The sequence below is a fragment of the Enterobacter sp. RIT418 genome (assembly GCF_003057745.1).
In the GTDB taxonomy this organism is placed as follows: Bacteria; Pseudomonadota; Gammaproteobacteria; order Enterobacterales; family Enterobacteriaceae; genus Enterobacter.
Genome location: NZ_QBJD02000002.1, coordinates 171,423 through 228,570 on the forward strand (window position 1 = coordinate 171,423; position 57,148 = coordinate 228,570).

The window sequence follows — 57,148 nt, forward strand, 5'->3', positions numbered from 1 at the left end:
CATCGCCATGACGCCCCGCTTTTGCCAGCGCTCGCGATAGCGTACAAACTCGTCAACCACTGCATCCCAGGCGTGTTCATCACTGTTGAGCGCATCAATATCGCGCGCATTCAGCCCCAGCATGGCGCTGGCCAGCGCGCTGCGCAGCGTGCTTTCCCGCTCCGGAGCCAGCACGGCCTGCAGCAGCCAAAGCATCTCCTGCGCTTCCAGCGTATCGAATACGCTGTCGCGGTTAGAGAGGTAGACGGATGGAATATTCAGCAGCGTAAGGGCATCGCGGATCAGCGCGGCTTCCTGGCGGCTGCGGACCAGCACCGTAATGTCTGATGCCTTAACCGGTCGAGACGTTTCGCCTCTCCACAGCAGCGCTTCACCGCGCACGCCCGCGCTGAGCCAGTCCCGGATTTGAGCGGCACAGTGCTGCGCCATGGCGTTTTGATAATCCGCAACGCCGTAGCCCTCGCCGTCAAGCAGCCAGAAGCGCATCGCGGGCTGTGCCGCACCGTTATATTCAAAACGTAAAGCGGCATTTTTGGGCGCGGATTTTACGGGTAAAAAAGGGATCTCGCGGAACATGAACGCCGCATCCATCCGGCTAAACAGCGCGTTGACGCTCTCAACCATCGCGGGAGACGAGCGCCAGTTGGTGTCCAGCGTGTAGTGCGCCTCAACCTCGCTTCGGGCCTTCATGTAGGTAAAAATGTCTGCGCCACGAAAGGCGTAAATGGCCTGCTTAGGATCGCCGATCAGCAGCAGCGCGGTATCCGGCTGGCGCTGCCAGATGCGGCGAAAGATACGATACTGCTGCGGGTCCGTATCCTGAAACTCATCTATCATTGCCACTGGGAAGCGGGTGCGGATAGCCGCCGCAAGAGCGTTCCCATTTTCACTGCTCAGCGCGGCATCGAGACGGCTGAGCATATCGTCAAAGCCAAGCTCGCCGCGGCGGCGTTTTTCTCGCGCCACCGTTTCACGAATTTCCGCCATCGCACGGGTAATCATCAGATCGTTGAGGGTCAACGGCTCGGCCAGCAGCGCCTCAATGGCGACGAAAAGCGGATGCTCGGGAACAATGCCATCGGGTTTGGTACGCTCTACGAGAAAGCGCTGGGAGAACTTCTCCAGGGCATCGGGCAGCTGATATCCGCGTGTATCCTCCTGCGCCCAGGCGCTAATCTTCTCGATCCATTTCCCCTGGTTGCCACGGTTAAACTTGCGCCGGTCGATCCCGGAGCTTTCGAGAACGGCATCAATATCGCTAACCGATTCATTCCACTGCTGCTTGAGGGCCGCAATTTTCGCCACGATCTTTTCATGGCGCATAGACAGCGTTTCGTCCGCAGGCGGCGGCGACTTGATCACCGGCGCTTCGCCCTGCAGGTAGCTGTTTATGGCGCGTAAAAGATCTTCCGGCCCCTTCCACAGGGCGTGTACCGCTTCGGCGATATCGCGCGGCAGCGGGTAGCAGTGGCGGCGCCAGAAATCCGCGCAGGCCTGATAGCGAAGTTCAGATTCATCTTCGATAAGCTGCTGCTCAAACAGCATGCCGGATTCAAACGCATTGAGGCTCAGCATGCGCTGGCAAAAGCCGTGGATGGTAAAAACGGAGGCTTCGTCCATCTGCCGTTCAGCTAACAGCAGCCACTGCGCGGCCTGCTGCCTGTCGCTGATTTCTTCCAGCAGGCTCGCATAGAGAGGGTTGTCCGTGCTCTGGCGCAGGCAGGCGATGCGCAGCTCGTGAATATTGGCGCGAATACGGCCGCGCAGCTCGGCGGTGGCCGCTTCTGTAAAGGTCACAACAAGCAGTTCTTCCACGCTGAGGGGGCGTGGAAAAGCCGCGCTGCCGCCCAGCCCTAACAGCAGGCGCAAATAGAGCGCGGCGATGGTGAAGGTTTTTCCCGTTCCCGCTGAGGCTTCAATCAACCGTTCGCCCTGTAGAGGTAAACGTAAGGGATTAAGCGGCTCAGCGGTATTGGTCATTCTTTCTTACTCCAGGGCATTGATTGCTGTAGCGCGCTGACGCTCTTCCAGACCTTCCAGCCTTTCGGGTTAACGTATTCTACCTTCCCGTTCTGGCTGCCGGAAACCTGCGACAGAATGGCCATTCCCTGCGGTTGAATCACCGCCTGATGGAAGAAGTCGGCAACCTTCTGCGGCGTCAGCTGTTTTATCTCGGCGACGATTTTATCACGCGAATCGAATTTCATATTGCCGCGATCGAAATCTTTGCTCAGCTGCGAGGCTTCTTCTCCAAGCGTTTGCGGCGGCTGCATTACCTGTGCAATGACCGCCTGTTGAATTTGCGCGAACTCCTCCGGCTTCATGGCACGCAGCTTTTCTTCCACCTGCGGGAAGAAGGCCTGATAGCGCTGCCAAAGATAGGCAGGCTGTTTATCGCTGCTTTGCAGCAGGAAGCCCAGCCCCCACTGACGGCCCACGTTCATTGAGAAGGCAAATACCGCGTAGCCCAGCTGCTCTTCGGTGCGCAGCTGATTGTAGAACCACGGCTGAATAATTTGCCCCAGCACCGCGCTTTGGGCGGAGCTGGCAAATTCGTCATAGCCCGTCGGCACAAAGACGGCCGCCAGCGCGGAATCGGTGCTGTTACCGGCTTTTTCGAAAATCACATTCTGCTTTTTCTCAACCAGCACATCCTGATTTCGACACCATTCGTCGCCTTTTGAACCCAGCTGGGCGCGCACGTTCTGCGCCAGCGTTTTTGCCTGGTCTTCACCCATATTCCCCACAATCAGGAATTCCGGACGGGTATTGGATTTCAGCGAATCGCGATACGCCATCACCTCTTTTAGCGTCAAGGAAGGCAGCAGCGCGCGGCGATCCTCACGCTGGAAGTAAGGGATCTGCGACAGCATCTGCGCGGGCATAATCGCCTGATCGTAGGCTTTACCTTTTTCGGCAGAGTCCATCATCTGCGAGTACCACGACTTCGCCTGCTCGAACTGCTCTTCGGTAGGGGTGTAGCTGAAATACCCTTCCAGAAGCGCCTGGAACAGCTGCGGCAAACGCTGGGTGTAGCCGTTGGCATTCACCATCAGGCCGTTGTTAGCGTTGGTCGAGAAGCTAATCCCGCCCACCGCGGCCTGGTTGCTGAGCTGGTCCAGCGCGATACCGGCCAGATAGTCATTCAGGGCGAACATCACCTGATTTTTGGCGCTGTCCATCGCTTTTGGATTACGCAGCACCACGCTGACGTCGGCTTTCGGCTCGCTGGCAAAATAGCGGCTTGGGGAGTAAACCACGCGCAGCGTGGGCTCATCGATGATGAGTTCAGGATGCGGATACGCCTTCGGGGCCTTAATCAGCGAAAAATCATCAGGAATATAGGGATTCAGCTCAGGCAGCTGCAGCGCGATCTCTCCCGCCTTTTTCTGCCAGCCCGCGAAGGTTTTCTCGCTAATTTTGTCGACCTGATAAGGCGCATCAACGAAGTAGGCCGTTTTGTTGTGCGGCTCGTTCGGGCTGATATACCAGATGCGGGCATTCTGCGGCGTCATCATTGCCAGACGCGCTTTTATCGCCTCCGCATCGTACTTATCGGCGATATTCACAGCATCCAGGGTGTGCTCGATCGGCACGCGGATCATCGTGTCGGCCAGCCACTCCACGTAGTCCATGTCCCGCGTGATCGACGGGTAGCGGAAATCAAGATCCAGCACGTGTGCCAGTTCATCGAAGTAGCGTTTATCGACCCCTTTTTCACGCAGTAAAGAGAGGTAGCTGAAGATGGCCGCCACCACTTCATCGCGGTGAGCCTGTCCTTTATCCGTCAGCGTTGCGGAAATCGCCAGCACGCCGCTGTTGCCGTTTACGACGGGATCGGAGTCAGCGCGAATGCCTTCCACCAGCCCCTGCTTTTGCAGCCAGTCAGAAAGCGTGCCCGGGCTTCGGTTACCAATAAGATAGGTCACCAGCTCATCCGTTTTGCTGCGAAACTGCGCCGTGTTGTTGTCGATACGGAACTCAACGCGTAATACTTTTCGCGGCAGCGCCGGAACGTAGTGAATGACGATCCCTTTTTGAGCGTCAGTGACCACCGGAACGTCAATGGTAGGCTGCTTGATATTTTTATTCGGCACGCGGCCAAACGTCTGCGCGGCCATGCCGGCCAGTTCCGGCAGCGGTTTGTTGCTGTAGATAACCGCTTTCATGATGTTCGCAGAGTAGTATTTATCACGAAACGCATGCAGTGCATCCACCACCGGGCTGTTCGGTTTGTCGGCCAGCGTTTCAAGATTACCGCCGGAGAAACGTGAGCCAGGGTGCGCCGGGTTGATGGTTTCAGCGCTGACCTGCGCCATACGCATGCCATCGCGGGTACGGGCCATCGTCAGTTCAGCATTCACCGCATTGCGTTCGCGATCGGCATATTTTTTATCCAGCAGCGGCGCGGCTATTGCATCCGCCAGACGATCGACCGCGCCGGCAAGGGCGTCGTTTTCGACTTCAAGATAAAATGCGGTGCGATAAGGCGCGGTGCTGGCGTTATGGCTTCCGCCATGCATTTTGAGAAATTCAGACAGGCTATCCGGCTGCGGGTATTTTTTTGAACCCATCAGCGTCATATGTTCCAGATAGTGCGCAAGTCCCTGATGTTCCTGCGGGTCCTGCAAAGAGCCGACAGGCACAACCAGCGCCGAGAGGGATTTTACCGCCTGAGGATCGGAAACGAGCAGGACGGTCATTCCGTTATCAAGACGAATAGCCTGATACTGGCGAGTGTCTTTCTCGCTCTTACGGATAGTTTCCTGAACGGGCTGCCAACCGGTATCTGCCTGAGTAACGGGTGCCCAAAGGGCGACAAATATCACTAACGCTTTAAACAAGGTGCTGCCTGGCATTACGACCTCTTTATCACGGCTACATCATTAACAAATTGCGTGCTGGACGCGCCAGCATCTCTTTCTTTGGGTACATCAGTCCGTGATAAGGAGTGCATCATAAATGAACACCCCGTACTGCGCAATTTTTATACAGCACTCAGGACTGATTAAATTTGAACAGCGGTAACAGGTAGCGCTGCGCCTCTTCCGTGATTGCCTCGAAGTACTCGGGCTCAAGCGTTCGCCATAAGCGCTGGTACCAGACGTCTTCGCCCTCGCCGCGCACCATCATGTTACCTTCATATGCCTGCACAAATTTACTACGCGCTTTTTTCAGCGAAGCGTCATCCGTTAACATGGCATCATTCTGCACGTCATAACAGGCTTTTATCCACGCCCCTCCACTTTCTGGCAGCAGAAGCAGCGGTTTGTTCATTCCCTGACGGTAGCCTTCGATATACAACGATAAATAGCGTAGCGCCTGCTCCGCCGCCATCGGCGGGAAACGCCACTCGCCCTCTTTGCGCACGAACAAACGGCTTTCGCCTTCGTAACCACAGGCACTGTAGACAAGATGTTCCAGCCAGAGTTGCAAACCTTGTGAAACGCTAAGCATGGATGGGCGCCAGCGCAGCAGCCCGTCCGGCTGTACCTGAGTCAGCCAGCCCGTGAGCTGAACGCCGTTACAGTCGAGGTCTATCTCAATGCTTTTTCCGGGCTGCCTGAGCTCAATCACCCGTTCAGCGAGCGCTTTCATCTCCTGGCACTGTGCGTCCCATACTATTTCCCCAAACGCGCCGTAGGGCAGCTGGCCCGCAGCACGATATCGGCGGAACAATGCGTCGGCCTCTTCTTGCTCAACGAGCGCATTAAGAAGCTGAAGGTTAAGCCTGTAGCGCTCCAGCCCATCGAGGATAAACGGCTCGGCGTCAGGAATTTCGCTCTCTTCAGAGCGGAAGTTGACCTGTAATCTTTGCTGGAAGAATGCCCGAACCGGATGGGCCCAAAACCTCTGCAGCTGCTCAAAGGTCAGGGTTTTAATATCCTGCGGTTCAAGCTCCTGAATGAAATCGTCGTGCGCTGTACCCTCGAGCCGCGCAGCGGGAAGCCACTCCTGGGCATAGCTTTGGTGTTCGTTGGCAACGTAGTTAGCGGGATCGAACGGCATGCGGCTGTGCAAGCAGGTAATATGCGCCTTCACCCGCTGCTCGCTTTCATCACAGTTGCGGTCCTCATCCCCCTGCAGGTAGTGGCTTTGACCAATGTAGTCCACCAGCTCCTGCACCAGCACCGACGGGAAGCGCTCGCTGTTGTCCTGGATTGAACGGCCGATATAGCTGATATACAGCGTGCTCTGGGCGGAGATCAGCGCTTCCAGGAACAGGTAGCGGTCATCATCCCGACGGCTACGGTCCCCCCGCTTCGGCTGGGCGCTCATCAGGTCGAAGCCCAGCGGCGGTAATGCGCGAGGGTAGATGCCGTCATTCATGCCGAGAAGGCAAACGACCTTGAACGGAATCGAACGCATCGGCATCAGGGTGCAAATATTCACCGGCCCGGCAAGGAAACGCTGGCTTATGCGCTCCTGATCGAGCCGCTGCGTCAGTTCATCGCGCAGCAGCGACAGAGGAATGTCCTCGGCGTAATGTGAGTTAACGCCCTCTTCGATAATCGCCTGCCACTGCGTTTCGATAAGCGCCATCGCCGCTTCGGTTTCATCGTCCGGCAGGAAGAAGTCGTTGAGCATTTCACGGCACACCGGCAGCCAGGATTCCAGCGCCCGGGGCTGCATCAGCTCGCGCCGCCAGCGGTTAAGCTGCATCAGCAGTGAGGCCAAATGGCCGACCAGCTCAGCGATCAACCCGCTGGACTCATCATAAGGCAGCACGTCGTTCCACTCGCCCTGGCTGCTCTCCATCGCGTACCCCAGCAGCATACGCGTCAGGCCAAACTGCCAGGTGTGCTGACCGGTAGGCGGGAGTTCAAACTCCTGGACATTATCGTCGTCCATACCCCAGCGCACGCCCGATTCGTTGACCCACTGGCGAAGGTAGCGCAGGCCATCTTCATTGATATCAAACCGCGCGGCCAACACCGGAACATCCAGCAGCGCCAGCACGTCTTCAGAAATAAACCGGCTGTCGGGAAGAGAGAGCAGGCTCAAAAACGCCTGCAGTGCAGGGTGAGACTGGCGGGCACGGCGATCCGATATCGCATAAGGCAGGTAGCGTTCGCCCGTTGCGCTGCCAAACACGGCCTGGATGAAGGGGCTATAGCTGTCGATATCGGCCACCATGACCACAATATCGCGCGGCGTGAGCGTAGGGTCGTCCTGCAGCATCGCCAGCAGGCGGTCATGCAGGATCTCAACCTCGCGCTGGGGGCTGTGGCAGACGTGGATCGTAATGCTGCGATCGTCAGGCGCCAGCTCACGCTTGTTGTCGCTGTGCTCGAACTCTTCGGCAGTGATCCCCATAACGGCGCGATTTTCCAGATCCAGAATATCCCGCTGAACGTTGTGCAGCAGGCTATCCGGCGTAACCTCCGCAAAGGCATCGACATCGCCTTCACCCGAGGAGGTGATGTCTGAAAGCATGTGGATGTAGTCGCGACCCAGCTTGCCCCAGGACGCAAGAAGCGGGTTCGGCAGATTTTGTATTCCCTCCTCATCTAAAAGCTGTGCGGCGGTTTCGCTGTCTTTAAACAGAGGGACCGAGCGTTCTTCAAAGAGGCGTTTTCTCTGTCGGGTAACCAGACGCGAGAGCCAGCGCGCATCCTGAATATCGCCCCAGTAGTGCCGACACGGGTTGGTAAAGAGGATATGGATATCAACGTGCTTGCCCAGCGCTTCAAGCGCTTTCAGATAGACAGGCGGCAGCGCGGAAATACCGCAAATAAACACGCGAGACGGCAGCCGGGCAGGCCGCTCAGCCGCGTTTTCCAGTATTGAGATAAACCGATCGTATAAGTTAGCACGGTGCCACTTAGGCTGACCGAGCTTCTCGGTATATTCAACCAGCGCTTTCCACAGCGGAGCCTGCCAGATCTGCGCCTCCGGCAATCCTTCTACTAATTCCCCGGCTTCCCAGCGAATAAGCCATTCCGCGCGGTACACCAGATACTGGTCATATAGGTCGGCAGTGCGCGACGCCAGCTGGAACAGCTTACGCTTGTCGGTATCGTCGTTAAGATAGTGTCGCAGCATGGCAAATTCGTCATGCGCCAGCATCTCCGGCAGCAGGGCCATCAGCTTCCAGCTCATGCTCTGCTTATTGAACGCGCTCTCCTCCGGGATATCCGGCAGCACGCGGACAAACATTTCCCAGATAAAACTCGCTGGCAGTGGGAAGGCGATGTTGGCGGCAATGCCAAACTTTTGGGAAAGCGACATTTGCAGCCACTGCGCCATACCGGTACTTTGCACCAACACCATTTCGGGCTCAAAAGGATCGTCCAGGCGCTCGCGCTCGACGATAAATTCCATCAGCGCTTCCAGCACATCCAGACGATTTGAGTGGTAAACCCTTAACATAAACGCTCCCGACTACTGGCTAACCGGACAATGCAGGCGGGTCATCTCGCCGTGCCGTCCCTGAGGAGAAAAAATCGTAACCGTGATGCTGACACATCCGGACTGCATTGTCTGCCCCCGGCTGACCCGCCAGCCCGCAGGAAGTGCATCCGGTGAAAGCTGCGCCTGGCTCCAGGCATGGTGCCACAGCTGGCGATACTGGCTGAGCAACGCAAACCGCGACGCTAAGGCTCGGTGGTAGCCCGCCAGCGCCGTCACGATAATCACCATCAGGATCATCGCCAACAGCACCTCGACCATGCTGAACCCCTGCTGTTTTTTCAGGGCAACTGACATTGAGAGCGCTCCTTAAGCGGACAGAAGTCACTCCAGCCGTGGGGAGAGAAAAGGATCTGCCCTTCGGCTATCGTGCCCGTTCGCCACAGTAAAAGATCGTTGCTGCCAGCGATGAGCAGAACGCGCGACTCGTTCAGCCGTCGCAGGCAGACCCGCGAAGTATTAACCTGCCTGCACTGCGCGTCAGGCTGTATCAACCAGCGCTGTACGCGTCCCCACTCCAGCGCTGACTGCACGCTGGCCTGATGGCGAACAGAAAGGCTTTCACCGCTAACCTGTTTACCGTAGGTCGTTAGCTGCTGGTTCAGACCGGTGAGAAGCAGCGTGCCCAGTACCAGCACAAGGAGAACCATCGCCAGCGAAGACATTCCTTGCTGGCGGCTCACAGGTTGAACCCTGTTACCGCAAAATGGGCCGCCACGGTCGCACCTGGATGGCCTTTGCGCATGGCAACCAGCTCAATATTTAGCTCAGGGGCGAAGCCTGAATGCGTCGCCTTGCTCACGGTAAATGTCTTCACGATAAGCCTGTCCGGGTCCGTGAGTTTGTCCCACCCTTTTCCTTCACATGAGGTCGCGCCGCGCAAGGATTCCAGCGCTCCGGACTCAAGGCGAAAACCCGTGCTATCGCTTTCTGATGCGGAGATATCCCAGCTTCCGTTGCTGTTTGCATCCCACTTAACGATAGCGCAACTGCCGTGCCCGCCGATATGCAGCCCTTCCCCCACACAGTTTCCCGCACAGTACCCCGCTCGCTGTAGCTGCTTGCCAATCGCAAAGAGCCGCTGCCAGATTTCTTCCTCAAGCTCCCGGCGCACGGACTGCTGCAAAAGGGCGGCCTGCAGCCCGGGTAAAAAGCGCGATGTGCTTAGCAGCAGAGCGCTGCTGATGGCCATCGCAATAAGCACTTCGATAAGTGAAAAGCCTCGTCGTTTTAACGGCATGCGTCTTCCCCTTTTGGCTGGCACATTCTGATGCGTCCGCTGTTAGAGACGACAATCAGCCACTCTCCCGCCGCGCTATGAACCCGAATCCTTCCGGCCCACGCGGTATCCCTGAGGCCGTAAAAACCTAGCGAAGGGGTTATCTCACTCACCGTCACCTCGGGCCAGAGAGGCTTGAGCATGAATGGGCTGCCGTTCTCGCATTGTGAAACCGCCGTGCTTTTCAGACAGATATCTTGCCCCTCGCCCTCAGCCACTACGTGGTGATCGCGGTTATGCCGGTTAGCGTCGTTGCGCAGAAACACCAGGTAGTCGCGCACCTGTCCGGCGGTTTGCCATAGCCGCTGGCGCTGCTGCCAGCTGTTCCAGCCGTACAGCCCGGCAGCGCTGAGAATGACCACCAGCGATATAGCCACAAGCGTTTCGATAAGCGTAAAGCCGTTCTCTTTTTTCATGCCGCGAGTGTGGCGAAGAGGAAGCCAACAGGCGAGTGGGTTATGCGGACATTGCGAGACGTTTTCCGGGGAATTTTGTGAGTTGCAACGCGTTGCAACATCGCTGGAAAAGCGCTCGCAAAACAACGAACAGGCAAAAAAAAACCGGCGCTAATAAGCACCGGTTGTGGGAGTATTTATGTCATCAGATGGCAACGGGTGCCTTGATACCCGGGTGCGGGTCGTAGCCTTCAATTTCAAAATCGTCGAAGCGGTAGTCAAAGATGGACGCCGGCTTGCGTTTGATCACCAGCTTCGGCAGCGCGCGCGGTTCGCGAGTGAGCTGAAGATGGGTCTGTTCCATGTGGTTGCTGTAGAGATGGGTATCTCCACCGGTCCAGACGAAGTCGCCCACGTCCAGATCGCACTGCTGCGCCATCATGTGAACCAGCAGCGCATAGCTGGCGATGTTAAACGGCAGGCCAAGGAACACGTCGCAGGAGCGCTGATAGAGCTGGCAGGAGAGCTTTCCGTCGGCCACATAGAACTGGAAGAACGCGTGGCACGGTGCCAGCGCCATTTTATCCAGCTCGCCGACGTTCCAGGCAGAAACGATGATGCGGCGCGAGTCCGGATCGTTTTTCAGCTGGTTCATCACGGTGGTGATCTGGTCAATGTGGCGGCCATCAGGCGTTGGCCACGCCCGCCATTGCTTACCATATACCGGCCCCAGGTTGCCGTTCTCATCTGCCCATTCGTCCCAGATCGAGACGTTATTTTCGTGCAGATACGCAACGTTGGTATCGCCTTGCAGGAACCAGAGCAGTTCATGAATGATCGAGCGCAGGTGGCAGCGCTTGGTAGTCACCAGAGGAAAGCCTTCCTGTAAGTTGAAGCGCATCTGGTGGCCAAAAATGGAGAGCGTACCGGTACCGGTGCGGTCGTTTTTCGGCGTGCCCTCATCAAGCACTTTTTTCATCAATTCAAGATACTGTTTCATGGTTCCTCAGGAAAGTTGTTGCTGTGGACGACAACGATACGCCCAAATCATCATAATGGCACCCGCGACAATCATCGGAATGGAGAGGATTTGCCCCATGCTGATGTACTGTACCCACTCGCCGGTAAACTGCGCATCCGGCTGACGGAAGAACTCGACGATAATACGGAATGCACCGTAGCCGATCAGGAACAGGCCAGAGACGGCACCCATCGGGCGCGGCCTGCGGATGAACAGGTTCAGAATGATAAACAGCACCACACCTTCGAGGGCCAGTTCATAAAGCTGGGACATGTGGCGCGGCAGTACGCCGTAGGTATCGAAAACGGATTGCCATTCCGGATGCGACGGCAGAAGCGCGATATCCTCCGCGCGCGAGCCTGGGAACAGCATCGTGTACTTAAAGCTCGGATCGACGCGTCCCCACAGTTCGCCGTTGATAAAGTTGCCGAGACGACCGGCTCCCAGACCAAACGGGATGAGTGGCGCAATAAAATCGGATACCTGGAAGAAGTTACGCCTGGTGCGTTTTGCAAAGATAACCATCACCAGAATCACGCCGATCAGGCCGCCGTGGAACGACATCCCACCGTCCCAGACGCGGAACAGATACAGCGGATCGTTCAGGAATACCGGGAAGTTATAGAACAGCACGTACCCAATGCGGCCCCCCAGGAACACGCCGAGGAAGCCCGCGTACAGCAGGTTTTCCACTTCGTTTTTCGTCCAGCCGCTGCCGGGTTTGCCGGCACGACGGCCCGCAAGCCACATGGCGAAAACAAAGCCCACCAGATACATCAGACCGTACCAGTGAAGCGAAACGGGTCCTATTGAGAAAATGACCGGATCAAACTCCGGAAAATGCAGATAGCCACTGTTCATCTGTCACCACAAGATGTTGTTATTTCCGCTGAAAGTGGACAGCGGTCGAAATGCGCGTCTGCTGTGAGCAGAGGCTCCAAGGTTGCGAATCATAGCATAAGGCGGGCGCGGAGGATGCGCCTGAGATGTAAAAGATATGTATAAGGTTTTATGCGCGCTGGTACCCTCACCGCTGCCCTCTCCCACAGGAAGAGGGAGAAAGGCTTTAGCGACCGCCGCGGATCAGGCCGCCCATGCCGCGTCGTTCCATAAAGGCGGCCACCTGATGACGAACCTCAGCGGCAAGCTGCGCCTCGAGGCTGCGTTCAGCCAGCTCGCGGGCATCGTTGATGTCGATGTGGCGCAGCAGATACTTCACGCGGGCAACGGAGCGTCCGTTCATTGAAAGATGGCGGAAGCCCAGACCTATCAGGATCGCCACGCACATTGAATCACCGGCCATTTCTCCGCACAGGCGCAGGTCGATACCGTACTGCTCCGCCTCGCGGGCGATCATAGCCAGCGCCCGAAGCATGGCCGGGTGCAGGCTATCGTAGATGCTCGCCACGCGCGTATTGTTACGGTCCACCGCCAGAATGTACTGGGTCAGGTCGTTGGTGCCGACGGAGATAAAATCGACGCGGCTTGCCAGCTGGCGCAGCATAAAGACCATTGAGGGAACTTCAAGCATTACCCCGATGCGCGGCTTCGGGATCGCGTAACCGATCATCTCTTCGACTTCACGTCCCGCGCGCTCAATCAGCCGACGCGCTTCGTCAACCTCATCAATGCTGGTCACCATCGGTAACAGGATGCTCAGGTTGCCGGTCGCAGCATTCGCGCGCAGCATGGCGCGCACCTGGATCAGGAAGATCTCCGGCTGATCGAGCGTGATGCGGATGCCGCGCCAGCCCAGGCACGGGTTTTCCTCGCTGATGGGCATATAGGGCAACTGCTTATCGGCCCCAACGTCAAGCGTGCGTAGCGTCACCGGCTTGTCGTTGAACATTTGCAGCATGCCCTGATACTGCGCGACCTGTTCCTCTTCTGAGGGGAAGCCGCTTTGCAGCATAAAGGGAATTTCGGTGCGGTATAAGCCGATACCGTCAATGCGGCCACCGAGCTTCTCTTCGTGCTCGGGGCTTAGGCCCGCGTTGAGCATGACCTTAACCCGCTCTCCGCTTTTCAGCTGCGCGGGCAGGTTAACGTCGTCCTCTGCCAGCTTGCTTAATTCATTCTCTTCGCTGATAAGCCGCTGGTACTCTTGCAGCAGAACCGGTTCCGGATCGACCAGCAGCTCACCGCGATAACCATCCACTACCAGCATACGACGATGCAGGACCGATGGCTGGATATCCGCGCCCATCACGGTCGGGATGCCCAGCGCGCGTACCATAATGGCCGCGTGGGAGTTGGCGGCGCCGTCACGCACGACGATGCCCGCCAGCCTGTTCTGCGGCAATTCTGCCAGCGTGGTTGCAGAGAGCTCATCGGCCACCAGAACGAAACGTTCCGGCCAGGCATTCGCCCCCTGAATGGTATCATCCAGATGGAACAGCAGCCGCTGCCCAAGCGCGCGTAAATCCCCCGCGCGCTCTTTCAGATAGCCGTCGGTCAGCGCCGCAAATTGCTCGGCAAATTTCTCAATGACCTTTTTAACCGCCCATTCAGCCACCGAGCCTTTATCGACCTCAGCAAAGAGTTCACGACGCAGGCGAGCGTCAGACAGCAGGTGCGAATAAAGGTCAAAGATGGCCGCCGTCTCTTTTTGTGCCCCCGCGGCGAAGCGTTTGCTGTAGCGACGGAACTCGTTCGCCGCCTCTTCCAGCGCGGCGGTGAGGCGTTCGCGTTCGAGCGCTTCATCCAGGGTCGAGGCCTCGTAGACCTGCTCCATCAGCGGCAGCGTGGCGTCCATCCAGCCTTCGGCAATCGCCACGCCCGGCGAGGCGGGCAGCGCGCGAATGCGCGTGTGGCGGTACTGGCCGAACAGGGCGGCAAGCTGAGACTGGGAGAGAATAGCGGCCATCTGCGTGGCCAGCGTCACCAGGAAAGACTCTTCGCTTTCGTCATACTGGCGAAGCTCGCGCTGCTGGACCACCAGCACCCCGAGGAGCTGGCGGCGCTGAATAATCGGTACGCCGAGAAACGCCCGGAAGCGCTCTTCTTTTACGGAAGGAATATATTTAAAGCTGGGGTGTTTTTGCGCGTCGGCAAGGTTAATGGGCTCGGCCAGTCGCCCGACCAGACCCACAATCCCTTCATCAAACGCCAGAGTAACGGTGCGACCGCGAGGTTTTTTTAATCCGCGGGTTGCCATCAGGTAATAGCAACGCCGATCGTGGTCGGCCAAATAGACCGAACAGACTTCGGTCTCCATCGCAAGACAGATGTCGGTCACCAGAATGTTTAGCGCCTCGTTCAGACGAGGCGCACTGGCGACCTTCTCGACTATTTCGCGCAAGCGGGTGAGCATGATTTGCGTAACTTAACCTCTTTTACGTCGCCAGGCAGGTGCGTTTTGCGGCTTAGGCGGGATCTCCTGAAGCTGCATCACAACACTTGCGAACTCTTTCATCACCCTACGGTAGACGTCACGCTTAAACGACACGACCTGACGAACCGGATACCAGTAGCTCACCCAACGCCAGCCATCGAACTCCGGCGTGCTGCTGGTTTGCATGTTGATATCTGAATCGTTGCCCACCAATTGCAGTAGAAACCATTTTTGTTTCTGGCCGATACAAACCGGCTTTGTGTCCCAACGCACCAAACGTTTCGGTAACTTGTAACGCAACCAGTTGCGGGTCGACGCCAGGATGCGAACATCCTTACGGCTTAATCCAACCTCTTCAAAAAGCTCCCGGTACATCGCTTGTTCTGGGGACTCTCCTGGGTTTATCCCGCCCTGCGGGAATTGCCAGGAGTGCTGACCATACCGCCGGGCCCACATCACCTGGCCCTGACGATTACAAATTACAATTCCTACGTTCGGGCGGTAGCCATCGTCATCAATCACCGGACTACCCCAAACTAAACCTGATATATGAATGATTGTTTCACACTACAGGGAGGCGGTAAACCACTCTCTTACAGGCCCGCAGCCTAATAACATTTGAATAACTCACAATTATCAGCTGAGTTATAAACAGATAAGCGGCCATAAGGCCAATTTTATTCACCTTTTCTGTGGATAGAGTTGTGAAGAAGTACGGAATTACCGATGAACAACCTGGATACCGCCAATTTACCCGTTTTTAGCCAGTTAAATTTATTTCATATATTTCATGACATTAAGAGTGAGATCGCTATTTATAAACACCTTTACGTGACGATCGTCACACCCTGGATCGCGTCGTTGATGAAAGATCGAACAGCGTCGGTTTTATCCACAGAATGTGCCAATAAGTTAGTCACAATTTGTGTGAATATTCGATTTTCATCGCACGTCAAGGCTGTAAATGGAAACAGTAGTCGAGGTTATTCCCAGTTATCCCACTTTTCTGTGGATAACATGGTGTAAGATCCTGTTCATTGCCAGTGACCAGAATTGAACAACCGGAATTTACGCCGCGTAAAGAGGGAGAATAACAATTAAAAGAATCTAAAAATCATACACATGGCGTATTTACCCAGAAAAAGTTAGACTCTATCCACAAGGTGCATTTTCTTAGTTCATTTTTTAATCAAAAGGTTAACATCATGCATTCGCTGGCCCCGCTGCTCTCTCCTCCTTCAAGTGAAGCGCAACTTCTCGCCCAGGCGCAGCGCCTGGCGGGCCTTTCGCTGGGAGAACTGGCAGCGATCGCGGGTTTACCTGTGCCAAAGGATCTCAAACGCGATAAGGGCTGGATCGGCATGCTGCTGGAACTGTGGCTTGGCGCCAGCGCGGGCAGCAAACCGGAACAGGATTTCGCCGCGCTGGGCGTTGAGCTAAAGACGATCCCTATAGACGGCCAGGGCAGACCGCTGGAAACCACCTTTGTTTGCGTGGCCCCGCTGACGGGCAATAGCGGCGTGACCTGGGAAACCAGCCACGTTCGGCATAAGCTCAAGCGCGTTCTTTGGGTGCCCGTAGAGGGCGAACGGCAGATCCCGCTTGCGGACAGGCGCATAGGCGCGCCCCTGCTCTGGAGCCCTGATGAAGAGGAAGAAAGGCAGCTATCCCAGGACTGGGAAGAGCTGATGGACATGATCGTCCTGGGCCAGGTGGAGCGCATTACCGCCCGACACGGCGAGGTGCTGCAGCTTCGCCCAAAGGCCGCCAACAGCAAGGCACTGACCGAAGCGGTCGGCGCCCGTGGCGAACCGATCCTGACGCTGCCGCGCGGCTTTTATCTCAAAAAGAATTTCACCGGCGCGCTGCTGGCACGTCATTTCTTACTGAATACCTAATGTTTTAACCAAAATTGCGCACTGGCTAACATAATCACCTGGTATTTAAGATTTTCCCGCTTTCCCCTGTCGAATTATCGGGTTATTACTACACTATGATGTGATACGAGCCAGGTGAGGACGATAACGATGAAAAAATGGGCAGTGATAATCTCGGCGGTCGGTTTAGCGTTTGCCGTTTCAGGCTGTAGCAGCGATTACGTGATGGCGACCAAAGACGGTCGTATGATTCTGACGGACGGCAAACCCGAAGTCGATGATGATACCGGTCTTGTAAGCTACCACGATCAGCAGGGCAATAAGATGCAAATTAATCGCGACGAAGTCTCACAGATTATTGAGCGATAACCGATAAAGGTCAGTATCTTACTGGCCTTTTTGATTTTTTTCCTTCCCCTTTCGCTTCCCCTCTGCCATGTTTATATTCCTTTGTCGGGAGGTTCCTGACGCGGTTTATAGGTCAATTGAAGGAAGCCGGCTATGCATTATCACCGTATCCCCCATAGCGCACTGGAAGTCAGCCAACTGGGGCTGGGCACGATGACGTTTGGTGAACAAAACAGCGAAGCCGATGCCCATGAGCAACTCGATTATGCCGTCAGTCAGGGCATTAACCTGATTGACGTGGCGGAAATGTACCCTGTTCCTCCTCGCCCGGAAACGCAGGGCCTAACCGAAACCTACGTGGGTAACTGGCTGGCAAAACGCGGCAATCGCGAAAAGCTGGTTATCGCCTCGAAAGTCAGCGGCCCTTCGCGCAATAACGACACGGGGATCCGCCCGAATCAGATCCTCGATCGCAAGAACATTCGCGCCGCGCTGGATGCCAGCCTGAAGCGTCTGCAAACCGATTATCTCGATCTTTACCAGGTTCACTGGCCGCAGCGCCCAACCAACTGCTTCGGTAAGCTCGGCTACAGCTGGAGCGATAGCGCTCCCGCCGTGAGCCTGCTTGAAACGCTGGAGGCGCTGACGGAGTGCCAGCGCGCGGGCAAGATCCGCTACATCGGCGTGTCGAACGAAACGGCGTTTGGCGTGATGCGCTATCTGCATCTCGCGGACAAGCACGATCTGCCGCGCATCGTCACGATCCAGAATCCTTACAGCCTGCTAAACCGCAGCTATGAAGTCGGCCTGGCGGAAGTGACGCAGTACGAGGAGGTGGAGCTGCTGGCATACTCCTGCCTGGGCTTTGGCACGCTAACCGGTAAGTACCTGAACGGCGCGAAGCCCGCCGGCGCGCGCAACACGCTTTTCAGCCGTTTCACCCGCTACAGCGGCGAACAGACGCAGAAGGCCGTGGCGGCCTACGTGGATATCGCCAGGCGTCACGGCCTGGACCCAGCCCAGATGGCGCTGGCCTTCGTGCGTCGCCAGCCGTTCGTGGCCAGCACCCTGCTTGGCGCAACGACGATGGAACAGCTGAAAACGAACGTTGAGAGTTTCCATCTGAACCTGAGTGAAGAGGTGTTAGCGGAGATTGAGGCGGTGCATCAGGTTTATACATACCCGGCACCGTAATAAAAGCAAAACGGCAACAGAGTTGCCGTATTTGGTGTTTGCGCCCTCTCCCGTGGGAGAGGGCTTCAGGCCGCTTCTGGCCACTGATGTCAACGCCGACGCTGCCAGATCCACAGCCCGCTAATCGCCAGCGCAAACAGCGCGCCAAACCCGATGCCGATCGCCACCACCGGCGCGCCCGCCTTCACCGCCAGCGAATAGAGCCCCAGCATCAGCAGCATGGCGATGTTTTCGCCCAGGTTTTGCACCGCAATCGCATTGCCTGCCCCCACGGTCTGCTTGCCGCGCTCCTGCAATAACGCGTTCAGCGGAACCACGAAGAAGCCGCCCAGCATACCCATCAGGATCAGCAGAGCATACGAGGGCAGCAGCGCATGCTGGACCGAGAAGATCAGCACCACAACGCCGATAAGTATCCCCGCGGGCATACAGCGCGCGACCGTCTCCAGCGTCACCAGCTTAGCCGCCGCCCCCGCGCCGACGACAATCCCAATCGCCACCATCGCATTAAGATAGGTCGGCGTGGCGTTGTCTACGATACCCAGCGCCACGGGCACCCACAGCACCAGCAGAAAGCGCAGGGTAACGCCCGCGCCCCAGAACATGCTGGTACCCATCAGCGAAAAACGGGTTTCGCCGTTGCGCCACAGCACGCGGCAGGCGTTGAAGAAGCTGCTCGTCATCGGCCCAAAACGCCAGGACTGGCCCGGGCGCGCCACCGGCAGCGCAGGAATAAACAGGTTAGCGATAACCGCCCCGCCGTACACCACGGCGCAGACGCCCAGCGCGGCCAGCACGTGCCAGTCGGCCAGCACGCCGCCCGCTACCGAGCCCACCAGGATTGCCGCAATAGTCGAGGACTCCATCAGGCCGTTGGCCTTGACCAGCTTATCGCCGGTCGTCAGTTCGCCCAGAATGCCGTACTTCGCCGGAGAATAGGCCGCCGCGCCAATGCCCACCAGCGTGTAGCCGATAAACGGGTTGATGCCGAAGCAGATGCTGGCGGCACCGAGCAGCTTAAGGCCGTTGGCGAACATCATCACCCGGCCTTTTGGGAAGCTATCGGCCACCTGCCCCACAAAAGGCGCAAAGATGATGTAAGCACCCACAAACACCATCTGCAGCACCGGCTGGCTCCAGTCGGGGTAAAACTCGGCCTTGAGCAGCGCCAGCGTGGCAAACAGCAGCGCGTTATCGCCGAAGGCAGAGAGAAACTGGGCGGCAATGACCGCCATCATGCTTTTCGACCAGATAGAGGTGTTAGTGTGTGCTGACTCACGCATTATGCTGTTCCGCCTCTTCAACCATGCCCTTAAGGGTCACGAAATCGGGCTTGCCGCTGCCCAGCACCGGAAGCTGTTTGAGGTAGCGAATATCGCGCGGTACCGCCAGCTCGGGAATGCCGTGCTCGCGCGCGTGCTTGAGCAGCCGATCGCGCCTGAGCTCGCTGTCGGTGGTAAAGAGCACCAGCGCTTCCCCTTTGCTGGCGTCGCTTTTCACAACGGTGGCGTGAAGCCTGTCGGCAGAGACCGCCATCGCCAGCTGTTCTACCGTCTCAAGCGAGACCATTTCACCCGCAATCTTGGCGAAGCGCTTTGCGCGTCCCTGGATCTGCACGTAGCCCTGCTCGTCGAAGCGGACAATATCGCCGGTATCGTACCAGCCGGTCTCGATGTCGCCGTTGACGTTTTCCGCCGTCGGCGCTTCCAGCACGCCCGGATTTTCGACCCGCAGATAGCCGTTCATCACGTTTGGCCCCTTCAGCTGCAGGCGACCACCGTCCTCAATGCCCGGCACCGCCAGCAGGCGCGCGTCCAGCCCCGGCAGCAGCCTTCCTACCGTGCCCGGCTTCGCAGCCATCGGCACGTTGATGGAGACCACGGGCGCGCACTCCGTCACGCCGTAGCCTTCCAGAATGCGCAGGCCAAACTTATCCTGCCAGATTTGGCGCGTGCTCTCCTGGAGCTTCTCGGCCCCGGCAACCACATACCGCACGCGGAAGAAGTCGTACGGGTTGGCAAAGCGGGCATAGTTGCCGAGGAAGGTTGACGTGCCGAAGAGGACGGTACAGTTGCGGTCGTACACCAGCTCCGGCACGACGCGGTAGTGCAGTGGGCTCGGATACAGAAAGACCTCCGCACCGGTCAGCAGCGGCGTAAACAGGCCCACCGTGAGGCCAAACGAGTGGAACAGCGGCAGCGCCGACATAAAGCGGTCTTTTGCCGTAAAATCGGCGATAGTTTTGATCTGCTCTACGTTCGCCAGAATGCTTTTGTGGCTATGCACCACGCCCTTCGGATGGCCTTCGGAACCGGAGGTAAAGAGGATAATCGCGTCGTCTTCCGGCTTCTGCTTCACCTGCGCCAGATGCGGCATCAGTAGGTGGGCGAAGATCCACAGCTTATCGCACGTCGTGACGTCCGCTTTTAAGTCTTCAAGGAATACCCAGCGAACCTGCGTAAGCTGTTCCGGCAGGTGCCACAGCTTGCCCTTGTCGAGAAACTGACGGGAGGTGAAGACGGTGTTGATTTGTGCCGCCGTGATGGCGCTGGTCAGCCCCTTGACGCCCGCCGTGTAGTTCATCATCGCCGGGATGCGCCCGCGCGCGACGGCACCGAAGATCACCGCCGCGCTGATCCCCGCGTTCGGCAGCATCAGGCCAATCTTTTCGCCGCGCTTGCTGTACTTCTCAAGAATACGCCCCACGAACAGGGTCTTGGTCAGCAGCTTGCGATAGGTGTCCGGGGTAAAATTAACGTCTTCAATACAGTTTTTCTTCGCGCCGTAGCGGTACTGCGCCGACAGCAGGGACTCGTACAGCGTTTCGCGCGGGCGAACCGCCATGCGCGCTTCCATCATGATCTGGTGGAGCATTTCACCGGCAATTTTACGGCGGTCGCGGGCGCGCGGCGCGTCCGGCATCGGCAGCGACGTCGGCGGCAGAATGTGGAGGGTAATTTTCGGGAACAGACGCTGCTTCACCAGCCCTTTCAGGCGGCTGAAGTGGGTTAGCTCCGCGCCTTCAATGCGCAGCGGCACAACGGTTGCCCTGGACTTCGCGGCCACAAACCCCGCGCCGTCATAAATTTTCATCAGCGAGCCGGTAACGGAGATCCGTCCCTCCGGAAATATGACCACCGGGCGGCCCTGCTCAATCAGGCGCACCAGATGCTTAATCATCATCGGCTTCGTCGGGTCGAGCGGTACAAAATCAATCAGCGGCGCCAGCCAGCGCATAAACCACTTTTGGCTGATGGAGGTGTAGACCGCAAATACCGGACGCCCGGGTAAAAACAGCGCCAGCAGGATGCCGTCGATAAAGGAAACGTGATTGGGCGTAATGAGCACGCGTTCGCCATTAAGCGCCTGGGTATCGCCTGTTACGCGGACGCGAAACAGAATGCGGAAGAGTGTACGGAAGAACCCAAATAGCATCTCAACTCCTTTTGCCAGCCAGTGTGAGGGGTTAGGTTAAAGAGTGGCAGATTACACGAGAAGTGATAGGGGAGCGACAGCAAAAATAGAGGCGAAAAAAACCTGCGCATCCGCGCAGGCTGGTGCAAGAGATGAGTACGAAACCGTACTAAGAATTCTCACCAATCAATACCTCTGGGATCTTGATTGTGGTCGTTCGCTATCGGCTTCGCCAGTGGGAAAACGCAAGGGAATGAACCGAAATGCAACCAGGTGTGAATATTCGCTTTTGCTGTTACAGGTTGAAGTTTCAGGCAAAAAAAAACCTGCGTATCAACGCAGGCTGGTGTAAGTCGTGTTCATCAACCGGAGCTGATTCCACCTATCAATACCTCTGGGATCTCGACTCTAGCAACACGCTCTCGACGCTGGCTACCGGACAATCGCAACAGCCTGAGGCAAAGTGTAACTAAAGGTTCTAATTGACATTCTTTTGTCATGCTTAGCATGTGTAACGATTACACCAGCCCGGGGTGTTCTGCGTCACGTTTGTCGAGGTTCAAAACCCGTCCCCCTTGAATGCGCGCCGCTTTTCCGCAACACTAATTGGTGTGTAAACGCTTACCCCTAATAAGAAGGTATTAAATGGCGACAATTAAGGACGTGGCCCGGCTGGCGGGCGTTTCCGTCGCAACCGTCTCGCGCGTGATTAACGCGTCTCCTAAAGCCAGCGAGGCATCCCGCCTGGCCGTACAAACCGCCATGGACACCCTGAACTATCACCCCAACGCCAACGCGCGCGCGCTGGCCCAGCAGTCGACCGAGACGATTGGGCTGGTCGTAGGCGATGTCTCCGATCCCTTTTTCGGCGCGATGGTCAAAGCCGTGGAGCAGGTGTCGTACCAGACGGGCAACTTTCTGCTGATCGGCAACGGCTACCATAACGAACTGAAAGAACGCCAGGCGATTGAACAGCTGATTCGCCACCGCTGCGCCGCGCTGGTGGTTCACGCCAAAATGATCCCCGACGCCGAGCTGATTCATTTGATGAAGCAGATCCCCGGCATGGTGATCATCAACCGCATCATTCCCGGCTTTGAACAGCGCTGCGTGGCGCTCGACGACCGCTACGGGGCCTGGCTTGCCACCCGTCATCTGATCCAGCAGGGCCACACCCGCATCGGCTATCTCTGCTCCAACCACCCTATTTCCGACGCCGAAGATCGCCTGCAGGGCTATTACGACGCGCTGCGCGAAAACGGCCTGCCGTGCAACGACAGGCTGGTGGCTTACGGCGAGCCGGACGAAAGCGGCGGCGAGCAGGCGATGACCGAGCTTCTCGGCCGCGGGAAGAACTTTACGGCCATCGCCTGCTACAACGACTCGATGGCCGCCGGAGCAATGGGCGTATTAAACGATAACGGAATCGACGTGCCGGCAGAGATTTCGCTGATTGGCTTTGATGACGTGCTGGTTTCTCGCTACGTGCGACCGCGCCTGACCACCGTGCGCTACCCGATTATAACCATGGCGACGCAGGCGGCAGAGCTGGCCCTCGCGCTTGCGGATAACCGCCCGCCGCCGGAGATTACGCATCTGTTTAGCCCGACGCTGGTCCGCCGTCACTCCGTGGCATCCCCCGTGGAAGAACAGAGCGAATAGCGATACAGATGAACCGTTTTATCCGGGTATTCCAGCCCGTCACCGATGTACTGCCAGCCGTAACGTTCGTAGAAGTCACGGCAGGCTGACCAGAGGTGAAGCTCGGCGTACCCTGCCTGCCTGGCATACGTCTGTACGTGCTGCTGTAAACGCCCCGCCAGCCCCTGCCCGCGCGCCGATTCGTCAACGTAAAGCGACGCCAGCCAGGGATAAAGATCCTGACGCGCGATCAGGTCGCAGCGCCACAGCCCCACGGTGCCCAGCAGTCGCTCCCCCTCCACGGCGATAAACGTGAGCGGCAGCGCGTCCGGCGTCAGGCTGTGTTCAACAATGCTCTGGAAAAAGGCGCGCGGAAGCCCGTCGCCGAAGGCTTTCCAGATCCAGTCAATGACCTGTTCGGTAAACCGCGGTGCGGCGTACAGTGGTTGAATGTTCATCTCGGCTTTTCCTTAACGAGCGGCACGGCTCAAGACGGTCAGTGCCGCCGTTCGATCGGGCTTTTGTTGAGTGAGAGGCGGGTAGCATGCCAAAGATCGCCCGCCCGTTCAGCATGTTTTGTCTTAAAGCGCACAGCGCAGCGGGTGCTGTGCCAGAAGAGGATGCCCCCTTCGCCCTTCAACCCTTTATGCCGTTCGGGCGGATCGTCTCCAAAAGCGTGATCGCGATAGATTTTTTGCCCTTCCCGCGCCGCTTAAGGCCCGGATGGTCTGTGGTAAACTGCAGATCGTTACGTGGAATCAGGAATGTCTAATGGCAACAATGCTGGATGTCTCACTGCGCGCGGGCGTGTCGAAGGCCACCGTCTCGCGCGTGCTGAACGGCACGGGTCAGGTTAAAGAGAGTACGCGTCAGCAGGTTTTCAAGGCGATGGAAGAGCTGGGCTATCGGCCAAACTTCCTCGCGCGTTCGCTCGCCAACCAGACCAGCAACAGCATCGGTCTGGTGGTGTCGACCTTTGACGGTTTTTACTTTGGTCGCCTGCTGCAGCAAGCCTCCCGGCAGACCGAAACGCACGGCAAACAGCTCATCGTCACCGACGGCCACGATGCGCCCGAGCTTGAAGAGCAGGCCGTACAGATGCTGGCGGATCGCAAGTGCGACGCTATCGTGCTGTACACCCGCTACATGAGCGAAAAAGCGATCATGAAGCTGATCCACTCCGTGCAAACGCCGCTGGTGGTGATCAATCGCGAGGTCAGCCAGGCGGCAGATCGCTGCGTGTTCTTCGAGCAGCAGGACGCCGCGTTTAAGGCGGTGGATTATCTGATCGGCCAGGGACACCGGGAGATTGCCTGCATTACCGTTCCGATTCATACCCCGACCGGGAAGGCGCGCCTGATGGGCTACCGCAAGGCGCTGGAAAAGCACGGGATTTGCCTCGATGAACGACGCATAAAGTATGGCGATGCGGGCATGACGCGGGGATATGAACTGTGCAAGGAGCTGATTGGCGAAGGGGTGACGTTTAGCGCCCTGTTTGCCTGCAACGATGATATGGCGCTGGGCGCGTCCAAGGCGTTGCACCAGGCCGGGCTGCGCATCCCACAGGACGTTTCGCTGTTTGGTTTTGACGACGCGCCGAGCGCGAAGTGGCTGGAGCCCGCGCTTTCGTCGGTCTATTTGCCTATCGATAATATGATCGTGACGGCTATCGATCAGGCGATTCGGCTGGCAAAGAACCAGCCGGTCGAAGCGATCCCGCCGTTTACCGGCACGCTAGTCCTGCGCGACTCGGTAACAACGGGGCCGTACTTTACTCAGAAACGTTCAAGCGCGATCAGCTCCTGAATCGTCTGGCGGCGGCGAATCAGCTTCGCAGCGCCGTTATCAAACAGCACTTCCGGCAGCAGCGGACGGCTGTTGTAGTTGGACGACATGGACGCCCCGTACGCGCCGGTATCGTGCAGCACCAGATAATCTCCGGGTTTAACGTCCGGCAGGGAGCGGGTTTCCACTTTTCCGCCTTCCTGCTGGGTAAATACGTCGCCGGATTCACACAGCGGCCCCGCCACGACGGTCTCTCTGCGCGGCGCGTCGGTTAGGTCGCGGCCATCGGCGGCCAGCGCGCTGATATGGTGGTAGCTGCCGTACATTGACGGGCGCATCAGATCGTTAAAGCCCGCGTCGATCAGCACGAAGTGGCGGCTTCCCATCTCCTTCACGCTGCGAACCTGCGCCACCAGCACGCCGGACTCCGCCACCAGGAAACGTCCCGGTTCGATCTCCAGCTTCACCGCATGGCCAAGGTGCGCGGCGATGTTGTCGCGCGCGGCGCTCCACAGGCCGTAGTAGTGATCGGTATCGATCGCCTCTTCCCCCTCGCGGTAAGGAATGGACAGTCCGCCGCCTGCGGAGATCGCCTCCAGATCCTGATCAAAGTCGATCACCTGCTGAACCATTGCGCCGCAGACCTGCTCAAGGTGACCGTAGTCCACGCCCGAGCCGATGTGCATGTGAATGCCCACCAGCTTCAGGCCGTAGCGCTGAAGCACCGCAAGCGCGGCCGGAAGGTCGGCATACCAGATGCCGTGCTTGCTGTTTTCGCCGCCGGTATTGGTTTTTTGGCTATGGCCGTGGCCGAAGCCCGGGTTGATGCGCAGCCAGACGCGATGGCCTGGTGAAACCTGCCCGAGCTGTTCCAGCATATCCACCGACCCGGCGTTCACCGGGATCTGCAGTTCGTGCACGCGCGCAAGGGTCGCGTCGTCGATCAGATCGGCGGTAAAGACAATCGCGTCGCTATCGGCTTTCGGATCGAACCCTGCCGCCAGCGCGCGCTCAATTTCGCCTAAGGATACGGAGTCCACCTTCACGCCCTGCTCGCGCATCAGGCGCAAAATATGGATATTAGAGCAGGCCTTTTGCGCGAAACGCACTACGTCAAACTGATGCAGCGCGGCGATCTTCTCGCGAATAATCTGCGCGTCGTAGACCCACACCGGGCAGCCAAATTCGGCCGGCAGGCGCAGCAGGTTTTCAGCGTTCAGGTCAGTTTTCGTCTGGTTAAGCGGGCGTGGCATGGTGTACTCCGGGGATCGTCATTTTTTTCTATTACGCCACACTGAATAGGGAATAAAAAATATCGTTTTTTCGCGAGTCTATGCAAAAATGATATGGATAACTTCCTGCCACAGGTGCCCTATGCCCGTCATCAACTTACGCCACATTGAGATTTTCCACGCGGTGATGACCACCGGCAATCTCACCGAAGCCGCGCAGATGCTGCATACTTCACAGCCGACCGTCAGCCGCGAGCTGGCGCGCTTTGAAAAAGTGCTGGATCTGAAACTATTCGAACGCGCGCGCGGCAGGCTGCACCCCACGGTTCAGGGATTGCGCCTGTTTGAGGAGGTTCAGCGCTCCTGGTACGGGCTGGACAGAATCGTCAGCGCCGCGGAGAGCCTGCGGGAATTTCGCCAGGGCGAGCTGTCCATCGTCTGCCTGCCGGTGTTTTCGCAATCCTTTTTACCGTCGATGCTTCAGCCCTTCCTGACCCGCTATCCTGACGTTAATTTCTCGATCGTTCCGCAGGAATCCCCGCTGCTGGAGGAGTGGCTTTCCGCGCAGCGCCACGATCTCGGCCTGACTGAAACGCTTGTCACTCCGGCGGGCACGTCGCGCACGGAGCTGCTCTCTTTAGACGAGGTGTGCGTCCTGCCTGCCGGACATGCGCTTGCGGATAAAAGCGAATTAACGCCCGCAGATTTTCACGGCGAGAACTACATCAGCCTGTCGCAAACCGACAGCTATCGCCAGCTGCTGGATTCGCTGTTTGCGGAGCATCAGGTGAAAAGAAGAATGGTGGTAGAAACGCACAGCGCCGCCTCAATTTGCGCCATGGTGCGCGCCGGCGTCGGGGTTTCCGTCGTTAACCCGCTTACGGCGCTGGACTACGCCGGAAGCGATATTGTGATTCGGCCGTTTAGCGTATCGGTTCCGTTTACCGTGAGCCTGATTCGTCCGCTGCACCGCCCGGCGTCCGCGCTGGTGGATGCCTTTACCGCACATCTCATTGAGCATGTTAAACAGGTAGCGCTTCGCTTACCTGGCCGACCAAACCCGTTATGACAGCATAAATTCCACGGCATCCGCGGCGTGAATAGCGGTGGTATCAAATACCGGAACAGGGCTTCGCTCGGCCGGGACCAGCAGGCCGATCTCCGTGCAGCCGAAGATAACGCCTTGCGCGCCCTGCTGCGCCAGCTTTTCAATCACGCTAACGTAGTACGCGCGGGACGTTTCGCTGAAGGTGCCGAGGCAAAGCTCCTCGAAGATAATCTGATTAATGCGCGCCCGGTCGGCTTCGTCCGGGATGATGCTTTCAATACCAAACTCGCTGCTTAAGCGCCCGCGGTAAAAATCCTGCTCCATGGTGTAACGCGTGCCCAGCAGCGCCACCCGCGATACGTTCGCGGCGCTAATCGCCCGGCCCGTTGCGTCGGCAATGTGCAGAAACGGCAATGAACAGGCCGTTTCGATATGGGACGCCACCTTATGCATAGTGTTGGTACAGAGCAAAATCCCTTCCGCGCCCGCACGCTCCAGCCCGAGCGCCGCCTGCGCCAGGATCTCGCCCGCTTTATCCCATTCGCCGCTCGCCTGGCAGGCCTCGATGTCGTGAAAATCCACGCTGTGCAGCAGCAGGCTTGCCGAGTGCAGGCCGCCCAGCCGCTGTTTTACGCCCTCATTAATAAGGCGATAATAGGGAAGGGTTGATTCCCAGCTCATGCCACCCAATAACCCGATTGTTTTCATGGTTCCTCCCGTACGTTTACCCCAGTGAAGCAAACTTAGCGGCCCGTTTCCAGCGAGAGCTATTTCTGACATAAAAAAAGGCGCTATGCATAGCGCCTTGTTTGTCACTTTACGGCTTATTCCGCCGCGCTTTGCACATGCGGGCGTCGGGAACGCATGGCCTCACGCAGCAGGACGCTGCCGCACGCCAGCAGGCCGCCAATGAATGCAGCCAGCACGATAATCAGCGCTTTGCCCGGGCCGTCTTTTTTGATCGGCATTGACGGTGAAAGCTGATATTTAAACGGCTCAATATCTACGTCGTCAAAAGACAGCTTTTGCAGCTGCGTCAGGTAATATTCGCGGTTCTGGAAATCAGCGTTCAGCTCGGCCACGTCTTTCAGGTTCTTTTCAATCTGCAGCTTCTGGGCAATGCCGTCCGCCCCCAGCGCAACCGAGTAGTCCGGATCGTCTTTTACCGCCTGGCCGTTGCTGTAAACCGGCTTCTTAATGCCCGCCGCATTCGCCACTTTGAGGGAGTAGTTGAGGCGCTGCAAGTTGGTGTTGTGGGCATTGGTCAAACGCACGCGATCCAGCTCCAGTTGCTGTTCCACCATTTTGGTTTTCAGGGCAACCTGATTGCGGATATTTTGCATCGTCTCCTGCTCCACGAGGCTGGAGATGTACTTGATATACCCTTCCAGCACCGCCTGGGCATCTCCCGCGGTTGGGGCGGTGAAGCTTAGCGTCCACGAGGCATAGGGCGCTTTGTCCGCATCTTTCGCCAGGGTATTGTCGACGGCTTTCATCCTGTCGGAAATGTTGACCACCGCACGGTGCAGCTCCAGCGGATCGACGTCAGCCTCTGTAAGCTGAGCCATCACGTACGGCGATGATGTCATGTACTCTTCCAGCAGGGACTGAGACTGAAACTTTTTAATAAACAGGTTAAAAACGTCCCCGCGCGAAACCTTCGCGTCAATATCCAGCACCTGCAGGGAGACCAGCATCTGGCGCAGCGGGTTCCACTGCGTCTGTTCTGCCGGAGTGATAACCGATTTACTGGTCCACTTTTGCGGAAGCAGGAAGGCCACCACCAGCCCGGCCAGCGCAAAGGCAAACGTTATGGCGGCGATGCGTTTTTTGGCCGCAAGCAGAATGTCTAACAGGCCCAGGAGATCGATCTCTTTTTGATCGTTTGCCGCATAGGCGTGGTGAGGAAAATCCACATCCGTATTTTTTTTGAAGTCCATGACTGACATATCAATTCTTCTGTTTGTTCGGTGGGGGGAAGCGGTCTGTCTGAGCGTGCAGTTTCATTGATGATACAAGAAACTAAGAATCTTCTGATAGTACATATAAACCAAATTGATATGTCGCTATCATATTTAGTAGTTATTTCTGAATACCCCTATTTTTCATAAGCCGTACAAATATCGCTATTCGACTCCCAGAGAAAAGAACACTCAATAAGCACGAAAAAAAGCCGGGAGGCATTTCGCCTATCCCGGCCTATATACTTCACTGGCCCGGCAGGCGCCGGGCAGCAGCATCACAAACCGATATTCCTCAGCTTCTCACCGGCCATCAGCTTGCGTTCAATGTGCTCCAGCGTCACACCTTTGGTTTCTGGGATCAGCCAGAACGTAATGCCAATAAACGCCACGTTCAGCGCGGTATAAAGCCAGAACGTCCCGGCGGCACCAATCGCGTCCAGCAGCGTCAGGAAGGTTGCGCCGATGATCATGTTCGACACCCAGTTGGTGGTGGTCGAACAGGTGATGCCAAAGTCACGGCATTTCAGCGGCTGGATTTCAGAGCAAAGGATCCACACGACCGGCGCGGCGCTCATCGCATAGCCGGCAATACACATCATGGTCATCCCCACCGACAGCCAGGAGAGCCCGCTCGACGCCGTACCGTTGTCAAACTGCATCAGGCAGTAGCCGAGGATCAGCGTGCCGATCGCCATGACGCTAAAGCCAATCTTCAGCGCCGGCTTACGCCCCGCCTTATCCACAGTAAACACCGCAATGAAGGTGGCGAACATAAAGGTCAGCCCGACGACCAGCGTGGCGATCATCTGCTGTTCGGTGGTGGTAAACCCGGCCATTTTGAAGATGCGCGGCGCGTAGTACATGATGATATTCATGCCGGTAAACTGCTGCATTGCCTGCAGCAGCATGCCGAGAAACACCGCGCGGCGCACGTTGCGGTTCACCCTGAACAGCGCCCATCCGCCCTGCTTGAGCTTCAGGCTTTCGCGGATCTCGTTCAGCTCTTCGCGCGCTTTTTCGGAGGTGTCGCGCAGCATGCGCAGCACCTCTTCCGCCTCAACGTGACGCCCTTTTTGCGCCAGCCAGCGCGGGCTGTTCGGCAAAAAGATGACTAACACGATGAGCAGTACCGCAGGCAGCGCCAGCACGCCGAGCATCGCCCGCCAGTTGCCGCTGTAGCTGAAATACGTATCGGACAAAAACGCCAGCACAATGCCGAGCGTGACCATCAGCTGATACATGCTGATCATCTTGCCGCGCACGTTTTCGCTCGCCATTTCAGAGAGATACAGCGGCGCGGTATAGGAGGCGATCCCGACGGCAACGCCCAGCAGCACGCGGGAGAGCAGCAGCACCTCGACGTTCGCCGCAAAGGCAGAGCCAATGGAGCCCGCGACAAACAGGATCGCCCCGACCATCAGGCTGTATTTACGCCCAAGGCGGAACGAGAGCCAGCCGTTGAACAGCGCGCCGATGGCTGCGCCGAGCATCATGCTGCTCACCACCCACTCCTGCAGGCGGTTGCTCAGCGTAAAGTGATCGGTAATAAAGGGCAGCGCGCCGGCAATCACGCCGATATCCAGACCAAACAGCAGGCCGGCAACCGCGGCGGCAATGGAGACAAACTGGTTCATGCGGCGGGTATCGCGTAACACGCCCGACGCCAGGGTAGAGTCATTTATTGATGTCATAATTTCCTGCCTGAACAGCTAAAACATGCAATGAAATTACGAGAAAGCCAGAGAAAGTGTCAGGCGGGAATCCGCGAAGATATGGATGATTTCGCTGTGGCATAGCGATCTGTGATGGACATTACAATTTCAATGAGCGGTGAAACACCTCCACTATTTATTAATCCTCTAATTTATAAGCATTAAAACTGTGATATTCATCATTTATGCTTTTTTGATATGGATTTTTCGTCTTGAGCCATATGGATCATGACTATTTTTGCGAAAAAAAACCTCCGCTCAGGAGCAGAGGTTCATACCTGCATAAGCAGTTACCGCGCCAGCCAGCCGCCGTCCACCGCCACGGTATAGCCGTTGATGTAATCAGATGCAGAAGACGCGAGGAACACAATCGGTCCCTTGAGATCGTCCGGCAGCCCCCAGCGGCCCGCCGGAATGCGGTCCAGGATCTCGCTGCTGCGCTGTTCATCGGCGCGAAGCTGCTGGGTATTGTTGGTCGCCATATAGCCCGGCGCAATCGCATTCACGTTAATGTTGTGCTTCGCCCACTCGTTCGCCAGCAGGCGGGTGACGCCCATTACGGCGCTTTTCGACGCGGTGTAAGACGGCACGCGGATGCCGCCCTGGAAGGAGAGCATGGAGGCGATATTGATAATCTTGCCGCCGTTGCCCTGAGCAATAAAGTGCTTCGCCGCGGCCTGAGACATGAAGAACACGCTCTTGATGTTCAGGTTCATTACGTCGTCCCAGTCGCGCTCGCTGAAGCTGATCGCGTCTTCGCGGCGGATCAGGCCCGCGTTGTTGACCAGAATATCGATATGGCCAAACTCCGCCACCGCGCGTTCCAGCAGCTCGGGAATAGCGTCGATTTTGCGCAGGTCGGCGGTCAGGCTCAGGAAGCGGCGGCCCAGCGCGGTCACGCGCTCAATGGTTTCCGTAGGCTCAACGATGTTGATACCCACAATATCGCAGCCCGCTTCCGCCAGGCCTAGCGCCATGCCCTGGCCCAGGCCGGTGTCACAGCCCGACACAACGGCCACTTTACCCTGCAGAGAAAATGCATCCAGAATCATGTTTGTTCCTTACTCGTTCAGCGCCCGTCATCAACAGGCAGATTGGTACAACACCGCCCGCGACTAGCGCAGATCCTTAACCGCAACGTGGTCCATGTCATCGAAGACCTGGTTCTCGCCGACCATGCCCCATATAAAGGTGTAGGCTTTGGTCCCCACGCCGGAGTGAATCGACCAGCTCGGCGAAATGACCGCCTGCTCGTTGTGCATCACGATGTGGCGCGTCTCCTGCGGCTGCCCCATCATGTGGAACACGCAGGCATCGTCATCCATGTTGAAGTAGAAATAGACCTCCATGCGGCGCTCGTGCGTGTGGCACGGCATGGTATTCCACAGGTTGCCCGGCGCCAGCTCGGTCAGCCCCATGCTGAGCTGGCAGGTTTCCAGCACGTCCGGCACAAAGTATTTATTGATGGTCCTGCGGTTACTGGTGAGGTCGTCGCCAAGCGTGACCGGCGCAACGTCGTCAGGCGTCACCTTTTTGGTGGGATACGCCGTGTGGGCCGGGGCGCAGTTGTAATAAAACTTCGCCGGTTTGCCGGCGTCGACGCTGGCAAAGACCACCTCTTTCGCGCCCTGACCAATATAGAGCGCATCGCGATGGCCAATCTCGTAGCATTGTCCATCGACCGTGACGGTGCCCGGGCCGCCGATATTGATCGTACCCAGCTCGCGACGCTCCAGGAAGTAGCTCACGCCGAGCTGTTTACCCACCTCGCCGCCGACGGAGACGGTTTGCGCCACCGGCATGATGCCCCCCACAATGATGCGGTCGATATGGCTGTAGACCATGGTGTACCTGTCGGCTTCGAACACCTGCTCAACTAAAAATTCACCGCGCAGCCCCTGAGTATCCAGCGTTTTCGCATGCGCACTGTGGATGCTTTGTCTGACGTCCACGTTAACCTCCAGAATTGACCGTGCCCGCAGGCAGAAAAATTAACGAAACAACGTTCCGTTTTCATGATGGAGACATACTATCCGCTGAGAATGGGCTTTTCAATTACATTTAAAACATCGTTTCATTTTTTCCGCATCTTAATACCAGAAGTGTAGTGACGATCACGAATGAGGGATATCTAAGAGGAAGAAAAAACTGAGGTGAAATAATTTTATTATGTAAAACAATATATTAATAAGACTTTGAATTTTGACATTCTTAAAAACAAACCCTGCAGAAATTTAAAGATGGTTCACGCGTAAAAAAAACCTCCCAACGGGAGGCTTTCGTTAAGCTGAAGAATTTCGTCTAGCGCTCAATAGCCAGCGCGACGCCCTGACCGCCGCCGATACAGAGCGTGGCAAGCCCTTTGCGGGCGTTACGCTTCATCATTTCATGGACGAGCGATACCAGTATCCGGCAGCCCGATGCGCCAATCGGATGGCCAAGCGCGATCGCCCCGCCGTTAACGTTAACCCGCAGCGGGTCCCACTCCAGCATTTTTCCGACCGAGATGGCCTGCGCCGCATAGGCTTCGTTCACTTCGATCAGATCGACATCGGCCAGCGACCAGCCCGCGCGCTCGAGGCAGCGCCGGGTGGCATACACCGGGGCAATGCCCATGAGCGCAGGGTCCACGCCCACGCTGGCAAAGGCCTTGATGCGCGCCAGCACGGGAAGATCGAGCTCCTGCGCTTTGCTTTCGCTCATCATCATCACCGCGGCGGCGCCGTCGTTAATGGAGGACGCGTTGCCCGCCGTGACCGATCCCATCATTTCAAAAGCCGGATGGAGCTTTGCCAGCCCTTCCGCGCTGGCGTCGGTGCGCGGCTGTTCGTCGGTATCGACGCTCATGCTTTCACCGTTCTGGTGCCGGGTGCTGACGGGGACAATTTCATCGCGAAAGCGCCCGGAATCAATCGCGGCGCGGGCCTTTTGCTGAGAGCTTAGCGCATAGGCGTCCTGAAGCTCGCGGCTGATGCCGTACTCGCGCGCCAGGTTTTCCGCCGTCACGCCCATGTGATAATCGTTGAAGGCGTCCCACAGCCCGTCGTGAACGAGGCTGTCGAGCAGCTGGCTGTTGCCCAGCTGCGCGCCGGTCCGGCTGTCGGTGAGCACGTGCGGCGCGCGGCTCATGTTTTCCTGACCGCCCGCAATCACCACTTCCGCCTCGCCGCACTGAATGGCCTGGGTGGCAAGGTGCAGCGCCTTCAGGCCCGAGCCGCAGACGTCGTTGATGGTGATGGCGGAAACGGTGTTCGGCAGGCCGCCCTTCAGCGCAGCCTGACGGGCAGGGTTTTGCCCGGCGCCGGCGGTCAGCACCTGACCGAGGATCACCTCATCGACTTCATGCGCGGCAACCCCGCTGCGTTCCACCAGCGCTTTAACCACCACGCTGCCTAAATCAACGGCGGAGTGGCGCGCCAGTGCGCCCTGAAAACAGCCAATGGCCGTACGCAACGCGCCCACGATAACGACATCTTTCATCACGACCTCTGGGTAAAATGACATGACGATAGTAGATGCATTGTTATCAACAATTAACGCAATTGTTTAAAATTAGTGAGTTTAATCACAAGGATTAGCGCGCGTCCTGCAAATACTGGCGCAGCCAGCTTCCCGCCACGCCCGGCGGCGATCGCTTATTCCACAGCAAATCGATGGCGATCGAACGCGGCCAGCCGGGCACGTTCAGCTGCACCAGCGATTTCGACGCCGCAAATTCTTCCACCAGCGCGCAGGGCAGAGCGCACCAGCCGAATCCCTGCACCGCCATGCTCAGGAGCAGCAGGTAGTTCGGCGCGGACCAAACCGGCCCCCGCGCCAGCGACGGTTCGCGCTCAAGATAGGTGTTCAGCCGCAGCTCTCGCCAGCCGTGCAGCTCGTCGGCCTGGGTTTCGTGCTGCCCGGCCAGCGGATGGGTGGTTGAGACGTAAATCGCCATTCGGGTCTGCATGGGAAGCCGGGTCACGCCGATGCCGATCGGGTAACTGTCGCGCGCTTCCGTCAGGCCGACCTGCGCCCGCTCCTTCTGCAGCAGGTCGATAACGTCCTCTTCCTCACCGATCAGGCACTCAAATTCGGTGTGCGGAAAGCGCTGGTCGAACTGGGTCATCAGCTCTTCCAGCACGGCCGGGTTTAGCGTGTCGGAGAGCACGAACGTCAGGCGGGCCTCGGTCTGCGCCGTGAGCGTTACCGCCAGCTCGTCCAGCCGCGCGCTGGCGGCGAGGATCGACTGCACGTACCCCAGCACCTGCTGGCCCTGTGCGGTAAGCACCGGCTGGCGCGCCGAGCGGTCGAAGAGCTCAACGCCCAGATCCGCCTCCAGGTTGGCGATGGCGGTGCTAATGGTGGATTGGCTTTTACGCAGGCGACGCGCGGCGGCGGAGAAGGAACCCGCCGCGACGGTTTCAACAAATGCCGTAAGGGCTTCGGGAGAATAGCGCATAGAAGTATCTATTTTATCGATGGATACCATCTTTTATATATCATCTTTTGCGATAAAAATAGGCGCCCACACCGCCCATACCGGCGAATGAATGAGGTCAATGCTATGCAACAACAAGATGCACTCCAACGTAAGCTGCCGGAGCGGATCTTCCATGCCGTCTGCTTTGAAGGGATCGCGACGGCCATTCTCGCCCCCACGGCGGCGTGGCTCATGCAGCGCTCCGTGGTTGAAATGGGCGGGCTGACCATCATCCTGGCGACGACGGCGATGCTATGGAACATTATCTACAACTTCGGCTTTGACCGCTTCTGGCCGGTGCAGCGCGTAAAGCGCACGGCGAAAGTGCGCGCCCTGCACGCGCTGGGCTTTGAGTGCGGGTTTATCGTCATCGGCGTGTCTATCGTTGCCGCCGTGCTGGGCGTGACCCTGCTCCAGGCCTTTACGCTGGAGATTGGTTTCTTCCTGTTCTTCCTGCCGTACACCATGTTTTATAACTGGGCATACGACACGCTGCGCGAGAAAGTCATCAAGCGACGCCAGCAGCGACGCGCCCTGGCAAGCTAACGCTCCCCCTGGCCGGACGACCGATCCGGCCAAACGCCTTCGAAGCAACTGCGCTCTCCCTTCAGAATTATGGTAAATTGCTCTTCTTTTTGTTCGTTTTATAGTTGATACGTTGCTCTAATGTCGAAAATTTGGTCAAAAGAAGAGACTCTCTGGAGTTTCGCTCTCTACGGCACGGCCGTGGGCGCAGGGACGCTTTTCCTGCCTATTCAGCTAGGCTCCGCAGGCGCGATTGTCCTGCTCATTACCGCCCTCGTGGCTTACCCGTTAACCTACTGGCCGCACAAGGCGCTGGCGCAATTCATCCTGTCGTCAAAGACCAAGGGGAATGAAGGGATCACCGGCGCGGTCAGCCACTACTACGGCAAGAAAATCGGTAATCTGATTACCACGCTCTATTTTGTCGCCTTCTTTGTGGTGGTGCTGATTTATGCGGTGGCGATCACCAACTCGTTTACCGAACAGCTGGCAAAACGCATAACGGTTGATACGCCCGTGCGCATGCTGGTGAGCTTCGGCGTGGTGCTGGTGCTGAACCTGATATTCCTGATGGGCCGGCATATCACCCTAAAGGTGATGGGCTTTCTGGTTTTCCCGCTGATTGCCTATTTCCTGTTTGTCTCCCTCTACCTGACGGGAAGCTGGCAGCCGTCGCTGCTGACCGGCCAGGTCTCGTTCGATCGGCATACGCTGCATCAGGTGTGGATTTCGATCCCGGTGATGGTTTTCGCTTTTAGCCATACGCCGATTATCTCGACGTTCGCCGTTGACCGTCGCGAGAAATACGGCGACGCAGCCATGGGTAAATGCAAAAAAATCATGAAGGTGGCGTACCTGATCATCTGCCTGAGCGTGCTGTTCTTCGTGTTTAGCTGCCTGCTCTCTATTCCACCGTCGTACATCGTGGCGGCGAAGGAGGAAGGGGTGACCATTCTGTCGGCGCTGTCGATGATGCCCTCTTCTCCGGCGTGGCTTGGCATTTCCGGCATTGTCGTGGCGATTATCGCGATGTCGAAATCGTTCCTCGGAACCTATTTTGGGGTGATTGAGGGGGCGACGGAGATCGTGAAATCGTCGCTGAATCAGGCCGGCGTGAAGAAGAGCCGCGCGTTCAACCGCGCGATGTCGATTCTGATCGTGTCGCTGATTACCTTCGCTATCTGCTGCATTAACCCGAACGCGATCTCGATGATTTACGCCATCAGCGGCCCGCTTATCGCCATGATTTTGTTCATCATGCCGACGCTGTCAACGTACCTGATTCCGTCGCTTAAGCAGTATCGTTCCCTCGGCAACCTGCTGACGCTGATCGTCGGCCTGCTGTGCGTATCGGTGATGTTTGTCGGCTAATCACCACCGCGCCCGACGCTCCGCCGGGCGCGCATTTTAGTCCCGCCCCAGCGTTTCCAGCGGAAACGGCCTGTCCTGCACCACCGTTTTCATCACCAGCGTAGAACGCAGATGCTGCACGCCGGGCATCGCCGACAGCTTTTCGTCATACAGCTGCTGAAACGCCGACAGATCGCGGGTCACCACGTGCATCAGATAATCGGGATCGCCGAACAGGCGCTGCGCCAGCACGATCTGAGGGATCTCTTCCACCGCGTCTTCAAAAGCGCTAACCGCCTTCTTGTCCCCCTCTTTCAGCGTCGCAAAGACGATAGCCAGAAAGTTAAACCCCATTTTTGCCGGATCGAGATTGGCGCGATAGCCGGTAATGGCCCCGCTCTGCTCAAGCGCCCTCACGCGCCGGTGGCAGGGCGAGAGGCTCAGGTTCACGCGTTCAGCCAGGTCCGTGAGAGATAAACGCCCGTCAGACTGTAGCTCCGCAAGAATTTTTCGATCGATGCTGTCCATTTAGAAGATTTTCTCAATTTCACCGTATTACGAGCATAACATTGAAAGCTCATTTCGCGCGGATATCGTTATTCTTTCACTCACTGAATGAGAGGAGCACTGGAGTTTTACAGACGATGGAAATGAGCATCGTGGCCGGATTTTGGGTAGTGTCTTTTCTGCTCATCATGACGCCGGGAGCGGACTGGGCCTACACCATAAGTGCGGGTATCAACGGGCGGCGCGTCGTGCCTGCGGTCATCGGGCTGATATCGGGCCATCTGCTTGCCACGCTCATCGTGGTGGCAGGCGTTGGCGTGGTCATTGCCCGCCACCCGCTGGCGCTTACCGCGCTGACCCTCGCAGGCGCGCTCTATCTTCTGTGGCTGGGCGTCTCGCTTTTGCGTCATCCCGCCGCGCCGGAAAAAGCGCAGGGACTGGATGGCAGCTGGAACCAGTGGGCGGTAAAAGGCCTCTGCATTAGCGGCATGAATCCTAAAGTGTTTTTGCTGTTTCTGGCCCTGCTTCCGCAGTTTACGGACCCAAAAGGAAGCTGGTCGATAGCGATGCAGATGTCCGCGCTCGGGTTTATGCACCTTTTTACCTGCACGCTGGTTTATCTGCTGGTGGGATATGGCGCAAAAGCGGTACTGACCACGCGCCCTCAGGCAGCGCGCGTGGTGGGTCGGGCATCAGGTGCGATTATGGTGGCGATCGCAGCAATTTTGCTGTTTGAACAACTGCGATAAAAAAACACCGGCTGTATCGCCGGTGTCGTTTTACCTACGCGCGAATGTCGTCATATTCCCGCGTATTATCAAACTCATGCCTGGCAAACGGACACAGCGGGATGATCTTGCGGTTCTCACCGCGCATTTTTTCCACCACTTTCGCCACCAGCTGCTTGCCCACGCCCTGCCCTTTCAGGCTCTCATCGACGTCGGTATGCTCGATAATGCTCAGATGCTCGCCGGTCGGCACGAAAACAATCTCGGCAACCTGATTGCCCTGTGCGTCATTCACGTAAAACGTGTTATGGCCTTCCAGAATTTCCATGGTTCCTCGCTTATTTATGGCGGTACTTCAGCGCACCGCTCGGGCAGGTATCGATCACGCGTACGACCGTGTTTACGTCAACTTCATCTGGAATGATCCACGGCTTGCGCTTGAGGTTGAACAGCGCCGCGCTCCCACGCACGCAGTTCCCCGAGTGCTTACAGATGCCGGTGTTAAAGTAGACGTCAATTTTTTCACCGGTGTAGGCCCGGTAGCCTGCATCCAGTAGCTCTTTATCCATCACATTGCCTCTGTTGTTTTTATCTCAGGTAAGCATAGCGCGTAAGCGGAAGCATCAATAACGCACTTCCTGCCCGCAGGTGGTGCTGATAAAGTAACCCGCAATCGGCAAACACACCACACGTCACGCTATGATAAAACGGATTGATTATCAGATAGAAAAGTACCATTTTACCGAGCTAAACGAGACGCCCGAGCGCGCTCGCCAGTGGATGGAAGTGCTGGACGAATGCCGTCAGTCTCAGGCAGGCGCGGAGGAAAGATTGCGCATCGCGCTGCTGAACATGGATTATGTCACCAGCTTTGAGCTGCCTTTCCGGCTGTTGCTGATACGCACCCCGCAGCTCATTGCCGGGCTTAAGGATAAATTCCAAATCAATCGTAAAAGCGCCCTGTTCAACGGCAAGCGTTTTGGCTGTATCTGGAGCCTGAAGGCAAACATGAGCGATATGCCGGAAGAATTTCAGTATCGGCTGGTGACCCGCATCCGCCGCGTGGACTCCGCCGGGACGACCGCTGCGCCCTATCAGCAGATTGCCAAAGAGCTGAAAGCCCCGCGCGAGCGGTTGAAACGCGCCCTTGATGAAGGCCTGACGGTTTCAGCGCTGGACGGACTGTTCTGGTTTGGCCTGCAGCGTATCGCGGCGGATGTGCTGTACCTACGTAAAAAAGGCATGACGATTGAAACGCACGAAGCAGAGGTCTTTGATAGCCTGACGGGCACAACGAGACACGTTCCGGTTTATCGGCTGGGGAAGCGGTAGCATCCTGGTAATAAGGCGAAGAAGGGGCGTTAATTCTCGATGACGAGTAAGTTAAAGCTGCGGCAGGAGATTACGCAAGAATTGGGGAAGAATCTGGAGCGGGCGAAGGGAATCGAACCCTCGTATAGAGCTTGGGAAGCTCTCGTTCTACCATTGAACTACGCCCGCGTTGAGGTGCGTAAGGCATTATAGACCTTACGCATTTTCAGACAAGCCTTCATTGCTTCTAACCGGTGATTAAATAATCACTTAGCGCAGCGGTTGCTGCCCTGCGGCGGAAGATAACGCTGCGGATCGATGGCCGTCGCCTTATAGCGAATCTGGAAATGCAGCTTCACCGAATCCGTTCCCGTGCTGCCCATCGTGGCAATCTTCTGCCCCGCCTTCACGTTCTGACCGTTATTCACCAGCATTGTGTCGTTATGCGCATAGGCCGTGATGTAGTCTTCACCGTGCTTAAGCATGATCAGATTACCATACCCGCGCAGCTGGTTGCCGACGTAGACGACCTTCCCTGCCCCGGAGGCATAAACAGGCGTACCGCGCGCGGCAGCGATATCAATGCCCTTATTCCCACCCTCAGAGGTTGAATACGGCATAACCACTTTCCCGCTCGCGGGCCATAGCCAGCAGCGCTGCCCTACCGGCGGCCAGGAGGATTTCGGCACGGCGTAGGACGGAGTGACTTTTGCGGTTTTGCCTTTAGACGACGTCGATTTTTTTGCAGCGGATGATTTGCCGTTAACCTTCAGCTTCTGCCCAACCTCAATGGTGTAAGGCGCGGAGATATTGTTCATTTTCGCCAGGTCTTTTACGCTGGTGCCCGTCATCCGCGAAATGCGGTACAGCGTGTCACCGCGCTTAACGGTGTACACCGCGCCAGAGTAGCTGCCCATATCCGATGATTTGCTTCCCGAGCATCCCGCCAGAACCAGCGTCAGCAACAGGCAGAAAATAGCAGCAATGGGGTTTCTGGTCAGGCTTCCTGCAAACAAAACGGCTCCTCGCTCGGGGTGAATGGCGCACTATGATAGCAGCCCTCGCGGATACAGGTCATGCCCTTTTCCGCTCAGTGTGCCAACCCGTTTGCACGGGAATGCCGTATAATAAAGCAGCCTCTGACGCTGTGCGGGCCTGTTCCCGTGCGTAATAAGCGCAGCATCATTCGGCATTACGGCACTGGAGCAAGAATGAGCATTCAAGAACACGTCATTTTGATTGATGAGCAGGGAAAGGTAATCGGCACCCAGGAAAAATACGCCGCCCACACAGCAGACACCCCGCTGCACCTGGCTTTCTCTTCCTGGCTGTTTAACGAAAAGGGCGAATGCCTGGTCACACGACGCGCCATGGGCAAAAAAGCCTGGCCCGGCGTCTGGACAAACTCCGTCTGCGGCCATCCGCAGTCAGGTGAACAGATTGAGATGGCGATCGTTCGCCGCTGCCGCGACGAGATTGGCGCAGCGATCGTCGATATCACTCCCGTCGCGCCTGAGTTTCGCTACCGTAAAATTGATCCGTCCGGCATCGTCGAAAACGAAGTGTGCCCGGTATTTGCCGCCCGCATTACCAGCCCTTTAGCTATCAATCCCGACGAGGTAATGGAATATCAGTGGGTCGATCCGGAGGCGCTTTTTCAGGCGCTGGACGCCACGCCGTGGGCCTTTAGCCCGTGGATGGTGCTGGAAGCGAACGCTGCCCGCGACGCGCTCAGAGCCTTCGCAGCCAAATAAAAAAAGCCCCGGCGATAATCGCACGGGGCATTTTTATATCCTGAAAACTTATTTCACCGGACGCATCGCCGGGAACAGGATCACGTCGCGGATGGTGTGGCTATTGGTAAACAGCATCACCATGCGGTCGATACCAATGCCCAGGCCAGCCGTTGGCGGCAGGCCGTGCTCCAGCGCGGTCACGTAGTCTTCGTCGAAGAACATTGCTTCGTCGTCGCCTGCGGCCTTCGCGTTAACCTGATCCTGGAAGCGCTGCGCCTGATCTTCCGCATCGTTCAGCTCGCTAAAGCCGTTGCCGATTTCACGGCCGCCGATGAAGAACTCGAAGCGGTCGGTGATTTCCGGGTTCTCGTCATTACGACGCGCCAGCGGAGACACTTCAGCCGGGTATTCGGTGATGAAGGTCGGCTGAATCAGGTGCGCTTCGGCCACTTCTTCGAAGATCTCGGTCACGATACGGCCCAGACCCCAGCTCTTCTCAACCTTGATACCGATGCTTTCCGCAATGGCTTTCGCAGAGTCGAAGTTGTCCAGCTCGGCCATGTCGGTTTCCGGACGGTATTTCTTGATCGCTTCGCGCATGGTCAGTTTTTCAAACGGCTTGCCGAAGTCGAAGACCTCTTCACCGTAAGGTACTTCTGTGGTGCCCAGAATGTCCTGCGCCAGGGTGCGGAACAGGGATTCGGTCAGCTCGATCAGATCTTTGTAATCCGCGTAAGCCATATAGAGTTCCATCATGGTGAACTCTGGGTTGTGGCGAACGGAGATACCTTCGTTACGGAAGTTACGGTTGATTTCAAACACGCGATCGAAACCACCGACCACCAGACGCTTCAGGTACAGTTCCGGCGCGATGCGCAGGTACATGTCGAGGTCCAGGGCGTTGTGATGGGTGATGAACGGACGCGCGGACGCGCCGCCAGGGATCACCTGCATCATTGGGGTTTCCACTTCCATAAAGTCGCGGTTCACCATGAACTGGCGGATGCCGGCCATGATCTGGGAGCGAATTTTGAAGGTCTTGCGGGATTCATCGTTAGAGATGAGGTCCAGGTAACGCTGACGGTAGCGCGCTTCCTGATCCTGCAGGCCGTGGAATTTATCCGGCAGCGGGCGCAGGGCTTTGGTCAGCAGGCGCAGCTCGGTACAGTGGATAGACAGCTCGCCGGTTTTGGTTTTGAACAGCTTACCTTTCGCGCCGAGGATATCGCCCAGATCCCACTTCTTGAACTGCTCGTTATAGATGCCTTCCGGCAGGTCGTCACGGGAGACGTACAGCTGAATGCGGCCGCCAACGTCCTGCAGGGTCACGAAAGACGCTTTACCCATAATACGACGGGTCATCATGCGGCCCGCAACGGCCACTTCGACGTTCAGCGCTTCCAGCTCTTCGTTCTCTTTAGCGTCGAAGTCTGCGTGCAGTTGGTCTGAGGTGTGGTCACGACGAAAATCGTTCGGGAACGGCACGCCCTGCTCGCGCAGCGCGGCCAGCTTCTCGCGGCGGGTTTTCAGTTCGTTGTTAAGATCGACTACCGCGTCAGCGCCCTGTGCTTGTTGTTCAGACATGTTGGTTCCTCATAACCCTGCTTTCAAACTTGCTTCGATAAATTGGTCCAGGCTGCCGTCCAGCACCGCCTGCGTGTTACGGGTTTCTACACCGGTACGCAGGTCTTTAATGCGGGAGTCATCGAGGACGTAAGAACGGATCTGGCTGCCCCAGCCGATGTCTGACTTGTTGTCTTCCATCGCCTGCTTCTCAGCATTTTTCTTCTGCATCTCCAGCTCATAAAGCTTCGCTTTCATCTGCTTCATGGCCTGGTCTTTGTTCTTATGCTGTGAACGGTCGTTCTGGCACTGCGTCACCAGCCCGGTCGGAATGTGGGTGATACGCACCGCAGATTCCGTACGGTTAACGTGCTGACCGCCCGCGCCGGATGCGCGATAGACGTCGATACGCAGGTCCGCCGGGTTGATGTCGATGTCGATATCTTCGTCAACTTCCGGGTAAACGAACGCGGAGCTAAACGACGTATGGCGGCGGCCGCCGGAGTCGAACGGGCTCTTACGCACCAGGCGGTGAACGCCAGTTTCGGTACGCAGCCAGCCGTAGGCGTAGTCGCCAATAATTTTGATGGTCACGGATTTCAGGCCCGCGACTTCACCTTCAGACTCTTCGATAATCTCGGTTTTGAAACCGCGCGCTTCGGCCCAGCGCAGGTACATACGCGTCAGCATGCTGGCCCAGTCCTGCGCTTCGGTACCGCCAGAACCTGCCTGAATATCGAGATAGCAGTCAGCGCTATCGTATTCGCCGGAGAACATGCGACGAAACTCCAGCTGCGCCAGCTTCTCTTCCAGACCATCGAGTTCCGCTACGGCTTCGTTAAAGGTTTCTTCGTCGTCAGCTTCAACAGCCAGCTCCAGCAGGCCGGACACATCTTCCAGCCCCTGGGACATTTGGTCCAGCGTATCTACGATGGCTTCGAGAGAGGAACGCTCTTTGCCCAGCGCCTGTGCGCGCTCGGGTTCATTCCAGACGTCCGGCTGTTCCAGCTCGGCGTTTACTTCTTCCAGACGCTCTTTCTTGGCATCGTAGTCAAAGATACCCCCTAAGAACGTCGGAGCGCTCCGTGAGGTCCTGAATGCGGTTTTTTACCGGATTAATTTCAAACATGGTCTGTTTTCTTTTATGAGCTTGTAAAAATGCGGTGATAAGAGCGGGATTGTACCGAATCCACGCTCTTTTTTATAGAGATTACTGACGCTAAATTGGCCAGATATTGTCGATGATGAGCTGAAGAGAGCGGTTGCCGCGAAACTCATTAATATCGAGCTTATAGGCAAGCTCAACTTCACGCACGCCGTTGTCCGGCCAGATGGCGGTGTCGACGTTAAATGCAATGCCGTCCAAAAGCGGGCCGCCGCCAACCGGTTCAACCATCACCTTCAAATGGCGTTCGCCCACGATGCGCTGCTGCAGCAAACGGAAACGCCCGTCAAACAGCGGCTCGGGGAACATTTGCCCCCACGGGCCGGCATCGCGCAGCATCTGCGCCACCTCCATGGTCATTTCGGCCGCGGACAGCGGGCCGTCGGAGACCACTTCGCCCTGCAAAAGCGCCGGGTCAATCCAGTCGGTGACCAGCTCGCCGAAGAGGCGTTGAAACTCGTCAAACTTTGCCTCTTCCAGCGACAGCCCCGCCGCCATGGCGTGGCCGCCGAACTTGATCATCAGATCGGGATAAAGCGTATCCAGACGCTCCAGCGCGTCGCGCATGTGCAGCCCCTGAATGGAACGGCCAGAGCCTTTCAGCGTGCCGTCTCCCGCTGGCGCAAAGGCAATGACCGGACGGTGGAAACGCTCTTTGATGCGGGAAGCCAGAATGCCCACGACGCCCTGATGCCATTCCGGGTGATACATCGCCAGACCGCCGGGCAGCGTATCCGCGCTGCGCTCCAGCTTTTCGCAGAGGGTCAGCGCTTCGGCCTGCATCCCCTGTTCAATCTCTTTACGCGTCTGGTTAAGCGCGTCCAGCTCGTTGGCCAGCACGCGCGCCTCGCCGATGTTATCGCACAGCAGCAGCGCGACGCCCACGGACATATCGTCCAGCCTTCCGGCCGCGTTCAGGCGTGGGCCAAGCGCAAAGCCGAGATCGCTTGCCGCCAGCTTCTGCGGATCGCGATTGGAAATCTCCAGCAGCGCCTTAATGCCCGGCCGGCATTTGCCCGCGCGGATGCGGCTCAGGCCCTGCCAGGTCAAAATACGGTTGTTGGTATCCAGCGGCACGACGTCCGCTACGGTACCGAGCGCGACGAGATCCAGATACTCCGCGAGGTTGGGTACGGCGATGCCGCGAGACTCGAACCAGCCCTTATCGCGCAGCAGCGTGCGCAAGGCCAGCATCAGATAAAACGCCACGCCAACGCCCGCCAGCGATTTCGACGGGAAATCGCAGTCGCGCAGGTTGGGGTTAATGATGGCTTCAGCCTCCGGCAGCGTATCGCCGGGGAGGTGGTGATCGGTAACCAGCACCGGTATCCCCAGCTCATGCGCGCGCTGGACGCCCGCGTGAGAAGAGATCCCGTTATCCACGGTCATGATCATCTGCGCGCCGCGCGCGTGCGCCTGATCGACCACTTCCGGGCTAAGACCATAGCCGTCTTCAAAGCGGTTTGGCACAAGGTAGGCGACGCTGTCGCAGCCCAGCGCGCGCAGGCTGAGCACGCTCAGCGCGGTGCTGGTGGCGCCGTCGGCATCAAAATCACCGACAACGACAATGCGCGTCCCGTCGAGAAACGCGTTGTAGAGCATCTCGGTGGCTTTTTCGATGCCGCTCAGCTTCTGCCAGGGCAGCATCCCCTTCACGCTTCGCTCAAGATCGTCAGCGTTTTTTACGCCGCGGCTGGCATAGAGCCGCTTGAGCAGCGGCGGGAGCTCCGCGGGTAAATCAGCATCATCAACCGCCTCGCGGCGGCGCAATTTTATCGGTGCTTTCACGCTGATTATTTACCACCAAGCTGTTTCTGGTGCGCGTCGAGGAACTCTTTCATCTCTTTCGGACCCTGATATCCCGGCACCACGGAGCCGTTGCTCAGCACGATCGCTGGCGTACCGTTCACGCCAAACTGCACGCCCAGCGCGTAGTGGTTGGCAATGTCGATATCACAGGAGGCTGGCTTCACGCCTTTGCCGTTCATGGCATCGTCGAACGCCTTGTTGCGATCTTTCGCACACCAGATTGCCTTCATGTCCTGCTCTGGCTGGCTGTTAACGCCCGCGCGCGGGAAGGCCAGGTAGCGCACGGTAATGCCCAGCGCGTTATAGTCTTTCATCTCTTCGTGCAGCTTGTGGCAGTAGCCGCAGGTGATGTCGGTGAACACGGTAATCACGTGTTTTTCCTGCGGCGCTTTATAAACAATCATCTCTTTTTCGAGCGCGTTCAGGTTTTTCATCAGCAGCTGGTTCGTCACGTTGACCGGCTGCGCACCGCTGACGTCGTACATTGGGCCCTGAATAATATGCTTACCGTCTTCGGTCACGTACAGCACGCCGCTGTTGGTTAACACGGTTTTCATCCCGGCAACCGGCGCAGGCTGAATATCGCTGCTGGTGACGCCCAGCTTGGTCAAAGACTGTTTAATCGCGGCATCGTCAGCATGGGCAAAGCCGGTAAATGAAGCTGCCAGCAGGGTGAACAGCGCTAAAGACTTTTTCATAGTTAATCCTGTTACGATTCGTCGGCACTCACGCGCGCGGGTGGTGCTGTTGATGTAGCTGCCGCAGGCGTTCAGTCGCGACATGGGTGTAAATTTGCGTAGTTGAGAGATCGCTGTGGCCAAGCAGCATCTGCACGACGCGCAGGTCAGCGCCGTGGTTTAGCAGATGCGTCGCAAAAGCGTGACGCAAAACGTGCGGCGAAAGCTTCTCGCTGTCGATACCCGCCAGCGTGGCATAATGCTTGATGCGATGCCAGAACGTTTGCCGCGTCATCTGCTGCGCGCGCTGGCTCGGGAACAGGACGTCAATAGAAACCCCGTTCAGCAGCCAGGGGCGACCGTGCTCAAGGTACGTTTCGAGCCAGTACACCGCCTCTTCGCCCAGCGGCACCAGCCGCTCTTTATTGCCTTTGCCGATAACGCGAACCACGCCCTGACGCAGGCTAACGTCGCTCATCGTCAGCCCCACCAGCTCAGATACGCGTAAGCCGGTCGCATACAATACCTCAAGCATGGCTTTATCGCGTAACTCCAGCGGCAGGTCAACCGCCGGCGATTGTAATAATCTCTCAACTTGTGCTTCGCTCAGATCTTTCGGCAAACGCTGCGGGAGCTTTGGCGAGGCCAGCAGCGCGCTCGGATCGTCCGCGCGGATCTTCTCGCGATAGAGATGCTGGAACAGGCGACGCATTGCGCTCAAAAGCCGCGCGGAGCTGGTTGCTTTATAGCCCCCCTCCATGCGCTCGCCAAGCAGCGCCTGAAGATCCTCGCTTTGCGCGGTCTCAAGGCTAAGCCCTTTATGGGCCAGCCACTCTACCAGCATGGTGAGATCCCGTCGATAAGCGCTGAGCGTGTTCGCGGCCAGGTTCTTCTCCAGCCAAAGCGCGTCGAGAAACTGTTCGATGAGCGCGAGATCCTTTTCCACATCAGCCCCTTTGATTCTGCAATCCGCCCATTATGCCTGATTGCCAACGGTTTCTGGTACACTACGGGCATAGTCTACGCAAGAATTGAGATTGTTACGCGATGAATATTGGTCTGTTCTATGGCTCCAGCACCTGCTACACCGAAATGGCGGCGGAAAAAATTCGCGACATTATCGGCCCGGAACTGGTGACGCTGCATAACCTGAAAGATGACGCCCCCACGCTGATGGAGCAGTACGATGTGCTGATCCTTGGGATCCCGACGTGGGATTTCGGCGAAATACAGGAAGACTGGGAGGCTATCTGGGACCAGCTTGATGCGCTCAATCTTGAGGGCAAAATCATTGCGATGTACGGCATGGGTGACCAGCTAGGCTACGGCGAATGGTTCCTCGACGCGCTCGGCATGCTGCATGACAAGCTGGCACCGAAAGGCGCGTCATTTATCGGCTACTGGCCAACCGAAGGCTATGAGTTCACCAGCAAAAAACCTATCATCGCTGACGGCCAGCTGTTCGTGGGGCTCGCGCTGGACGAAACCAATCAGTACGACCTCAGCGACGAGCGCCTGCAAACCTGGTGCGAACAAATTTTGGGTGAAATGGCGGAAAAATTCAGCTAACGCAAGCCTACTGCTGCGTCGGCTGCTGTAACATCATCCGGCGCAGATCGCGCCACTCTGCCGCATCCATACTGTCTGCCGCCAGCCAAAGGTGTTGCCGACGTCCCCCGTCTACCCTGCGCAGCCGCAGCATCATCCCGGCATTCAGCATCCAGGGCGTTCCGATGATGTCCCACTCCTGGCCCTGCCAGCGCAGGCGCGAATCGACCAGCAGCTTAATTTCGCCCTGACGCGCGTTAATCCGACGCTGGCTGCGCACGCTATCAAATACCACAAACGACAGCAGCAGCAGCCATAAAGGGGTGTAGCTAAGCGGCCACGGCATCAGTAAAACTAAGGCCGCGACCAGACCGTGGAGCAACAATGACATCCACTGCGAGCGCCACGAGACGCGAAGATCAGATTGCCACAGGACCACGTTCCCGATTCCGTGTTTGAATTAATTGCACCATCCGTTGCAACTCGGTGTCGGCGGGTTTGCCGTGATTCATCAGCCAGTTGAATAAATCAGGGTCATCTGACTCAAGCAGGCGCACAAACAGACGCTTATCGTCGTCGCTTAAGCTGTCGTACTCATGCTCAAAGAAAGGCATGATGGAAATATCAAGTTCGCGCATGCCGCGTCGACATGCCCAGTGAATACGGGCCTTGTTGTTAATATCCATGTTCAGTTTCCTGCTTTACGTTTGGCACAGTCGGATTCCCGTTCGCTATTCGTTATTTCTCTTCGGGAACAGTAGCTAGTGTAACGTGTTTTTGAACGTTTCTTTACTGGAATATTGCTAACCTCGAGCAGGCTTCCAGAATAATCCTCATAAAGACAGTGGATTACACTTTTTTGCGTCGCGCTACGCATAACCGGTTCATGGCACGAATGGCCTGCTGAAAGCGCTTGCAATGGCTACAGTCTCTTTTACCATTAGGCATTATCGAAGCGTTAAGCAATTCAGGACATCATTATGGCTTTTACTCCATTTTCTCCTCGCCAGCCCGCCGCCTCCGCGCGTCTGCCGCTGACGCTTATTACTCTTGAAGACTGGGCGCTGGCGACCGCAACCGGCGCCGATGCTGAAAAATACCTGCAGGGCCAGGTGACGGCCGACGTCAGCCAGATGACCGAGCACCAGCACCTGCTGGCTGCCCACTGCGATCCGAAGGGCAAAATGTGGAGCAACCTGCGCCTGTTCCGCGATCGGGACGGCTTTGCCTTTATTGAACGCCGCAGCCTGCGCAATGCCCAGCTCGTCGAGTTGAAAAAATACGCGGTCTTCTCCAAAGTCACTATCGCACCGAACGACGAACGGGTTCTGCTAGGCGTGGCGGGCTTCCAGGCGCGCGCAGCGCTGAAAAACCTCTTTGCCGAACTGCCGCATGCGGATAAACAGCTGGTCGGCGAAGGTGAAACATCCATTCTGTGGTTTGAACACCCGGCGGAACGTTTCCTGCTGGTAACGGACGAAGCCACCGCAGAGCGCGTTACCGACGCATTGCGCGGTGAAGCGCAGCTCAATAACAGCCAGCAGTGGCTGGCGCTGGACATCGAAGCAGGTCTGCCGGTGATTGACGCCGCAAACAGCCAGCAGTTTATTCCCCAGGCGACCAACCTCCAGGCGCTGGGCGGCATTAGCTTTAAGAAAGGCTGCTATACCGGTCAGGAAATGGTGGCTCGCGCGAAATTCCGTGGAGCGAACAAGCGCGCGCTGTGGACGCTGGCTGGCCACGCCAGCCGGGTACCGGAAGCGGGGGAAGATCTAGAGCTGAAGATGGGCGAAAACTGGCGCCGTACCGGCACCGTGCTGGCTGCCGTTCAGCTCGATGATGGCCGCCTGCTGGTGCAGGTCGTCATGAATAACGATATGGAACCGGACAGCGTGTTCCGCGTGCGCGATGATGCGAAAACGCTGGGCATTGAGCCGCTGCCGTATTCACTGGAAGAGTGATGCTGTATCGCCCGGTGGCGAGGTAAATGCAAAACGGTAACCGAAAGGTTACCGTTTTTTATGTTTGCTCTCTCTCCCTGTGGGAGAGGGCCGGGGTGAGGGCACCAAGCCGCAGCGGATAAACTACGCCTGCCCCACGTACAAATAGATTGCCAGGAAGTGGCACACGCTGCCGCCAAGCACGAAGCCGTGCCAGATAGCGTGGTTATAGGGAATGCGCTTGCAGACGTAAAAAATTACGCCCAGCGAATAGACCACGCCGCCCACCGCCAGCAGCGTCACGCCCCCGATCGCCAGCTTAACGGCCAGCTGGTACACCACAATCAGCGACAGCCAGCCCATCGTCAGATAGGTCACCAGCGACAGAATTTTAAACCGGTGCGCGATGGTCAATTTGAATAAAATACCCAGCAGCGCCAGGCTCCAGATCACGATCATCAGGGTGCGCGAGAGCGGCGAGTTTAATCCCACCAGCAGAAACGGCGTATAGGTACCCGCGATCAGCAGGTAGATAGCGCAGTGGTCAAATTTTTTCAGCCAGGTTTTGGCCCGCTGATGGGGAATGGCGTGATACAGCGTCGAGGCCAGAAACAGCAGGATCATGCTCCCGCCGTACAGGCTGTAGCTGGCGATTGCCATCGCGCTGGCATTCGTGTCCACCGCCTGCACCAGCAGCAACACCAATCCGACAATGCCAAAAACCAGCCCCACGCCGTGGCTAATACTGTTGGCTATTTCCTCAGCCAGCGAATATCCCTGTGCAATTAATGGCTTACTCACCATACGAAACTCCGGGAAAAAAGATGAATATTCATCGTCTGACTATGCTAACTGAGAATGATTCCAGTGAACACCTGTTAGCTAAAATAAAATTCAATGCGATACTTTCAATTTATAATCAATCAGTTACACATTCATTTCAGCTCACATCTGTTTCAGGTTATTGTTAAAGACATTTAAAATCAATCACATAAAACCGGTCCTGATTCGGATAGATTTCTCTGATTACGCTTTTCAGCGTCTCAAGCGTCATGTTCTCCTGCTCCGCGTGTTTTTCCGTCAGCGTTTCCAGGGTCACGGTCGATGTTCCCAGGACTTCGACAGTGCAAAAGTATTCGTCATCCTCGTAGCGCCCGACGCGCAGCACGTCGCCCCGCCTGAAGTGGGACTCGCTTTCATCGCGGATAGTAATGGTTTTACGCCCGGCCAGAATGTCGTCCTGAAAGCGCTGAAAAAAAGTGATGTCGTTTGGCTGCATGGTATTATTCCCTGAATGAAATCCGATGAGTGAGTTTAGCCATAGTGAGCATGTTCTCCCATTCCGCCGTTGCCAGCCTCAATAATCTGGAGATGATGGTCTACAACTTTGTCATCAAAAACCGCGACAAGGTGATGTATATGACCATCCGCGAACTGGCGGATGCGGCTGGCGTCTCAACGACCACTATCCTGCGCTTTTGCCGCAAGCTCAACTGTGAGGGCTATTCGGAATTCCGCGTGCGCTTTAAGCTCTTTCTGGAGCAGAATGAGCCTCAGCAGGCGAATTTTGGCGCCAGCGAAATTATCAGCTTCTTTAAAAGCGTCAACAATGAAGAGTTCGATAGTTTATTAGATCGCGCAGTTGATATTATTATGTCCTCCGAGCGTATTATATTTGTCGGCGCAGGCACGTCTGGCTCTTTGGCAAAATATGGCGCACGCTTCTTCTCCAATATTGGGAAATTCAGCAACCATATCGACGATCCTTATTTTCCGGTCACCAACGACATGGCCAAAAACGCGCTGGCGATTGTGCTTTCCGTGTCCGGAGAAACCGAAGAGATCCTGCGCTTTGCCAGCCAGTTCAGCCTGCACAACTGCAAGGTGCTGTCGATTACCAGCCACGAACACTCGCGGCTGGCGAAGCTGGCGGACTTTAACCTCTCCTGGCATGTTCCCCAAACGCGTATCGGCGGCGTTTACGACATTACCACCCAAATTCCCGTGATCTATATTCTGGAATCTCTTGGCCGCAAGCTGGCGAAGAAATTAACGGAATAAAACACCCTGTTTTTTGGATGTGACAAATCACATTATGCGCAAATTGTTATATCGTGACATTTAATATCGCTTTGCTAGACTCGGCCATATTAGCCCTTTATTGAGAGTAGCAAAGATGAAAAAACTGACCTTACCAAAAGACTTTTTATGGGGCGGCGCCGTTGCCGCACATCAGGTTGAAGGCGGCTGGAACAAAGGCGGCAAAGGCCCCAGCATTTGTGACGTGCTGACCGGCGGCGCGCACGGCGTACCGCGCGAAATCACGCAGGAAGTGATTGAGGGCAAATATTATCCGAACCACGAGGCCGTCGACTTCTACGGCCACTACAAAGAAGACATCAAGCTGTTCGCCGAGATGGGCTTTAAGTGTTTCCGCACCTCGATTGCCTGGACCCGCATCTTCCCACAAGGCGACGAAACCCAGCCGAATGAAGAAGGCCTGAAGTTCTACGACGACATGTTCGATGAGCTGCTTAAGTACAACATCGAGCCGGTGATCACCCTCTCCCACTTCGAAATGCCGCTGCACCTGGTGCAGGAATACGGCGGCTGGACCAACCGCAAAGTGGTCGATTTCTTCGTGCGCTTCTCGGAAGTGGTCTTCGAGCGTTATAAAAGCAAGGTCAAATACTGGATGACCTTTAACGAGATCAATAACCAGCGCAACTGGCGCGCGCCGCTGTTTGGCTACTGCTGCTCGGGCGTGGTCTATACCGAGCATGAAAACCCGGAAGAGACGATGTACCAGGTGCTGCACCACCAGTTCGTGGCCAGCGCGCTGGCGGTGAAAGCCGCGCGCCGCATCAACCCGGACATGAAGGTCGGCTGCATGCTGGCGATGGTTGCGCTCTACCCGTTCTCCTGCAAGCCGGAAGACGTGATGTTCGCGCAGGAATCCATGCGCGAGCGCTATGTGTTCACCGACGTGCAGCTTCGCGGCTACTACCCGTCCTACGTGCTGAACGAGTGGGAGCGCCGCGGCTTCTCCATCAACATGGAAGCGGGCGACGAGCAGATCCTGCGCGAAGGCACCTGCGACTATCTGGGCTTCAGCTATTACATGACTAACGCGGTGAAGGCCGAAGGCGGGAGCGGCGATGCGATTTCTGGCTTCGAGGGCAGCGTGCCGAACCCGCACGTTAAGGCATCGGACTGGGGCTGGCAGATCGACCCGGTAGGCCTGCGCTACTCGCTTTGCGAACTTTACGAGCGTTATCAGAAGCCGCTGTTTATCGTTGAAAACGGTTTTGGCGCTTACGACAAAGTGGAAGAAGACGGCAGCATCAACGATGACTACCGCATCGACTACCTGCGCGCCCACGTGGAAGAGATGATGAAGGCGGTCACCTATGACGGCGTGGATCTGATGGGCTACACGCCGTGGGGCTGCATCGACTGCGTGTCGTTTACCACCGGCCAATACAGCAAGCGCTACGGCTTTATCTACGTGAATAAGCACGACGACGGCACCGGCGACATGTCGCGTTCCCGCAAGAAAAGCTTCGAGTGGTATAAAGGCGTGATTGCCAGCAACGGCGAGGCATTGTAATACGATTTAACCCCTCTCCCCTTTGGGGAGAGGGGTTTACTTCCCGCCCGCCAGCTCAATAAAACTCCCCGTCACGTACGACGCCTTTTCGCTCAGCAGCCAGACAATCGCCTGCGCCACCTCTTCCGGCTGGCCGCCGCGCTGCATCGGCAGCAATGATTTCACGCGATCCACCCGGCCAGGCTCTCCGCCCGACGCATGAATATCGGTATAGATCAGCCCCGGACGCACGCAGTTCACGCGTATTCCCTGCGCGGCCACCTCCAGCGCGAGCCCGGTGGTGAGTGAATCCACCGCGCCTTTCGAGGCCGCGTAATCCACGTATTCTCCCGGCGCGCCCAGGCGCGACGCGGCGGACGAGACGTTCACGATCGCCCCGCCCTTGCCGCCGTGCTTGTGCGACATGCGCTTGACCGCTTCGCGGCAGCAGAGGAAATAGCCCGTTACGTTGGTGGCGAGCACGCGGTTGATGCGCTCGGCCGACAGGTTCTCGATGGTGGATTGCTCAAACAAAATACCCGCATTATTGACCAGCGCGGCAAGCGGCTCGCCTTCGCGGTCGATGCTGTCGAACATCGCCAGCACCTGCGCTTCATCGCTGATGTCGGCGCGCACGGCAAAGGCTTTGCCGCCCGCCTCGACAATCTGATTGACCACTTCCGTCGCGGCCTTAATATTGTGGTGAAAGTTCACCGCCACGGTGTAGCCCTCGCATGCCAGCTGCAGCGCGGTGGCTTTACCAATTCCGCGGCTGGCGCCGGTAACCAGTGCAATTGCCATTGTCTTCTCCCAATAAAAAAGCCGGGTGGCGGCTTCGCCTTACCCGGCCTACGTTACTACAGCAAAAAAATTACTGGTATTCGCTCATCGGCACGCAGGAGCAGAACAGGTTGCGGTCGCCGTACACGTCGTCGAGACGCTTCACGGTCGGCCAGTATTTGTTTGCCACGCCCGCCGGGAAGACCGCCAGCTCGCGGGAATAGCCGTGATTCCACTCCGCCACCATCTCGTGCTGGGTGTGTGGCGCATTGACCGGCGGGTTGTCGTCGAGCGTCCACTCGCCGTCCTGCACGCGATCGATCTCCATGCGGATGGCAAGCATCGCGTCGATGAAGCGGTCCAGCTCGGCTTTGCTCTCAGACTCCGTTGGCTCCACCATCAGCGTACCCGCAACCGGGAACGACATGGTTGGCGCATGGAAGCCGTAGTCGATCAGACGCTTGGCAATATCCAGCTCGCTGATGCCCGTCGCGTCTTTCAGCGGACGAATATCAAGGATGCACTCGTGCGCTACGCGACCGTCGCGGCCGGTATAGAGCACCGGGAAGGCAGATTTCAGGCGCGTGGCAATGTAGTTGGCGTTGAGGATCGCCACCTGGCTTGCCTGCTTCAGCCCTTCCGCGCCCATCATGCGGATGTACATCCAGCTGATTGGCAGAATAGAGGCGCTGCCGAACGGTGCCGCGGAGACCGCGCCCTGGCGGGTCAGCATGCCTTCAATTTGCACTACGCTGTGGCCCGGCACGAACGGTGCCAGGTGCGCCTTCACGCCGATTGGGCCCATGCCCGGGCCGCCGCCGCCGTGCGGGATGCAGAAGGTTTTATGCAGGTTCAGGTGCGAGACGTCCGCGCCGATAAAGCCCGGCGAGGTGATGCCCACCTGAGCGTTCATGTTCGCGCCGTCGAGGTATACCTGACCGCCGAACTGATGAACCACTTCGCACACTTCACGGATGGTCTCTTCGTACACGCCGTGGGTGGACGGATAGGTCACCATGATGCAGGAGAGCTTGTCTCCCGCCTGCTCGGCTTTCGCACGCAGGTCGGCCAGGTCGATGTTGCCGTTCTTATCGCAGGCCACCACCACCACTTCCATTCCCGCCATCTGGGCAGACGCCGGGTTTGTGCCGTGCGCGGAGCTTGGGATCAGGCAGATATCGCGGTGGCCTTCATTGCGGCTTTCGTGATAGTGGCGGATTGCCAGCAGGCCCGCGTATTCACCCTGCGCGCCGGAGTTCGGCTGCATGCAAAGCGCGTCGTAGCCCGTCAGCTTCACCAGCCAGTCGGAGAGCTGGTTAATCATCAGGTGATAGCCTTCCGCCTGCTCCGGCGGGCAGAACGGGTGCAGCTCGGAAAATTCAGGCCAGGTAATTGGGATCATCTCCGCCGCGGCGTTCAGCTTCATGGTGCAGGAGCCCAGCGGGATCATCGCCTGGTTCAGCGCCAGATCCTTGCGCTCCAGAGAGTGCATGTAGCGCATCATCTCGGTTTCGCTGTGGTAGCGGTTGAAGACCGGGTGCGTCAGGATCGCGTCGTTGCGCAGCATGCTCTCCTGAATCGAGCGGCTGTCGTGCGCCACCTCTTTGTCCAGCGCGTCAACGTCCAGACCGTGGTCGTCGCCCAGCAGCACGTTGAACAGGTTCACCACGTCGTCACGGGTGGTGCTTTCATCCAGCGTGATGCCGACGGCGTTGTGAATGTCGCTGCGCAGGTTGATTTCCGCCGCGTCGGCGCGTGCCAGCACGGCCGCTTTGTCCGCCACGTCCACGCACAGGGTGTCGAAGTAGTGGTCATGACGCAGCTTAAGCCCTTTCTGCTGCAGGCCGCAGGCCAGAATGTCGGCCAGGCGGTGAATGCGGCTGGCGATGCGCTTCAGGCCGGCCGGCCCGTGGAAGACGGCGTACAGGCTGGCGATGTTCGCCAGCAGCACCTGTGAAGTACAGATGTTGGAGTTCGCCTTCTCGCGGCGGATGTGCTGCTCGCGGGTCTGCATCGCCATGCGCAGGGCGGTGTTACCGGCGGCATCTTTCGATACGCCGATGATGCGGCCCGGCATGGAGCGTTTGAATTCATCTTTCGCGCCGAAGAACGCCGCGTGCGGGCCGCCGTAGCCCATCGGCACGCCGAAGCGCTGGGCCGAACCGAAGACGATATCCGCGCCCTGTTTGCCCGGCGCGGTCAGCAGCACCAGCGCCATAAAATCGGCGGCAACGCTGACGATAACTTTGCGGTTTTTCAGCTCGGCGATCAGCGCGCTGTAATCATGTACTTCGCCCGTTGTGCCAACCTGCTGCAGCAGCACGCCGAAGACGTCCTGGTGATCCAGCACTTTGTCCGCGTCGTCGACAATCACGTCAAAACCGAAGGTTTCCGCGCGGGTGCGCACCACGTCCAGCGTTTGCGGATGCACGTCCGCCGCCACGAAGAAGCGGTTGGCGTTTTTCAACTTGCTGACGCGTTTTGCCATCGCCATCGCTTCGGCAGCGGCGGTCGCTTCGTCCAGCAGCGAGGCGGACGCGATATCCATGCCGGTCAGGTCCAGCGTCACCTGCTGGAAGTTCAGCAGCGCTTCCAGGCGACCCTGGGACACTTCCGGCTGATAAGGGGTGTAGGCGGTGTACCAGCCCGGGTTTTCCAGCATGTTACGCAGGATAACCGGCGGCAGCTGCACGTTGGTGTAGCCCATGCCAATGTAAGACTTATAGCGCTTGTTAAGGCCGGCAATGGCCTTCAGCTCCGCCAGCGCGGCGAACTCGGTGGTGGACTCCCCGATCTGAG

53 protein-coding genes, 1 tRNA gene and 1 pseudogene (2 of these 55 only partly in view) are annotated in these 57,148 nt (G+C 57.3%); 17 read left to right on the forward strand and 38 right to left on the reverse strand.

The annotated features are described in order from the left end of the window. From recB to rppH, 11 genes are all read right to left on the reverse strand, one after another. Positions 1-1,980, reverse strand: the 5' portion of a protein-coding gene (gene recB / locus DBY73_RS03075; RefSeq protein ID WP_112009747.1) for an exodeoxyribonuclease V subunit beta. Its footprint begins 1,563 nt before the window's first position; the window shows 1,980 of its 3,543 coding nt (coding positions 1-1,980); its start codon is at positions 1,978-1,980; its stop codon lies off the left edge, out of view. Next, a complete protein-coding gene (ptrA, locus tag DBY73_RS03080; RefSeq protein WP_112009748.1) occupies positions 1,977-4,859 on the reverse strand; it encodes a pitrilysin in 2,883 nt (960 codons plus the stop codon). Before ptrA ends, recB begins: the two co-directional genes overlap by 4 nt. Before the next feature lie 139 nt (positions 4,860-4,998). Next, the gene (recC, locus tag DBY73_RS03085) at positions 4,999-8,373 is read right to left on the reverse strand and encodes an exodeoxyribonuclease V subunit gamma (RefSeq protein ID WP_112009749.1); all 3,375 of its coding nucleotides are present in this window, start codon (positions 8,371-8,373) and stop codon (positions 4,999-5,001) included. Between the two features lie 12 nt (positions 8,374-8,385). Further along, positions 8,386-8,709 carry a prepilin-type N-terminal cleavage/methylation domain-containing protein gene (locus DBY73_RS03090; protein ID WP_112009750.1) on the reverse strand — a complete coding sequence of 108 codons (324 nt, stop codon included), beginning with the start codon at positions 8,707-8,709 and terminating at the stop codon, positions 8,386-8,388. After that, positions 8,694-9,095, reverse strand: coding sequence for a DUF2509 family protein (locus tag DBY73_RS03095; RefSeq protein WP_112009751.1), 402 nt, complete (start codon positions 9,093-9,095; stop codon positions 8,694-8,696). Before DBY73_RS03095 ends, DBY73_RS03090 begins: the two co-directional genes overlap by 16 nt. Continuing rightward, positions 9,092-9,652 (reverse strand): prepilin peptidase-dependent protein, encoded by a 561-nt coding sequence (locus DBY73_RS03100; protein WP_112009752.1) that lies wholly within the window; start codon positions 9,650-9,652, stop codon positions 9,092-9,094. The genes DBY73_RS03095 and DBY73_RS03100 overlap by 4 nt, the downstream gene beginning before the upstream one ends. Further along, a complete protein-coding gene (locus DBY73_RS03105) occupies positions 9,643-10,107 on the reverse strand; it encodes a prepilin peptidase-dependent protein (RefSeq protein ID WP_112009753.1) in 465 nt (154 codons plus the stop codon). Before DBY73_RS03105 ends, DBY73_RS03100 begins: the two co-directional genes overlap by 10 nt. A gap of 184 nt (positions 10,108-10,291) precedes the next feature. Continuing rightward, on the reverse strand, positions 10,292-11,086 hold the full coding sequence (gene thyA / locus DBY73_RS03110) for a thymidylate synthase (RefSeq protein ID WP_112009754.1): 795 nt from the start codon (positions 11,084-11,086) through the stop codon (positions 10,292-10,294). A 6-nt stretch (positions 11,087-11,092) separates the two neighbouring features. Beyond that, the gene (gene lgt, locus DBY73_RS03115; protein WP_112009755.1) at positions 11,093-11,968 is read right to left on the reverse strand and encodes a prolipoprotein diacylglyceryl transferase; all 876 of its coding nucleotides are present in this window, start codon (positions 11,966-11,968) and stop codon (positions 11,093-11,095) included. A gap of 205 nt (positions 11,969-12,173) precedes the next feature. Continuing rightward, positions 12,174-14,420 (reverse strand): phosphoenolpyruvate--protein phosphotransferase, encoded by a 2,247-nt coding sequence (gene ptsP / locus DBY73_RS03120; RefSeq protein ID WP_112009756.1) that lies wholly within the window; start codon positions 14,418-14,420, stop codon positions 12,174-12,176. A 12-nt stretch (positions 14,421-14,432) separates the two neighbouring features. Next, positions 14,433-14,963, reverse strand: coding sequence for an RNA pyrophosphohydrolase (gene rppH, locus DBY73_RS03125; RefSeq protein WP_047650229.1), 531 nt, complete (start codon positions 14,961-14,963; stop codon positions 14,433-14,435). Between the two features lie 442 nt (positions 14,964-15,405). Here rppH and DBY73_RS22265 point away from each other — a divergent pair. From DBY73_RS22265 to DBY73_RS03140, 4 genes and pseudogenes are all read left to right on the forward strand, one after another. Further along, a pseudogene (locus DBY73_RS22265) lies at positions 15,406-15,492 on the forward strand (hypothetical protein); the annotation flags it as partial. Positions 15,493-15,646: 154 nt separating this feature from the next. Next, complete coding sequence (gene mutH, locus DBY73_RS03130) at positions 15,647-16,339, forward strand: DNA mismatch repair endonuclease MutH (RefSeq protein ID WP_112009757.1); 693 nt, start codon at positions 15,647-15,649, stop codon at positions 16,337-16,339. Positions 16,340-16,468: 129 nt separating this feature from the next. Then, entirely contained in the window at positions 16,469-16,687 is a 219-nt protein-coding gene (gene ygdR, locus DBY73_RS03135; RefSeq protein ID WP_112009758.1) for a lipoprotein YgdR, read from the forward strand. Between the two features lie 132 nt (positions 16,688-16,819). Continuing rightward, positions 16,820-17,860: an NADP(H)-dependent aldo-keto reductase gene (locus DBY73_RS03140; protein ID WP_112009759.1), complete on the forward strand. Its 1,041-nt coding sequence runs from the start codon at positions 16,820-16,822 to the stop codon at positions 17,858-17,860. A gap of 89 nt (positions 17,861-17,949) precedes the next feature. Here DBY73_RS03140 and lplT read toward each other — a convergent pair whose 3' ends face one another. Both lplT and aas read right to left on the reverse strand, forming a co-directional pair. Next, complete coding sequence (lplT, locus tag DBY73_RS03145; protein ID WP_112009760.1) at positions 17,950-19,143, reverse strand: lysophospholipid transporter LplT; 1,194 nt, start codon at positions 19,141-19,143, stop codon at positions 17,950-17,952. Beyond that, positions 19,136-21,295 carry a bifunctional acyl-ACP--phospholipid O-acyltransferase/long-chain-fatty-acid--ACP ligase gene (gene aas, locus DBY73_RS03150; RefSeq protein ID WP_112009761.1) on the reverse strand — a complete coding sequence of 720 codons (2,160 nt, stop codon included), beginning with the start codon at positions 21,293-21,295 and terminating at the stop codon, positions 19,136-19,138. The genes lplT and aas overlap by 8 nt, the downstream gene beginning before the upstream one ends. A gap of 43 nt (positions 21,296-21,338) precedes the next feature. Between aas and DBY73_RS22170 the strand changes: the two genes are divergently transcribed. Together DBY73_RS22170 and galR are read left to right on the forward strand one after the other, a co-directional pair. Next, positions 21,339-21,626: a hypothetical protein gene (locus DBY73_RS22170; RefSeq protein WP_181573197.1), complete on the forward strand. Its 288-nt coding sequence runs from the start codon at positions 21,339-21,341 to the stop codon at positions 21,624-21,626. A gap of 293 nt (positions 21,627-21,919) precedes the next feature. Next, the gene (galR, locus tag DBY73_RS03160) at positions 21,920-22,936 is read left to right on the forward strand and encodes an HTH-type transcriptional regulator GalR (protein WP_112009763.1); all 1,017 of its coding nucleotides are present in this window, start codon (positions 21,920-21,922) and stop codon (positions 22,934-22,936) included. Here galR and DBY73_RS03165 read toward each other — a convergent pair. Then, positions 22,897-23,373: a GNAT family N-acetyltransferase gene (locus DBY73_RS03165; protein WP_112009764.1), complete on the reverse strand. Its 477-nt coding sequence runs from the start codon at positions 23,371-23,373 to the stop codon at positions 22,897-22,899. The two genes, galR and DBY73_RS03165, sit on opposite strands and share 40 nt — an antisense overlap. Before the next feature lie 313 nt (positions 23,374-23,686). Here DBY73_RS03165 and DBY73_RS03175 point away from each other — a divergent pair, with 313 nt between their 5' ends. Continuing rightward, positions 23,687-24,724 (forward strand): LacI family DNA-binding transcriptional regulator, encoded by a 1,038-nt coding sequence (locus DBY73_RS03175; RefSeq protein ID WP_112009766.1) that lies wholly within the window; start codon positions 23,687-23,689, stop codon positions 24,722-24,724. On the opposite strand, the gene lysA is transcribed toward DBY73_RS03175, so the two are convergent. Further along, a complete protein-coding gene (gene lysA / locus DBY73_RS03180; protein ID WP_112009767.1) occupies positions 24,694-25,956 on the reverse strand; it encodes a diaminopimelate decarboxylase in 1,263 nt (420 codons plus the stop codon). The two genes, DBY73_RS03175 and lysA, sit on opposite strands and share 31 nt — an antisense overlap. Positions 25,957-26,077: 121 nt before the next feature. On the opposite strand from lysA, the gene DBY73_RS03185 reads away from it, so the two are divergent. Continuing rightward, positions 26,078-27,004, forward strand: coding sequence for a LysR family transcriptional regulator (locus DBY73_RS03185; RefSeq protein ID WP_112009768.1), 927 nt, complete (start codon positions 26,078-26,080; stop codon positions 27,002-27,004). Here DBY73_RS03185 and DBY73_RS03190 read toward each other — a convergent pair. The 7 genes from DBY73_RS03190 to DBY73_RS03220 all read right to left on the reverse strand — a co-directional run bounded on the left by DBY73_RS03190 (position 26,999) and on the right by DBY73_RS03220 (position 35,100). Next, on the reverse strand, positions 26,999-27,691 hold the full coding sequence (locus tag DBY73_RS03190) for an aspartate/glutamate racemase (RefSeq protein ID WP_112009769.1): 693 nt from the start codon (positions 27,689-27,691) through the stop codon (positions 26,999-27,001). The two genes, DBY73_RS03185 and DBY73_RS03190, sit on opposite strands and share 6 nt — an antisense overlap. Before the next feature lie 116 nt (positions 27,692-27,807). Next, positions 27,808-28,932, reverse strand: coding sequence for an LPS O-antigen length regulator Wzz(fepE) (gene wzz(fepE), locus DBY73_RS03195; protein WP_112009770.1), 1,125 nt, complete (start codon positions 28,930-28,932; stop codon positions 27,808-27,810). Between the two features lie 290 nt (positions 28,933-29,222). Next, the gene (locus DBY73_RS03200) at positions 29,223-30,638 is read right to left on the reverse strand and encodes a sugar porter family MFS transporter (RefSeq protein ID WP_112009771.1); all 1,416 of its coding nucleotides are present in this window, start codon (positions 30,636-30,638) and stop codon (positions 29,223-29,225) included. A gap of 311 nt (positions 30,639-30,949) precedes the next feature. Beyond that, a complete protein-coding gene (gene kduD, locus DBY73_RS03205; protein ID WP_112009772.1) occupies positions 30,950-31,711 on the reverse strand; it encodes a 2-dehydro-3-deoxy-D-gluconate 5-dehydrogenase KduD in 762 nt (253 codons plus the stop codon). Positions 31,712-31,774: 63 nt separating this feature from the next. After that, entirely contained in the window at positions 31,775-32,611 is an 837-nt protein-coding gene (gene kduI, locus DBY73_RS03210; RefSeq protein WP_112009773.1) for a 5-dehydro-4-deoxy-D-glucuronate isomerase, read from the reverse strand. Positions 32,612-32,960: 349 nt separating this feature from the next. Beyond that, positions 32,961-34,139 (reverse strand): acetyl-CoA C-acetyltransferase, encoded by a 1,179-nt coding sequence (locus DBY73_RS03215; RefSeq protein WP_112009880.1) that lies wholly within the window; start codon positions 34,137-34,139, stop codon positions 32,961-32,963. A 94-nt stretch (positions 34,140-34,233) separates the two neighbouring features. After that, positions 34,234-35,100, reverse strand: coding sequence for a LysR family transcriptional regulator (locus DBY73_RS03220; RefSeq protein ID WP_112009774.1), 867 nt, complete (start codon positions 35,098-35,100; stop codon positions 34,234-34,236). Positions 35,101-35,205: 105 nt separating this feature from the next. On the opposite strand from DBY73_RS03220, the gene DBY73_RS03225 reads away from it, so the two are divergent. Beyond that, a complete protein-coding gene (locus DBY73_RS03225) occupies positions 35,206-35,667 on the forward strand; it encodes a multidrug/biocide efflux PACE transporter (protein ID WP_112009775.1) in 462 nt (153 codons plus the stop codon). A gap of 120 nt (positions 35,668-35,787) precedes the next feature. Continuing rightward, a complete protein-coding gene (locus DBY73_RS03230) occupies positions 35,788-37,017 on the forward strand; it encodes an amino acid permease (RefSeq protein ID WP_112009776.1) in 1,230 nt (409 codons plus the stop codon). A 36-nt stretch (positions 37,018-37,053) separates the two neighbouring features. Here the strand turns inward: DBY73_RS03230 and DBY73_RS03235 are convergent, their stop codons facing one another. After that, entirely contained in the window at positions 37,054-37,524 is a 471-nt protein-coding gene (locus tag DBY73_RS03235; RefSeq protein WP_112009777.1) for an Lrp/AsnC family transcriptional regulator, read from the reverse strand. A gap of 116 nt (positions 37,525-37,640) precedes the next feature. On the opposite strand from DBY73_RS03235, the gene DBY73_RS03240 reads away from it, so the two are divergent. Further along, positions 37,641-38,252 (forward strand): LysE family translocator, encoded by a 612-nt coding sequence (locus DBY73_RS03240; protein WP_112009778.1) that lies wholly within the window; start codon positions 37,641-37,643, stop codon positions 38,250-38,252. 34 nt (positions 38,253-38,286) lie between these two features. Here the strand turns inward: DBY73_RS03240 and DBY73_RS03245 are convergent, their stop codons facing one another. Then, entirely contained in the window at positions 38,287-38,559 is a 273-nt protein-coding gene (locus DBY73_RS03245; protein WP_112009779.1) for a GNAT family N-acetyltransferase, read from the reverse strand. Positions 38,560-38,569: 10 nt separating this feature from the next. Continuing rightward, positions 38,570-38,800, reverse strand: a complete 231-nt coding sequence (yjdI, locus tag DBY73_RS03250; protein WP_112009780.1) for a 4Fe-4S mono-cluster protein YjdI — start codon at positions 38,798-38,800, stop codon at positions 38,570-38,572. Between the two features lie 130 nt (positions 38,801-38,930). Between yjdI and DBY73_RS03255 the strand changes: the two genes are divergently transcribed. Continuing rightward, complete coding sequence (locus tag DBY73_RS03255; protein WP_112009781.1) at positions 38,931-39,563, forward strand: DNA-binding protein; 633 nt, start codon at positions 38,931-38,933, stop codon at positions 39,561-39,563. A 94-nt stretch (positions 39,564-39,657) separates the two neighbouring features. On the opposite strand, the gene DBY73_RS03260 is transcribed toward DBY73_RS03255, so the two are convergent. Then, positions 39,658-39,731: transfer RNA gene (locus DBY73_RS03260), tRNA-Gly, on the reverse strand. A gap of 77 nt (positions 39,732-39,808) precedes the next feature. Beyond that, positions 39,809-40,558 carry an amidase activator ActS gene (actS, locus tag DBY73_RS03265; RefSeq protein WP_112009782.1) on the reverse strand — a complete coding sequence of 250 codons (750 nt, stop codon included), beginning with the start codon at positions 40,556-40,558 and terminating at the stop codon, positions 39,809-39,811. Positions 40,559-40,753: 195 nt separating this feature from the next. Here actS and idi point away from each other — a divergent pair, with 195 nt between their 5' ends. Then, positions 40,754-41,296, forward strand: a complete 543-nt coding sequence (idi, locus tag DBY73_RS03270; RefSeq protein WP_112009783.1) for an isopentenyl-diphosphate Delta-isomerase — start codon at positions 40,754-40,756, stop codon at positions 41,294-41,296. Positions 41,297-41,344: 48 nt separating this feature from the next. On the opposite strand, the gene lysS is transcribed toward idi, so the two are convergent. The 5 genes from lysS to xerD all read right to left on the reverse strand — a co-directional run bounded on the left by lysS (position 41,345) and on the right by xerD (position 47,438). Further along, on the reverse strand, positions 41,345-42,862 hold the full coding sequence (lysS, locus tag DBY73_RS03275; RefSeq protein ID WP_112009784.1) for a lysine--tRNA ligase: 1,518 nt from the start codon (positions 42,860-42,862) through the stop codon (positions 41,345-41,347). Between the two features lie 9 nt (positions 42,863-42,871). Next, positions 42,872-43,970, reverse strand: a protein-coding gene (gene prfB, locus DBY73_RS03280; protein WP_112009785.1) for a peptide chain release factor 2 whose coding sequence is annotated in 2 segments (ribosomal slippage) — positions 42,872-43,894 and positions 43,896-43,970 — 1,098 coding nt in all. Because the reading frame shifts where the segments join, the coding sequence is not laid out codon by codon here. Between the two features lie 90 nt (positions 43,971-44,060). Then, the gene (gene recJ, locus DBY73_RS03285; protein ID WP_112009786.1) at positions 44,061-45,794 is read right to left on the reverse strand and encodes a single-stranded-DNA-specific exonuclease RecJ; all 1,734 of its coding nucleotides are present in this window, start codon (positions 45,792-45,794) and stop codon (positions 44,061-44,063) included. Positions 45,795-45,799: 5 nt separating this feature from the next. Beyond that, complete coding sequence (dsbC, locus tag DBY73_RS03290; protein ID WP_112009787.1) at positions 45,800-46,513, reverse strand: bifunctional protein-disulfide isomerase/oxidoreductase DsbC; 714 nt, start codon at positions 46,511-46,513, stop codon at positions 45,800-45,802. A 28-nt stretch (positions 46,514-46,541) separates the two neighbouring features. Next, entirely contained in the window at positions 46,542-47,438 is an 897-nt protein-coding gene (xerD, locus tag DBY73_RS03295) for a site-specific tyrosine recombinase XerD (RefSeq protein WP_112009788.1), read from the reverse strand. A gap of 101 nt (positions 47,439-47,539) precedes the next feature. On the opposite strand from xerD, the gene fldB reads away from it, so the two are divergent. After that, positions 47,540-48,061: a flavodoxin FldB gene (gene fldB, locus DBY73_RS03300; protein ID WP_112009789.1), complete on the forward strand. Its 522-nt coding sequence runs from the start codon at positions 47,540-47,542 to the stop codon at positions 48,059-48,061. A 7-nt stretch (positions 48,062-48,068) separates the two neighbouring features. Here the strand turns inward: fldB and DBY73_RS03305 are convergent, their stop codons facing one another. Next, positions 48,069-48,479, reverse strand: a complete 411-nt coding sequence (locus DBY73_RS03305) for a protein YgfX (protein ID WP_112009790.1) — start codon at positions 48,477-48,479, stop codon at positions 48,069-48,071. Further along, positions 48,460-48,726: an FAD assembly factor SdhE gene (gene sdhE, locus DBY73_RS03310; protein WP_042716098.1), complete on the reverse strand. Its 267-nt coding sequence runs from the start codon at positions 48,724-48,726 to the stop codon at positions 48,460-48,462. The genes DBY73_RS03305 and sdhE overlap by 20 nt, the downstream gene beginning before the upstream one ends. A 294-nt stretch (positions 48,727-49,020) precedes the next feature. On the opposite strand from sdhE, the gene ygfZ reads away from it, so the two are divergent. Further along, positions 49,021-50,001, forward strand: coding sequence for a tRNA-modifying protein YgfZ (gene ygfZ / locus DBY73_RS03315; RefSeq protein ID WP_112009791.1), 981 nt, complete (start codon positions 49,021-49,023; stop codon positions 49,999-50,001). Positions 50,002-50,124: 123 nt separating this feature from the next. Here the strand turns inward: ygfZ and DBY73_RS03320 are convergent, their stop codons facing one another. Further along, a complete protein-coding gene (locus tag DBY73_RS03320; protein ID WP_112009792.1) occupies positions 50,125-50,784 on the reverse strand; it encodes a hemolysin III family protein in 660 nt (219 codons plus the stop codon). A gap of 163 nt (positions 50,785-50,947) precedes the next feature. Then, positions 50,948-51,259: a N(4)-acetylcytidine aminohydrolase gene (gene yqfB / locus DBY73_RS03325; RefSeq protein ID WP_112009793.1), complete on the reverse strand. Its 312-nt coding sequence runs from the start codon at positions 51,257-51,259 to the stop codon at positions 50,948-50,950. 50 nt (positions 51,260-51,309) lie between these two features. Between yqfB and DBY73_RS03330 the strand changes: the two genes are divergently transcribed. Beyond that, positions 51,310-52,041: a MurR/RpiR family transcriptional regulator gene (locus DBY73_RS03330; protein WP_112009794.1), complete on the forward strand. Its 732-nt coding sequence runs from the start codon at positions 51,310-51,312 to the stop codon at positions 52,039-52,041. 115 nt (positions 52,042-52,156) lie between these two features. After that, the gene (locus DBY73_RS03335; protein ID WP_112009795.1) at positions 52,157-53,590 is read left to right on the forward strand and encodes a 6-phospho-beta-glucosidase; all 1,434 of its coding nucleotides are present in this window, start codon (positions 52,157-52,159) and stop codon (positions 53,588-53,590) included. Positions 53,591-53,626: 36 nt separating this feature from the next. Here the strand turns inward: DBY73_RS03335 and DBY73_RS03340 are convergent, their stop codons facing one another. Both DBY73_RS03340 and gcvP read right to left on the reverse strand, forming a co-directional pair. Beyond that, positions 53,627-54,370, reverse strand: coding sequence for an SDR family oxidoreductase (locus DBY73_RS03340; protein WP_112009796.1), 744 nt, complete (start codon positions 54,368-54,370; stop codon positions 53,627-53,629). Positions 54,371-54,440: 70 nt separating this feature from the next. After that, a protein-coding gene (gene gcvP, locus DBY73_RS03345) for an aminomethyl-transferring glycine dehydrogenase (RefSeq protein ID WP_112009797.1) crosses the window boundary here: on the reverse strand, positions 54,441-57,148 show its 3' portion. It continues 166 nt past the right edge of the window; only the last 2,708 of its 2,874 coding nucleotides appear in the window; its start codon lies off the right edge, out of view; its stop codon occupies positions 54,441-54,443.

Bases quoted from the DNA above. Each gene is read 5' to 3' on its own strand.
- ptrA (WP_112009748.1), bottom strand. From the start codon at position 4,859: ATGCCAGGCAGCACCTTGTTTAAAGCGTTAGTGATATTTGTCGCCCTT.
- recC (WP_112009749.1), bottom strand. From the start codon at position 8,373: ATGTTAAGGGTTTACCACTCAAATCGTCTGGATGTGCTGGAAGCGCTG.
- DBY73_RS03090 (WP_112009750.1), bottom strand. From the start codon at position 8,709: ATGTCAGTTGCCCTGAAAAAACAGCAGGGGTTCAGCATGGTCGAGGTG.
- DBY73_RS03100 (WP_112009752.1), bottom strand. From the start codon at position 9,652: ATGCCGTTAAAACGACGAGGCTTTTCACTTATCGAAGTGCTTATTGCG.
- DBY73_RS03105 (WP_112009753.1), bottom strand. From the start codon at position 10,107: ATGAAAAAAGAGAACGGCTTTACGCTTATCGAAACGCTTGTGGCTATA.
- thyA (WP_112009754.1), bottom strand. From the start codon at position 11,086: ATGAAACAGTATCTTGAATTGATGAAAAAAGTGCTTGATGAGGGCACG.
- lgt (WP_112009755.1), bottom strand. From the start codon at position 11,968: ATGAACAGTGGCTATCTGCATTTTCCGGAGTTTGATCCGGTCATTTTC.
- ptsP (WP_112009756.1), bottom strand. From the start codon at position 14,420: ATGCTCACCCGCTTGCGCGAAATAGTCGAGAAGGTCGCCAGTGCGCCT.
- mutH (WP_112009757.1), top strand. From the start codon at position 15,647: ATGCATTCGCTGGCCCCGCTGCTCTCTCCTCCTTCAAGTGAAGCGCAA.
- ygdR (WP_112009758.1), top strand. From the start codon at position 16,469: ATGAAAAAATGGGCAGTGATAATCTCGGCGGTCGGTTTAGCGTTTGCC.
- DBY73_RS03140 (WP_112009759.1), top strand. From the start codon at position 16,820: ATGCATTATCACCGTATCCCCCATAGCGCACTGGAAGTCAGCCAACTG.
- lplT (WP_112009760.1), bottom strand. From the start codon at position 19,143: ATGCGTGAGTCAGCACACACTAACACCTCTATCTGGTCGAAAAGCATG.
- aas (WP_112009761.1), bottom strand. From the start codon at position 21,295: ATGCTATTTGGGTTCTTCCGTACACTCTTCCGCATTCTGTTTCGCGTC.
- galR (WP_112009763.1), top strand. From the start codon at position 21,920: ATGGCGACAATTAAGGACGTGGCCCGGCTGGCGGGCGTTTCCGTCGCA.
- DBY73_RS03165 (WP_112009764.1), bottom strand. From the start codon at position 23,373: ATGAACATTCAACCACTGTACGCCGCACCGCGGTTTACCGAACAGGTC.
- DBY73_RS03175 (WP_112009766.1), top strand. From the start codon at position 23,687: ATGGCAACAATGCTGGATGTCTCACTGCGCGCGGGCGTGTCGAAGGCC.
- lysA (WP_112009767.1), bottom strand. From the start codon at position 25,956: ATGCCACGCCCGCTTAACCAGACGAAAACTGACCTGAACGCTGAAAAC.
- DBY73_RS03185 (WP_112009768.1), top strand. From the start codon at position 26,078: ATGCCCGTCATCAACTTACGCCACATTGAGATTTTCCACGCGGTGATG.
- DBY73_RS03190 (WP_112009769.1), bottom strand. From the start codon at position 27,691: ATGAAAACAATCGGGTTATTGGGTGGCATGAGCTGGGAATCAACCCTT.
- DBY73_RS03200 (WP_112009771.1), bottom strand. From the start codon at position 30,638: ATGACATCAATAAATGACTCTACCCTGGCGTCGGGCGTGTTACGCGAT.
- kduD (WP_112009772.1), bottom strand. From the start codon at position 31,711: ATGATTCTGGATGCATTTTCTCTGCAGGGTAAAGTGGCCGTTGTGTCG.
- DBY73_RS03215 (WP_112009880.1), bottom strand. From the start codon at position 34,139: ATGAAAGATGTCGTTATCGTGGGCGCGTTGCGTACGGCCATTGGCTGT.
- DBY73_RS03220 (WP_112009774.1), bottom strand. From the start codon at position 35,100: ATGCGCTATTCTCCCGAAGCCCTTACGGCATTTGTTGAAACCGTCGCG.
- DBY73_RS03225 (WP_112009775.1), top strand. From the start codon at position 35,206: ATGCAACAACAAGATGCACTCCAACGTAAGCTGCCGGAGCGGATCTTC.
- DBY73_RS03230 (WP_112009776.1), top strand. From the start codon at position 35,788: ATGTCGAAAATTTGGTCAAAAGAAGAGACTCTCTGGAGTTTCGCTCTC.
- DBY73_RS03235 (WP_112009777.1), bottom strand. From the start codon at position 37,524: ATGGACAGCATCGATCGAAAAATTCTTGCGGAGCTACAGTCTGACGGG.
- DBY73_RS03240 (WP_112009778.1), top strand. From the start codon at position 37,641: ATGGAAATGAGCATCGTGGCCGGATTTTGGGTAGTGTCTTTTCTGCTC.
- DBY73_RS03245 (WP_112009779.1), bottom strand. From the start codon at position 38,559: ATGGAAATTCTGGAAGGCCATAACACGTTTTACGTGAATGACGCACAG.
- yjdI (WP_112009780.1), bottom strand. From the start codon at position 38,800: ATGGATAAAGAGCTACTGGATGCAGGCTACCGGGCCTACACCGGTGAA.
- DBY73_RS03255 (WP_112009781.1), top strand. From the start codon at position 38,931: ATGATAAAACGGATTGATTATCAGATAGAAAAGTACCATTTTACCGAG.
- idi (WP_112009783.1), top strand. From the start codon at position 40,754: ATGAGCATTCAAGAACACGTCATTTTGATTGATGAGCAGGGAAAGGTA.
- lysS (WP_112009784.1), bottom strand. From the start codon at position 42,862: ATGTCTGAACAACAAGCACAGGGCGCTGACGCGGTAGTCGATCTTAAC.
- dsbC (WP_112009787.1), bottom strand. From the start codon at position 46,513: ATGAAAAAGTCTTTAGCGCTGTTCACCCTGCTGGCAGCTTCATTTACC.
- fldB (WP_112009789.1), top strand. From the start codon at position 47,540: ATGAATATTGGTCTGTTCTATGGCTCCAGCACCTGCTACACCGAAATG.
- sdhE (WP_042716098.1), bottom strand. From the start codon at position 48,726: ATGGATATTAACAACAAGGCCCGTATTCACTGGGCATGTCGACGCGGC.
- ygfZ (WP_112009791.1), top strand. From the start codon at position 49,021: ATGGCTTTTACTCCATTTTCTCCTCGCCAGCCCGCCGCCTCCGCGCGT.
- DBY73_RS03320 (WP_112009792.1), bottom strand. From the start codon at position 50,784: ATGGTGAGTAAGCCATTAATTGCACAGGGATATTCGCTGGCTGAGGAA.
- yqfB (WP_112009793.1), bottom strand. From the start codon at position 51,259: ATGCAGCCAAACGACATCACTTTTTTTCAGCGCTTTCAGGACGACATT.
- DBY73_RS03330 (WP_112009794.1), top strand. From the start codon at position 51,310: ATGTTCTCCCATTCCGCCGTTGCCAGCCTCAATAATCTGGAGATGATG.
- DBY73_RS03335 (WP_112009795.1), top strand. From the start codon at position 52,157: ATGAAAAAACTGACCTTACCAAAAGACTTTTTATGGGGCGGCGCCGTT.
- DBY73_RS03340 (WP_112009796.1), bottom strand. From the start codon at position 54,370: ATGGCAATTGCACTGGTTACCGGCGCCAGCCGCGGAATTGGTAAAGCC.